Annotated in this window: 51 protein-coding genes (1 of these 51 running past the window's edge); 15 read left to right on the forward strand and 36 right to left on the reverse strand. The window is 64.7% G+C overall.

All coding sequences use genetic code 11. From position 1 onward, the window contains the following. Window positions 1–386 precede the first annotated feature (386 nt). Entirely contained in the window at window positions 387–1,403 is a 1,017-nt protein-coding gene (locus HK353_RS12880) for an epimerase (RefSeq protein ID WP_173156715.1), read from the forward strand. A gap of 71 nt (window positions 1,404–1,474) precedes the next feature. Here the strand turns inward: HK353_RS12880 and trhO are convergent, their stop codons facing one another. Next, a complete protein-coding gene (trhO, locus tag HK353_RS12885; RefSeq protein ID WP_173156717.1) occupies window positions 1,475–2,386 on the reverse strand; it encodes an oxygen-dependent tRNA uridine(34) hydroxylase TrhO in 912 nt (303 codons plus the stop codon). Window positions 2,387–2,548: 162 nt separating this feature from the next. Between trhO and purL the strand changes: the two genes are divergently transcribed. Continuing rightward, window positions 2,549–4,933, forward strand: coding sequence for a phosphoribosylformylglycinamidine synthase subunit PurL (purL, locus tag HK353_RS12890; protein WP_173156719.1), 2,385 nt, complete (start codon window positions 2,549–2,551; stop codon window positions 4,931–4,933). A gap of 131 nt (window positions 4,934–5,064) precedes the next feature. Here purL and HK353_RS12895 read toward each other — a convergent pair whose 3' ends face one another. Further along, window positions 5,065–5,271: a hypothetical protein gene (locus tag HK353_RS12895; protein WP_173156720.1), complete on the reverse strand. Its 207-nt coding sequence runs from the start codon at window positions 5,269–5,271 to the stop codon at window positions 5,065–5,067. A 65-nt stretch (window positions 5,272–5,336) separates the two neighbouring features. Here HK353_RS12895 and HK353_RS12900 point away from each other — a divergent pair, with 65 nt between their 5' ends. After that, complete coding sequence (locus tag HK353_RS12900; RefSeq protein ID WP_342589929.1) at window positions 5,337–5,663, forward strand: TetR family transcriptional regulator C-terminal domain-containing protein; 327 nt, start codon at window positions 5,337–5,339, stop codon at window positions 5,661–5,663. Here the strand turns inward: HK353_RS12900 and HK353_RS12905 are convergent. After that, window positions 5,657–6,394, reverse strand: a complete 738-nt coding sequence (locus HK353_RS12905; protein WP_173156722.1) for a hypothetical protein — start codon at window positions 6,392–6,394, stop codon at window positions 5,657–5,659. The two genes, HK353_RS12900 and HK353_RS12905, sit on opposite strands and share 7 nt — an antisense overlap. 234 nt (window positions 6,395–6,628) lie before the next feature. On the opposite strand from HK353_RS12905, the gene HK353_RS12910 reads away from it, so the two are divergent. After that, complete coding sequence (locus HK353_RS12910; RefSeq protein ID WP_173156724.1) at window positions 6,629–7,858, forward strand: cobalamin-independent methionine synthase II family protein; 1,230 nt, start codon at window positions 6,629–6,631, stop codon at window positions 7,856–7,858. A gap of 84 nt (window positions 7,859–7,942) precedes the next feature. Here the strand turns inward: HK353_RS12910 and HK353_RS12915 are convergent, their stop codons facing one another. From HK353_RS12915 to HK353_RS12960, 11 genes are all read right to left on the reverse strand, one after another. Beyond that, entirely contained in the window at window positions 7,943–9,343 is a 1,401-nt protein-coding gene (locus HK353_RS12915) for a TIGR01777 family oxidoreductase (RefSeq protein WP_173156726.1), read from the reverse strand. A 259-nt stretch (window positions 9,344–9,602) separates the two neighbouring features. After that, complete coding sequence (gene betC / locus HK353_RS12920) at window positions 9,603–11,207, reverse strand: choline-sulfatase (protein ID WP_173156728.1); 1,605 nt, start codon at window positions 11,205–11,207, stop codon at window positions 9,603–9,605. After that, window positions 11,204–13,414 carry a BCCT family transporter gene (locus HK353_RS12925; protein ID WP_245396002.1) on the reverse strand — a complete coding sequence of 737 codons (2,211 nt, stop codon included), beginning with the start codon at window positions 13,412–13,414 and terminating at the stop codon, window positions 11,204–11,206. Before HK353_RS12925 ends, betC begins: the two co-directional genes overlap by 4 nt. A 184-nt stretch (window positions 13,415–13,598) precedes the next feature. Next, window positions 13,599–13,730: a hypothetical protein gene (locus tag HK353_RS17315; RefSeq protein ID WP_281063484.1), complete on the reverse strand. Its 132-nt coding sequence runs from the start codon at window positions 13,728–13,730 to the stop codon at window positions 13,599–13,601. Window positions 13,731–13,789: 59 nt separating this feature from the next. Further along, window positions 13,790–14,104 carry a DMT family transporter gene (locus tag HK353_RS12930; protein WP_173156730.1) on the reverse strand — a complete coding sequence of 105 codons (315 nt, stop codon included), beginning with the start codon at window positions 14,102–14,104 and terminating at the stop codon, window positions 13,790–13,792. Next, window positions 14,101–14,460: a DMT family transporter gene (locus tag HK353_RS12935; protein WP_173156732.1), complete on the reverse strand. Its 360-nt coding sequence runs from the start codon at window positions 14,458–14,460 to the stop codon at window positions 14,101–14,103. The genes HK353_RS12930 and HK353_RS12935 overlap by 4 nt, the downstream gene beginning before the upstream one ends. After that, entirely contained in the window at window positions 14,457–15,035 is a 579-nt protein-coding gene (locus tag HK353_RS12940; protein ID WP_173156734.1) for a TetR/AcrR family transcriptional regulator, read from the reverse strand. The genes HK353_RS12935 and HK353_RS12940 overlap by 4 nt, the downstream gene beginning before the upstream one ends. Window positions 15,036–15,115: 80 nt before the next feature. Further along, the gene (locus HK353_RS12945) at window positions 15,116–15,907 is read right to left on the reverse strand and encodes an ABC transporter ATP-binding protein (RefSeq protein WP_173156736.1); all 792 of its coding nucleotides are present in this window, start codon (window positions 15,905–15,907) and stop codon (window positions 15,116–15,118) included. Window positions 15,908–15,912: 5 nt separating this feature from the next. Further along, window positions 15,913–16,896, reverse strand: coding sequence for an ABC transporter permease (locus HK353_RS12950; RefSeq protein ID WP_173156738.1), 984 nt, complete (start codon window positions 16,894–16,896; stop codon window positions 15,913–15,915). A gap of 145 nt (window positions 16,897–17,041) precedes the next feature. Further along, window positions 17,042–18,025 (reverse strand): ABC transporter substrate-binding protein, encoded by a 984-nt coding sequence (locus HK353_RS12955; RefSeq protein WP_173156740.1) that lies wholly within the window; start codon window positions 18,023–18,025, stop codon window positions 17,042–17,044. Between the two features lie 266 nt (window positions 18,026–18,291). Further along, window positions 18,292–20,538, reverse strand: a complete 2,247-nt coding sequence (locus HK353_RS12960) for a S9 family peptidase (RefSeq protein WP_173156742.1) — start codon at window positions 20,536–20,538, stop codon at window positions 18,292–18,294. A 189-nt stretch (window positions 20,539–20,727) separates the two neighbouring features. Here HK353_RS12960 and HK353_RS12965 point away from each other — a divergent pair, with 189 nt between their 5' ends. Genes HK353_RS12965 through HK353_RS12975 form a run of 3 tightly spaced genes read left to right on the forward strand, consistent with a single transcriptional unit; the run spans window position 20,728 to window position 23,985 of the window. Further along, window positions 20,728–21,765, forward strand: coding sequence for a Bug family tripartite tricarboxylate transporter substrate binding protein (locus HK353_RS12965; protein ID WP_342589922.1), 1,038 nt, complete (start codon window positions 20,728–20,730; stop codon window positions 21,763–21,765). Further along, window positions 21,762–22,436, forward strand: coding sequence for a tripartite tricarboxylate transporter TctB family protein (locus HK353_RS12970; protein WP_342589923.1), 675 nt, complete (start codon window positions 21,762–21,764; stop codon window positions 22,434–22,436). Before HK353_RS12965 ends, HK353_RS12970 begins: the two co-directional genes overlap by 4 nt. 1 nt (window position 22,437) lies before the next feature. Continuing rightward, the gene (locus HK353_RS12975) at window positions 22,438–23,985 is read left to right on the forward strand and encodes a tripartite tricarboxylate transporter permease (protein WP_173156748.1); all 1,548 of its coding nucleotides are present in this window, start codon (window positions 22,438–22,440) and stop codon (window positions 23,983–23,985) included. Between the two features lie 164 nt (window positions 23,986–24,149). On the opposite strand, the gene HK353_RS12980 is transcribed toward HK353_RS12975, so the two are convergent. Continuing rightward, the gene (locus HK353_RS12980; protein ID WP_173156750.1) at window positions 24,150–25,694 is read right to left on the reverse strand and encodes an MFS transporter; all 1,545 of its coding nucleotides are present in this window, start codon (window positions 25,692–25,694) and stop codon (window positions 24,150–24,152) included. 189 nt (window positions 25,695–25,883) lie between these two features. Here HK353_RS12980 and HK353_RS12985 point away from each other — a divergent pair, with 189 nt between their 5' ends. Continuing rightward, entirely contained in the window at window positions 25,884–26,405 is a 522-nt protein-coding gene (locus HK353_RS12985; protein WP_173156752.1) for a TetR/AcrR family transcriptional regulator, read from the forward strand. Between the two features lie 167 nt (window positions 26,406–26,572). On the opposite strand, the gene HK353_RS12990 is transcribed toward HK353_RS12985, so the two are convergent. Continuing rightward, window positions 26,573–28,393 carry a flavin-containing monooxygenase gene (locus HK353_RS12990; protein WP_173156754.1) on the reverse strand — a complete coding sequence of 607 codons (1,821 nt, stop codon included), beginning with the start codon at window positions 28,391–28,393 and terminating at the stop codon, window positions 26,573–26,575. 156 nt (window positions 28,394–28,549) lie between these two features. On the opposite strand from HK353_RS12990, the gene HK353_RS12995 reads away from it, so the two are divergent. Further along, the gene (locus HK353_RS12995) at window positions 28,550–29,710 is read left to right on the forward strand and encodes a GAF domain-containing protein (RefSeq protein ID WP_245396003.1); all 1,161 of its coding nucleotides are present in this window, start codon (window positions 28,550–28,552) and stop codon (window positions 29,708–29,710) included. Between the two features lie 261 nt (window positions 29,711–29,971). Further along, window positions 29,972–30,604, forward strand: a complete 633-nt coding sequence (locus tag HK353_RS13000; protein WP_281063487.1) for a GntR family transcriptional regulator — start codon at window positions 29,972–29,974, stop codon at window positions 30,602–30,604. Between the two features lie 69 nt (window positions 30,605–30,673). Here HK353_RS13000 and HK353_RS13005 read toward each other — a convergent pair whose 3' ends face one another. From HK353_RS13005 to HK353_RS17320, 10 genes are all read right to left on the reverse strand, one after another. Next, window positions 30,674–31,330 carry a flavin reductase family protein gene (locus tag HK353_RS13005; protein WP_063248940.1) on the reverse strand — a complete coding sequence of 219 codons (657 nt, stop codon included), beginning with the start codon at window positions 31,328–31,330 and terminating at the stop codon, window positions 30,674–30,676. 72 nt (window positions 31,331–31,402) lie between these two features. Then, window positions 31,403–32,794, reverse strand: a complete 1,392-nt coding sequence (locus HK353_RS13010; protein WP_173156760.1) for a purine-cytosine permease family protein — start codon at window positions 32,792–32,794, stop codon at window positions 31,403–31,405. A gap of 88 nt (window positions 32,795–32,882) precedes the next feature. After that, window positions 32,883–33,149 (reverse strand): hypothetical protein, encoded by a 267-nt coding sequence (locus HK353_RS13015; RefSeq protein WP_173156762.1) that lies wholly within the window; start codon window positions 33,147–33,149, stop codon window positions 32,883–32,885. 72 nt (window positions 33,150–33,221) lie between these two features. Further along, window positions 33,222–34,508: an adenylosuccinate synthase gene (locus HK353_RS13020; protein ID WP_173156764.1), complete on the reverse strand. Its 1,287-nt coding sequence runs from the start codon at window positions 34,506–34,508 to the stop codon at window positions 33,222–33,224. Window positions 34,509–34,683: 175 nt separating this feature from the next. After that, the gene (locus HK353_RS13025) at window positions 34,684–37,218 is read right to left on the reverse strand and encodes an ABC transporter permease (protein ID WP_173156766.1); all 2,535 of its coding nucleotides are present in this window, start codon (window positions 37,216–37,218) and stop codon (window positions 34,684–34,686) included. Further along, window positions 37,215–38,117, reverse strand: coding sequence for an ABC transporter ATP-binding protein (locus HK353_RS13030; protein WP_173156768.1), 903 nt, complete (start codon window positions 38,115–38,117; stop codon window positions 37,215–37,217). Before HK353_RS13030 ends, HK353_RS13025 begins: the two co-directional genes overlap by 4 nt. A 135-nt stretch (window positions 38,118–38,252) precedes the next feature. Beyond that, entirely contained in the window at window positions 38,253–39,110 is an 858-nt protein-coding gene (locus tag HK353_RS13035) for a response regulator transcription factor (RefSeq protein ID WP_173156770.1), read from the reverse strand. After that, on the reverse strand, window positions 39,107–40,702 hold the full coding sequence (locus HK353_RS13040) for a sensor histidine kinase (RefSeq protein ID WP_173156772.1): 1,596 nt from the start codon (window positions 40,700–40,702) through the stop codon (window positions 39,107–39,109). Before HK353_RS13040 ends, HK353_RS13035 begins: the two co-directional genes overlap by 4 nt. 143 nt (window positions 40,703–40,845) lie before the next feature. Next, window positions 40,846–41,265, reverse strand: a complete 420-nt coding sequence (locus HK353_RS13045) for a mycothiol transferase (RefSeq protein ID WP_173156888.1) — start codon at window positions 41,263–41,265, stop codon at window positions 40,846–40,848. After that, complete coding sequence (locus tag HK353_RS17320) at window positions 41,241–41,366, reverse strand: hypothetical protein (protein WP_281063485.1); 126 nt, start codon at window positions 41,364–41,366, stop codon at window positions 41,241–41,243. Before HK353_RS17320 ends, HK353_RS13045 begins: the two co-directional genes overlap by 25 nt. A 204-nt stretch (window positions 41,367–41,570) precedes the next feature. On the opposite strand from HK353_RS17320, the gene HK353_RS13050 reads away from it, so the two are divergent. From HK353_RS13050 to crcB, 3 genes are all read left to right on the forward strand, one after another. Next, window positions 41,571–42,851 (forward strand): aminotransferase-like domain-containing protein, encoded by a 1,281-nt coding sequence (locus HK353_RS13050; RefSeq protein ID WP_173156774.1) that lies wholly within the window; start codon window positions 41,571–41,573, stop codon window positions 42,849–42,851. Window positions 42,852–43,103: 252 nt separating this feature from the next. Continuing rightward, on the forward strand, window positions 43,104–43,529 hold the full coding sequence (locus tag HK353_RS13055; protein WP_173156776.1) for a fluoride efflux transporter FluC: 426 nt from the start codon (window positions 43,104–43,106) through the stop codon (window positions 43,527–43,529). Continuing rightward, the gene (crcB, locus tag HK353_RS13060; protein WP_173156778.1) at window positions 43,526–43,921 is read left to right on the forward strand and encodes a fluoride efflux transporter CrcB; all 396 of its coding nucleotides are present in this window, start codon (window positions 43,526–43,528) and stop codon (window positions 43,919–43,921) included. The genes HK353_RS13055 and crcB overlap by 4 nt, the downstream gene beginning before the upstream one ends. A 173-nt stretch (window positions 43,922–44,094) precedes the next feature. Here crcB and HK353_RS13065 read toward each other — a convergent pair whose 3' ends face one another. Beyond that, complete coding sequence (locus HK353_RS13065) at window positions 44,095–45,171, reverse strand: NADH:flavin oxidoreductase/NADH oxidase (RefSeq protein WP_173156780.1); 1,077 nt, start codon at window positions 45,169–45,171, stop codon at window positions 44,095–44,097. Between the two features lie 199 nt (window positions 45,172–45,370). Here HK353_RS13065 and HK353_RS13070 point away from each other — a divergent pair, with 199 nt between their 5' ends. Next, entirely contained in the window at window positions 45,371–45,715 is a 345-nt protein-coding gene (locus HK353_RS13070) for an ArsR/SmtB family transcription factor (RefSeq protein WP_173156782.1), read from the forward strand. Between the two features lie 142 nt (window positions 45,716–45,857). Here the strand turns inward: HK353_RS13070 and HK353_RS13075 are convergent, their stop codons facing one another. From HK353_RS13075 to HK353_RS13110, 8 genes are all read right to left on the reverse strand, one after another. Continuing rightward, window positions 45,858–47,525, reverse strand: coding sequence for a flavin-containing monooxygenase (locus HK353_RS13075; RefSeq protein WP_217278463.1), 1,668 nt, complete (start codon window positions 47,523–47,525; stop codon window positions 45,858–45,860). Between the two features lie 309 nt (window positions 47,526–47,834). Beyond that, window positions 47,835–48,734: an SMP-30/gluconolactonase/LRE family protein gene (locus tag HK353_RS13080; RefSeq protein ID WP_173156786.1), complete on the reverse strand. Its 900-nt coding sequence runs from the start codon at window positions 48,732–48,734 to the stop codon at window positions 47,835–47,837. 789 nt (window positions 48,735–49,523) lie between these two features. After that, window positions 49,524–50,993: an MFS transporter gene (locus tag HK353_RS13085; RefSeq protein WP_173156788.1), complete on the reverse strand. Its 1,470-nt coding sequence runs from the start codon at window positions 50,991–50,993 to the stop codon at window positions 49,524–49,526. 111 nt (window positions 50,994–51,104) lie between these two features. Then, a complete protein-coding gene (locus tag HK353_RS13090; protein WP_173156790.1) occupies window positions 51,105–51,566 on the reverse strand; it encodes a DUF3151 domain-containing protein in 462 nt (153 codons plus the stop codon). 22 nt (window positions 51,567–51,588) lie between these two features. Then, window positions 51,589–52,506, reverse strand: a complete 918-nt coding sequence (locus HK353_RS13095) for a hypothetical protein (protein ID WP_173156792.1) — start codon at window positions 52,504–52,506, stop codon at window positions 51,589–51,591. Beyond that, complete coding sequence (locus HK353_RS13100) at window positions 52,503–53,582, reverse strand: glycosyltransferase family 2 protein (RefSeq protein WP_342589924.1); 1,080 nt, start codon at window positions 53,580–53,582, stop codon at window positions 52,503–52,505. The genes HK353_RS13095 and HK353_RS13100 overlap by 4 nt, the downstream gene beginning before the upstream one ends. A 117-nt stretch (window positions 53,583–53,699) precedes the next feature. Next, window positions 53,700–54,854, reverse strand: coding sequence for an acyl-CoA dehydrogenase family protein (locus HK353_RS13105; RefSeq protein ID WP_173156796.1), 1,155 nt, complete (start codon window positions 54,852–54,854; stop codon window positions 53,700–53,702). A 156-nt stretch (window positions 54,855–55,010) separates the two neighbouring features. After that, a complete protein-coding gene (locus HK353_RS13110) occupies window positions 55,011–55,883 on the reverse strand; it encodes a CoA transferase (protein WP_173156798.1) in 873 nt (290 codons plus the stop codon). Window positions 55,884–56,074: 191 nt separating this feature from the next. On the opposite strand from HK353_RS13110, the gene HK353_RS13115 reads away from it, so the two are divergent. Further along, entirely contained in the window at window positions 56,075–56,713 is a 639-nt protein-coding gene (locus HK353_RS13115; RefSeq protein WP_245396004.1) for a TetR/AcrR family transcriptional regulator, read from the forward strand. Window positions 56,714–56,943: 230 nt separating this feature from the next. Here HK353_RS13115 and nagB read toward each other — a convergent pair whose 3' ends face one another. After that, window positions 56,944–57,671 carry the 3' portion of a glucosamine-6-phosphate deaminase gene (gene nagB, locus HK353_RS13120; RefSeq protein ID WP_173156800.1) on the reverse strand. 55 nt of this gene lie beyond the right edge of the window, so 728 of the gene's 783 nt are visible here — the last part of the coding sequence; its start codon lies off the right edge, out of view — the gene reads right to left on this strand; the stop codon is at window positions 56,944–56,946.

The following is a 57,671-nucleotide window of genomic DNA, read 5'->3' on the forward strand; positions in this document are numbered from 1 at the left end:
TTAGCCAGGTGATTGTCTTACCAGAAAATAAAATGTTCTGGCATCACAACTTGTTCAAACAAACACGCTATTGGATTCTCAAACCACAAACACACACCCATCACCACACCACACAAAACGCGTGTGTTCACTGGGGGTATCAGTTTCATTTTGTGTTACCTACCCGATCGCCTGAACCTCGGATCAAACCGTGTTTGTCCTGGTCAGACCCGGTGGAAACTCTGTCTCAGTGACCGTGTTTCCGGCGGGGCAACGAGATATAACTCTAGACCACCACAGAGGCGGCGTGCAAATCCAAAACCGACTTTCTCCACGTGACACCCACCACACAGCCTGCAATGCGCGCATCAACAGCCCCGCCAATGCGGGGTGCTAGCGTCCTGAGTATGAGCACGGAACCCACAGACACATCGCTGACACGCGCCCAGGCCCCGATCGCCATCGTCGCCGGAGCATCGGGGTTCATCGGCGGAGAGGTGCTCGATGCGCTCAGAGCTTGGGGGTACGCGACGCGGACGATCGGCCGCTCCCCCGCCTCGGCCGACGCCACCTGGGATCGTCCCGACCGAATCGCCGAGCTCGTCGACGGCGCCGATCTGCTCATCAACCTCGCCGGCCGCAGCGTCGGATGTCGGTACACGGATCCCAATCGACAGGTGATCTGGGATTCCCGAGTCGATACGACCCGCGCGCTCAACACGGCGGTGGCAGCCGCCTCGGTGCCGCCGCGTCTGTGGATCAACTCGAGCACGGCCACCATCTACCGTCATGCGATGGACCGACCGCAGACCGAGGAGGACGGCGACATCGGCGAAGGGTTCTCAGTCGACGTCGCCAAAGCCTGGGAGAAGGAGTTCTTCGCCGGGGACCTGGCCGCGACCAGAAGAGTCGCGCTGCGGATGGCGATCGTCCTCGGTGACGGCGCGGCGTTGAACATGTTGGCCACCGCGGCCAGACTCGGCGCGGGAGGAGCCCAGCATGAAGGGCGCTGGTTCCCGCACCGGCGCTATCGCGGGATCGGCCCGGCGGCTTCCGGGCCGACGGTCTGGCGAGGGCACCCGCCGAGTCACGGACGACAGCGGTTCAGCTGGGTCCATATCGACGACGTGCTTCGGGCAATCCGGTTCATCGACGAACATGACGAGCTCAGTGGTCCGATCAACGTCTCGAACCCACAGGTCGCAGATAATCGCTCGCTGATGAAAGCGCTGCGCAAGGCAGTGCGCATGCCCGTGGGGATTCCTGCTCCCAGGTGGCTGCTCGAGATCGGGATGGTCGTCCTGCGTCAGGAGTCGGAACTCGTGCTCAAGAGTCGGTGGGTGCTGCCGGCACGACTCGAAGCGGCCGGGTTCGACTTCAGGTGGACCGACATCGAGGCGGCGACGAAGCACCTGCTGCGCTGAAGTGCAGGTACTGCACTCCCCCGTCTGGGGGAACGGCTTCCCCGTCTCCGGGGAACGGCAGGATCACACGTTCAGCCGACGGCCGTCTCGGCGGGGATTCCCTGCTCGACGCAGTCGGCGCAATAGGGCTGCAGACCCTTGTCCGTGCAATCGGCGCACCGCAGGTACTGTCTGCGGCACTCGAGGTTCGCACAGTTGACGAACTCCGGCGTCTTCCTGTCGCAGGACACGCAATGCCCGATGGATTCGACGTTGTCACCGAACTCGACGTGCATGCGCTTGTCGAAGACGTACAGCGAACCGTCCCAGTAGCCGGAGCTGCCGAAGGTCTCGCCGTAGCGGACGATGCCGCCGTCGAGCTGATAGACCTCTTCGAACCCGCGGTTCTTCATGAGCACGGACAGGACCTCGCAGCGGATTCCGCCGGTGCAGTAGGTGACGACGGGTTTGTCTTTGAAGTCGTCGTATTTGCCGGATTCGATCTCGGCGATGAAGTCACGCGTGGTGTCGGTGTCGGGAACGATCGCGTCCCGGAACTTCCCGATCTGCGCCTCCATCGCATTGCGGCCGTCGAAGAAGACGACCTCTTCGCCGCGTTCGTCGAGGAGTTTGTGCAGGGCTCCGGGCTTGAGATGCTGGCCGCCGCCTTGGACTCCGTCTTCGGTCACCGTGATCTCATCAGGAGTGCCGAAGGTGACGAGTTCGTCGCGCACCTTCACGCTCAGTCGCGGGAAGTCATCGCCTTGACCGTTCGACCATTTGATGTCCGCGCCTTTGAACGGTGCGTAGGACTTCGTTGCCCTCACGTACTGCTTCACCTCGACGATGTCCCCGCCGACTGTGGCGTTGATCCCGTCCTTCGACACGATGATCCGCCCCTTGAGCCCGAGACTCTCGGCCAGGGTGTGCTGCCACAGCTTGACCGCTTCGGGGTCGGGCAGCGGGGTGAAGACGTAGAACAGGACGATCTTGGGAGTTGCCATGGCTCCCATTCTAAGTGGGGTGCGACAGTCGGATTCCCAGCGGGGAACGGTCCCTACCCGCGCCGAGGCGGTCCGCCCGTGGACGCGCTTCGCCCCCGCGGTGAGGACACGGCTAAGATTGGCCGTGAGTGCCGTGTCGTATGAAAGGGCCCCGAAGAGGACATGACGTCTAACCTCAGCTCTGCGGATTCCACGCAGGTCGATTCCCCGCAGAATGCATCGAAGAAGGTCAAGGAGACGGTCGAGTTCGCAGCGGCGAACCCCGACGTCGAGCAGCCTTTCGCCGATCTCGGTCTCACGGCCGACGAATACGAGAAGATCAAAGCGATCCTCGGACGTCGCCCCACCTCGGCGGAATTGGCCATGTATTCGGTGATGTGGTCCGAGCACTGCTCGTACAAGTCCTCGAAGGTCCACCTGTCCAAGTTCGGTGACAAGGTCACCGAGGACATGAAGAAGCACCTGCTCGTGGGCATCGGCGAGAACGCCGGCGTCGTCGACATCGGGAACGGCTGGGCGGTGACCTTCAAGGTCGAATCGCACAACCACCCCAGTTACGTCGAACCCCACCAGGGTGCGGCCACGGGAGTCGGCGGCATCGTCCGCGACATCATCTCCATGGGTGCACGCCCGGTCGCCGTGATGGATCAGCTGCGGTTCGGAGACATCGACCATCCGGACACCGCCCGTGTCGTCCACGGCGTGGTCGCCGGCATCAGCAACTACGGCAATTCCCTGGGCCTGCCGAACATCGGCGGCGAGACCGTCTTCGATTCCGTCTATCAGGGAAATCCGCTGGTCAACGCCCTGGCTGTGGGTGTCATGCGGCATGAGGACATCCGTTTGGCCAACGCGTCGGGCCTGGGCAACAAGGTCGTGCTCTTCGGTGCGCGCACCGGTGGCGACGGCATCGGCGGTGCTTCGATCCTCGCTTCCGAGTCCTTCGACGATTCGAAGCCCTCGAAGCGCCCCGCTGTGCAGGTCGGCGACCCGTTCGCCGAGAAGGTGCTCATCGAGTGCTGTCTCGAGCTCTTCCACGCCGGTGTCGTCGAAGGCATTCAGGACCTCGGCGCTGCGGGCATCTCCTGTGCGACCTCGGAACTGGCCTCCAACGGTGACGGCGGAATGCACATCGCGCTCGACGATGTGCTGCTGCGCGATGAGACCCTCACCCCTGAGGAGATCCTCATGTCGGAGTCGCAGGAGCGGATGATGGCCGTCGTTCGTCCCGACCGCCTCGAGGAGTTCCTCGAAATCGTCGGCAAGTGGGAGGTCGAGACCTCCGTGCTCGGCGAGGTCACCGACTCCGATCGTCTCGTCATCGAATGGCACGGCGACGTCATCGTCGATGTGCCCCCGCGCTCGGTCGCCCACGACGGACCCGTGTACAACCGTCCGTTCACCGCACCGTCATGGACCGCCGAGGTGGCTGCGAACACCGTTGAGGCGGCTGGTTTGGCGAAGCCCGAGTCCGACGATGAGCTGCGGTCGACGATGCTGCAGCTGGCGGGGTCGCCGAACCTCGCCTCGAAGTCGTGGATCACTTCGCAGTACGACAAGTACGTCCAGGGCAACACCGCTCTGGCCTACCCGGATGATGCCGGTGTCGTCCGCGTCGACGAGGAGTCAGGTCTCGGCGTGGCCATCGCCACCGATGCCAACGGCCGTTACAGCTTCCTCGACCCGGCGCGCGGTGCACAGCTGGCTCTGGCCGAGGCCTACCGCAATGTCTCGACCTCCGGTGCCATTCCGCGTGCGGTCACCGACTGCCTGAACTTCGGATCGCCGGAGGATCCGGAGATCATGTGGCAGTTCGCGCAGGCCGTCGAAGGCCTCGCCGACGCCTGCCAGGACATGGGAATCCCGGTCACCGGCGGCAATGTGTCCCTGTACAACCAGACCGGCGGAGTGGCCATCCACCCGACGCCGGTCGTCGGTGTGCTCGGCGTCTTCGATGACGTCACCCGCGCCACCCCGAGCGGCTGGCAGGAGCCGGGCCAGACCATCTATCTGCTCGGCACCACCGAGGCGGAGCTCGACGGATCGGCGTGGGCCGACGTCACGGCGGGCCACCTCGGCGGGGTTCCTCCGCAGTACAAACCCGCGGCAGAGAAGGAGCTCGGCGAGATCCTCATCAACTGCTCACGCGACGGCATGATCGATGCGGCGCACGATCTGTCCGAGGGTGGACTGTCGCAGGCGCTCGTCGAATCGTCGCTGCGCTACGGCACGGGTGCCCGGATCTGGCTCGATGAGGTCTGCGAGCGTGACGGCATCGACGTGTTCACCGCACTGTTCTCCGAGTCGACGGCTCGCGCGATCGTTGCCGTGCCACGGTCGGAAGAGGTCCGCTTCAAGGACATGTGCACGGCCCGCCGGTTCCCGTTCGTGCGCATCGGCATGACCGATGCCGGTGACGGAGCTCCTGCGCTCGAGGTCGTCGACCACTTCTCGATCGGACTCGACGAACTCGGCCAGTCCCACGAGGGTACGCTGGCTGATCGCTTCGGCGGCAGCGTCGCGGCGGTGACCGAAACCGCGGTCTGAGCCACGACCGGCGAAGACTGACACGAGACCGCCTCTCGGCCTCGACAAGACCAGCTGCGGTTGGTCCTCTCGAGGCCGCGAGGCCGTTTCGCTGTCGCGCTGTGTCCGAATCGCCCCGCTGGGCGTGACGGTCACGAAAGCGAGTCGGCAGACTTCTCACCTGGGCGCCTGCTGCGGCGCCAGCGGTCACGCAGCGGTCCGACCATGCCCCAGGCGAGAACAGTGAAGACGGCGACGATCGCCCAATAGATCAGCCAGAAGGAATCAGCCAAGCCTGCGATCGCGAATCCCACGACCAGCAGCGCGATGGTGATCGCCGAGGCGTGGATCCAGAACAATACTTCACCGGCGATGGCAGCAACGACTGTCGGCGAAGAGATGGCCGGAGGACCCGCGTCTGGCAATTCGCGAAGCTTGGTGCGAAGCTCTGCCGCTCGATGACGATCGCCGTCTCGAGACACACGTCTGGTTGGCCTCCAGCATCACCGCGCGATCGGTTTCAGCACGACAGGCACTGGGGTCGATCAACGAAGGACTCGACAGGCTCTGCGCCAACACCATCGAGGTCTATACCGGGCGGGTCGGCGATGCCTCGGCCCGTACAGCTCTTCGCGCCTTCACCGACGGACTCGCTCTGAACGGAATCGTCGATCCGGAACGCTTCACCCCGTCCGTCGTCGAATCGAGCCTCGATCTCTATCTCGACGGGCTGCAGCGCCCTGATCAGTAAGCAGACTGTGCTGGCGCCGGGGCAGTCCCGCCGTTGGCACGGGCGAGCAGGTGGAAGAGTCCGAGGCTCGCAAAGATGAGCGCAAGCCACACGGCTTGGACGAGGGCTCCGGCCATGACGCCGGTCGTGGCATTTTCCGCCAGTGGTTCGGCAACCGTCACATTGAGGACGGCAACGATCGCACCGATGACGACTGCGATGACGAGGATCCACCACCGACGATTGCGGGCGATGCCCCACCCGCAGAATACCGTGGCCAGGAAGAACGCATTGAGCACGCCTTGGATGATGTTCATGGTGAGCAGTGAGCTGCCGTCTTCCGTCCCGACCGAAGTGAGAAGGATTCCTGTCAGGGGTGTGAGGATCAGCAGGGCTGCACATCCGAGGAGGTAGATTCCGGCGCCGATGAGTCTCCGCGCCCAGACGGTGTTCTTCACCAGCAGGATGGCTGCAGTGCCGAGGACCAGCCGCAGACATGCGCAGAGGACCGATCCGACGCTGAAGAGCAAGACTGCTGCGGTCGCCTCCCCCGACGTCGCCATCGGGGCCAGCACCAACGACGGCAGCACTCCGATGAGGAGTGCCGCCCAGAACAGACTGCGGGCGAGCCAGCCCGGATGCGGCGGAACCGACACCAGCGTAGCCGCCGGGCTCCGAGCGGGTCCCTGACTCCACTGCTGACCGGCGTCTGACCGCCCGGTTTGATCCTGACCGTATTGTCCGCTGCTCATGCCACCCAGCATATGAGCCAACCCCACTTGTGGTTGAACAGAACGGGCACTTTTTCAGTACTGGCCTGAGCTGACCTCACCGCGTCTCCGGCCCACCAACCCACTCCGTCCACGTGTCACAAGATGACGACAGCCACACATGCGCAATCACGAATGTGATTGCCTGGGAGGGAATGCTGCGGCGCGACTGCCGCAGTCGCACCACACGATCGAACTGAGACAGAGGAGCCAACCATGGCAACAATTCGCACATCCCATGCGGGATCCTTACCCCGCACTCCCGAACTCATCGAAGCCAACAAGGTCAAACAGGCGCAGAACACTGCCCGCCTGGCCGGTGAGTCCGTGTCGCAGGAACAGGAGCAGGAATTCGACGAGCTCCTCGCCGCCAGCGTGACCGACCTCGTCAAACGTCAGAAGAATCTGGGCATCTCGCTGCCCAACGACGGCGAATACGGACACGCCATGGCCGCCGAGTTCGACTACGGGGCCTGGTGGCACTACTCGTTCGCCCGCACCGGCGGACTCGAACTCCATGACATCGACCTCTGGGAGATCCCGGCCAACCGCTCGACCCCGGGAAACATCGTGCTGACGAGCATGCCTGACCGGCGCGACCGCAACCTCTTCCCGAATGTCTACACCGATCCGAAGGCCGGCACCGAGACCGGAACTCAGCCCCAGTTCCCGAAGGCGACGGGACCGATCAGCTACATCGGCCAGGACCAGGTCAACCGCGATGTCGCGAACCTCAAAGCCGGTCTGGCCGCGGCAGGCTACGACGAGCGCGCCGGTTACATCAACGCTCTCTCCCCCGGTTCGGCCTCCCGCATCGCCAACGAGTACTACAAGACCGACGAAGAGTTCATCTGGGCGTGGGCCGACGTGCTGCGTGAGGAATACCTCGCCATCACCGAGGCGGGGCTGACCGTCCAGATCGACGATCCGTCCCTGGCCGAGAACTTCGACCAGATCAACCCGGAACCGTCGTTCGACGACTACCGCAAGTTCATCCAGATCCGCATCGACGCCCTCAACCATGCGCTGCGCGGAATCGACCCCGCTCAGGTGCGCGTGCACACCTGTTGGGGCTCCTGGCACGGACCCCACGTCACCGACCTGCCGTTCATTGAGATCGTCGACCAGGTGCTCTCGATCAACGCTGCGGGCATCACCTTCGAAGCCGCGAATGTCCGGCACGAGCACGAATGGCGGATCTGGGAAGAGAAGAAACTGCCGGAGGGCAAGTACATCATCCCCGGCATCGTCTCCCACTCGACGAACGTCGTCGAGCATCCCGAGCTCGTCGCCGAACGCATCGGCCGGTTCGCCAAGCTCGTCGGACCCGAGAACGTCGTCGCCTCCACCGACTGCGGCCTTGGCGGCCGCGTCCACCCGGACATCGCCGTCGCGAAGCTGCAGTCCTTGACCGAGGGTGCGGAGATCGCCTCGAAGCGCTTCTGAACCACTGCCGCAGAAACAGCAATAACAACAGAAACACCGGTCCCCTCCGGTCGGCTCACATGCCGAACGGAGGGGACTTCTGTGTTACGCCCCGCCGCCGAGCTCCTCGTCGAAGCAATCGCTCAATGTCGGGTGGGCGAACTGGTATCCGGTCTCCTGCAGCTTCTCCGGCACCACTCGCTGGTCCGCCAGAGCCAGCTCCTTCGCCCCATCACGGCCGAGCATGATCTCTGTGATGAAACCGGGCGTCGGGATCCACGCGGGTCTGCGCAGGTGGGCGGCGAGCGCCTCGGCGAATTCCGCCTGCGTGACAAGCTCCGGCGCAACAGCGTTGACCGGCCCGCGCACATAGTCATAGAGGACCGCGTGCACATATGACCGTGCCACATCGTCAAGCGAGATCCAAGCCAGGGCCTGCTCCCCGCTGCCCAATCGACCGCCAGCACCGGCAAGGAACAGCGGCGCCTGCAATTTGAGCAGACCGCCCAAGGAGCTGAGCACTACTCCGGTTCGGATCGACACACGTCTGATCCCGGCATCCTCGACACCGGCTGCCGTCTCTTCCCACTTCTGGCACACCTCGGCGAGGAATCCGTCGCCGGCCGGTCCGGTTTCGTCGACTGGTTCGTCAGCTTTCGACCCGTAGTAGCCGACCGCGGAGGCACAGACGAAGACCGAGGGCCGCTTGGTCTCGGGCAGACCGCGCATCGTTTCGACGAGCAGCCTCGTCGAGTCGATTCGAGACGACCAGATCTCGTCCTTCGCATGCTTGGTGAAGCGAGTGGCGATGGATCGCCCACCGAGGTGGACCACTGCATCCGCCCACGCGAGGTCGCGTGGATTGAGGATCCCCAGGTCCGGATTCCAGTGCACCTCGTAGGGAAACTTCGGGGTTTCGCGCACAAGCAGTCGCACGAAGTGTCCCGCGGTGGAGAACAGAGCGGCGACCTGGCGTCCGATCATTCCGCTGGCGCCGGCAATGAGGATGTGTTTGCCCTTCTTCCGCGTCAGCAGGGGCGCATTCGTGGATTCGAGAAAGCCGATATCCATAAGCATCCGCTTGCGGCGGGCGTCGAAGGTGGCTTCAAGGTAGTGGGTGAGGCCCCGGTCGATGACGTCGAAGCCCTGCGGAGCCATGGAGAATTCGATGTGGTCGTCGATCTTCGTCCCGCCGGCGACCGAAGTGAACTCGTGCGTGTGCTTCCACTGCCTCAGCGGCCCCTTCTTCAGCTCATCGACGAAGGAGAACCGCGATGGTCCCTCCGAATGCACCGAGCTGAACGGCCGCCGCACAAGGCCGTAAGTGCAGGGAACGCTCGTCTTCACCTGCGCCACCGAGCCCGGCGCGATCGGAGGATAGCTCTCCTCGACGATCTCCTGCGCCCAGTGAGGCGAGAGGCGGGTCAGCGCTCCTGGCCGAGCATGCCAGTCGAATGTGGTCTCCGCACCGAGCGGAATTTCAGATGTCGACTCAAAGATGGTCATGGCATCCCTCCTACCTCGAATGATGCCACCGGTTTCTGAGAATGTGGCCCGCAACTCACCTAAGTCCAAGTGAATTGTTCTCGCCGAGGCGGCTCACCCTCCCAGCCGACCCGCCGAAGCCGTCCGGCGGGTGTCCGAAACCTGCTTCGGCGGGTCCGAAGTGTGGGCGCAGTGATCTCGATCAGGGCGCCCACACTGCGAACCAGCGGGTGCAGCGCGACAGCCCGCGAGGGCACCGCGGTGCACTGCAACCGGCGACTCAGTCGACTGCCGGGATCTTGCCGAAGCGGAACGCCGACCAGAAGTCACCGCGCACATATCTGTGGGAAGGTTCCGGGTCGAAGTCCCAGTGGCGGACTCGACCGACCTTGAGCGCGTCTGCGACGAGTTGGCGGCTGCGCTGCGAGGTGAGCACATGGTCCTCGAGGTGCCCGAGGTCGTACCGGGACTCGAGTTCTGCACGCATCGACTCATGCGCCTGGGCATAAGCCGGATCGGCGGCGCGGTTGACCAGCTCGTCGGGATCCTCCGCCAGGTCGAAGAGCAGCTCCGGGTCGCCGGGGCACACAGTGAGCTTGAGATCGCCGCGCACCAGCGTGACCTGCGGCCGGTAGGTGCCCTCGGCGAAGTACTCGATGACGACGTCGCGGTACTCGGACCCGAGTTTTCCGGCGCCTTCCCGCCTGGCAGATTCGAGTATCGAGGTTCCGGTCAGTCCCTCATCGATCGCCGAGGCGACTCCTGCACCTGCATCCGCCGTGCCCGCGAACGGCCCGGGGACACCCTCGGCTGAGATCTCCGCCGAACCCTGCGCGATTTCGAGCAGGGTCGGCGCGAGGTCGACGAGACTGACCGGAGTCGCATACCGGCCCGGGGCGATCACCTCGGCGGGTCCGTTGATAATGAGCGGAACTCGGGAGGACTGCTCGTAGGGCGACATCTTGAACCACAGGCCCTTCTCCCCCAGCATGTCACCGTGGTCGCTGGTGACGACGATGACGGTGTTGTCGGCGAGGTCGAGCTCTTCGAGCTTGCGCCGGATCGCTCCGACGTGGTCGTCGATGTAGTTCACCGCCGCATAGTAGGCACGGCGGGCCCGCCGCACGTCATCGATTCCAGGCTCGCGTTCGTCGAAGCCGCACATCGTGCGCAGACGGTGGCTGTGCGGGTCCACGGCTGGATCGGGGACCTCGGGGTGGGCCGGGTCCGGGATGGCCACCTCGGCGAATCGGTCCCAGTTGGCCTTCGGCGGCTCGTATGGGTCGTGGGGGTGGATGAACGAGGTGACCATGAGGAACGGCTGATCGCACCCGGCGGCCTGGTTCGCGCGCTTGCGGTCGTTGAGGTGGCGCAGGGTTCTGAAGATCACCTCGTCGTCGAAGTCCTGCTGGACGTTCGCGGTCGCCGCACCGGCGGTGAACACGGGGTCCGCCTCGTGGTACCACTGCAGCTTCTGCTCCAGGGGACGGTTCCAGTCGGGCACCATATCGAGATCGGCCGGGTACACGTCCGTGGTCACGCGCTCTTCGAAACCGTGGTGCTGATCAGGCCCGATGAAGTGCATCCGCCCGATCAGCGCCGTGTGGTAGCCGAGCTTGCGCAGACGGTGGGCGAACGTCGGCACGGACGCCGCGAAGTCGTCGCCGTTGTCCAGGCAGTCTATCTCCGAGGGCATCCGCCCGGTCATCATCGACGCCCGCGACGGCGAGCACAACGGAGTATTGCAGTACGCACGGTCGAAGACAGCTCCGTCGGCAGCCAGGGCATCCATATTCGGTGTCAGCGCGGCCGCATCGCCATAGGCGCCCAGAGCCTGGGCGGCCATCTGGTCGGCTTGGATGACGACGATGTTCGGGGTGGTCATGGGCGGTCCTCTCTGCGGTCGGGGCCGGAGTCGGCTTCGGAATCGGTCGCTGAATCCGGGTCGGATTCGCTCGCCGAGGCGGTCCCGGAGTCCGCAGCGGTCGTGGAGGCGGCGGCCACCTCGGCGGCGGTGGATTCCTCAGTCGCTGCGGAGTCCGCGGTGTTCGCGGAATCGTCGTCGGGCGTCCACCCGTCGGCCCATTCGCCGGTTTCGTAGTCGAAGCCGACGGGTTCGCCGTTCTCGTCCGTGCGCTGGTACCAGTCGGTGTAGTCCCCGTGCTCGGAGTCGATTCCGCCGTTCGCACCGTCACCGGGGTCGGTGGGCACGACCTGCAGGGCGAAGTCGTCACCGTAGGCATCGGCACCGGCGACCACGGCGTTGTCGACCGCGTTGAGCGCGTACTGACGGCGCAGGGCCAGCGGATCCGTGCGCAGCTCCTTGAACCAGGCGACGATGATGAAGAGCATGACGAGAGCGAACGGCACCGCAGTGACGATGACGAGCTGTTGGAGTCCCTCGAGTGCGCTGGCGTCGCCGAGGAGGAGCATCACCACGGCGATTCCGGACATCACGAGACCCCAGAACACGACGACCCACTTCTTCGGCTCCTGATCTCCGCGGCTGGTGAGCATGCCCATGACCACCGAGGCGGAGTCCGCGGAGGTGATGAAGAAGATCGCCAGGACGATGATGACGACGAACGGCAGCCATTCGACATAGGGCAGGTTGTCGATGAGGGTGAAGAACACCTCGGGGGCCTCCATGCTGTCGGTGAAGCCCGATGCTCCGGACCGATACATCCAGATCGAGGTTCCGCCCATGATGCCGTAGGCGACGAAGAGCAGCGTCGAGGGGATGAAGATCGTGCCGAGGATGAACTGGCGGATCGAACGGCCGCGGGAGATGCGGGCGATGAAGGTGCCGACGAACGGCGACCAGGAGATCCACCACGCCCAGTAGTAGACGGTCCACAGGGACTGGAATTCCTGGGTCTCGGCACCCCAGGACAGGGATCGGCCCATCATGTCGAACATCGATCCGAGATATTCCATGAACGCCGAGGGCAGCAGGTTGAGCAGGTAGAGCGTGGGCCCGAGGAAGAGCACGAGCGTGACGATGCCGACGGTCAGCACGATGTTGATCGAGGACAGGTAGCGGATGCCGCGCGAGACGCCGGAGACCGCGGAGATGATGAAGCCGAGGGTGAGGACGAGGATGATGACGACGAGCATATTGTTCGTCATCGGTCCCGCACCGGAGACGATGCTGACACCGGTGCCGATCTGCATGGCCGCGATCCCCAGGGCTGCGGCCGTACCGAAGAGAGTGGCGACGATGGCGAAGATATCGACGAGCTTTCCGGCGAAACCCTCCGTCTGTCGCTTGCCGAACAGAGCCTGGAAGATCGAAGACAGCAGCAGCGACCGACCGCGACGATAGGCGGCATAGGCGATGGCACCGCCGACGAGGGCGTACATCGCCCACGCATGGAAGCCCCAATGGAAGTAGGTCTGGGCCATCGCCCCGTGGAGCGCCTCGGTCGTCTCCGGATCGTTCGTCAGGGGCGGCGGTGAGATGAAGTAGGTCAGCGGCTCGGAGGGTCCGAAGAAGAGGACGCCGATGCCGATGCCCGCCGCGAAGAGCATGGCGACCCAGGAGAAGGTGGAGAATTCGGAGGTCTCTCCGTCCTTGCCCAAGGGAATCTTGCCGTAGGGAGAGAACGCGAGGATGAGCAGGGAGACGAGGATGATGATCGCGACGAGGTTGAACAGCCATCCGACGTTGAGCGTCGCCCAGTCATACGCCGCCTGAGCGACGCTGGCGACGCTGGACGGACTGGAGATCCCCCAGATGACGAACGCGACGGTGAGGCCGCCGGCGATGGCGAAGATGATCTTGTCCAGCGAGTACTTGCGCCGCTGTTCGTCGATGGCTATTCCAGGCACGAGGATGGGATGGGTGTCGTGCGGGTAGTGGCCGTGCGTATCTTCGAGATCGGCCTTCACGGGACCGCGCGGTCGACGGTAGTCGAACTGGCCGAGGTTGCGCCCGGTCTCGCGACCCACGCGTTTGGCGTCGTCCCTCACTCGGCGGGCATCGGCCATGATCCGTTCGCGTGGTGCACGGCGAGCCGCCTCGGTGGGGGCATCGGACTTCAGATCCGGGCCTGGATCGTGTTCGTCGGTAGGGGTGGAGTCATCAGTCATGTGTCGGTTCACACTCTTTCGATAGTTGCGGAAGACTGCCGAAATCGATCGGTCCCGTACACAGAGACGAACGCATCATGGCCCGATGGCATGAACGCACATCGGGTACGAGTGGGAGATCAGTTGATGCGACCGGTAGGCGGCCGACGACCGGGCAGGTGGTCTGCGGATCGGCGATCAGTGACTAGGGCTCGCCGCCCCACCAGCCGACGGCCACGGGTTCCCAGGAATCATTGGCGAAGCCGCAGCTCGGGCGCTCTCGATTCGGGGTCGACCATCCCCAGCGGTGGAGGTCGTCGAATCGAAGAGGGATCATGTCTTCGGACGATAACAGCTTCCTTGCGGCTTCACAATAAATTCCCAGCAAAGACCGGGTCAGCCGATTTCGACGAGCATGACGCCGACGGTGATGCAGCCGATCCCGATGAGCGCCTTCCGCGTCAGCGGGTCCTTCCAGATCACGCGGGAGAGCAGGCAGACCAGTGCGACTCCGCAGGCCGCCCACAGACCGTAGGCGACGCCGAGCGGCATTCCCTCGGCGAGAGTGCGGCTGAGGAAGAAGAAGGCCGCGGTGTAGCTGATCGCCACGGGGATGAACCAGATCTTGCGCTGCAGTCCGGCGCTTGCGCGCAGGCACAGGGTGCCGGCGACTTCGCTGAGGATCGACAGGGCCAACCACATCCAGCTCATTCGGTCACCTCCGCATCGAGGGTCTCGGATTCCTCGGGAGTGCCGGATTCGACGAGGATGACCCCGATGATGATGAGGGCGATGCCGATGATGGCGCCGATGCTCAGGTGCTCACCGAAGAACACGATGCCGAGCACGGCGACGAGGGCGACTCCGCTGGCCGACCAGGTGGCGTAGACAGCACCGAGCGGCATGCCCAGCCGCTGGGTGAGCCCGAGAATGAAGAAGGCTGTGGCGTAGAGGACGATGACACCGGGGATCCACCTGAGATCGGCAACCGAGGCGCGCAGCATCAGGGTGGCGGCCACCTCGGCGAGGATGGCTGTGACGAGCAGCAGCAGACGTTTCGATGTCATTCGCTCACCTCCAGATGGGTGTTGTCGGATGCTCTTTCAGCGGCGTCGATGAGAGCGAGGGCGTGCTCGCGCACGGCGGCGAGGTCCTCGGAGGGGAAGACTCCCGTCGCCTCTGACATCCACGCACCGTCGGCGCAGAATCGAGCCGCGGTCAGCAGAGATACCGCACGATCGTCGAGTCCGGTGGTGTCGAACCACGGACCGAGGTGCTCGCCCCATGCCCGCGACAGCTTCGGGTGGTAGAGCGCATCGGAGAAGATCCAATAGTCGGCGCGGGAGACTTCGGCAGTGGTGGCCACGGTGACATAGGCACGGTGCCGCTCGAAGCTCGACAGCTCCTGACTCGGGCGCCCGGTGTGCTCGCGCAGTCGCCGTGCCCAGTCTTCTGCGGCATGGTCGACGAGCCCGAGCATGAGCGCTTCCTTGGACGGGAAGTGATACATCAGGCCCGGCTTCGTCAGACCCGCCTGCTGCGCGACCGACCCCAGCGAGATCGTCACGCCCTGCACCGAATCATGCGATTCGGCCAGAGCCTTCGCCGCCTTGAGAATCCGCATCCGTCCATCATTCGCCATGCCTTCACTTTACCAACCGGTTGGTAAAGGAAGAGAGGGCGGCCGGCGAGCGTTCGCCTGGCTTCTGGCGAAGTCTCGGTTCAGTTCAGCAGTGCCCGATCGCCCAGGGTCGCTCCCTTGAGTTTCGAGAATTCGCCGAGCAGCGTCTCGACGGTCAGGTCCTTCTTCTCCTCGGCCGAGGCCTGGTAGATGATCCGTCCCTCGTGCATCATGATCAGGCGGTTGCCCAGCGCGATGGCCTGCTCCATATTGTGGGTGACCATGAGCGTGGTCAGCCCGTCGGCTTCGACGATCTTCTTCGTCAGAGCTGATACCAGGGCTGCGCGCTGCGGGTCGAGGGCGGCGGTGTGCTCGTCGAGCAGCAGGATCCGCGGTTGGGTGAATCCGGCCATGAGCAGGCTGAGCGCCTGCCGCTGACCGCCGGAGAGCAACCCGACCTTCGTCTTCAGCCGGTTCTCGAGACCGAGTTCGAGAGTGGCGAGCTCCTTCTTGAAGTGCTCGCGTCGCTCCGAGGTAGTCCCCCGACCCAGCCCACGCGGTTTTCCGCGTCTGAGCGCGAGCGAGAGGTTCTGCTCGATCGTGAGGTCCGGAGCGGTGCCGGCCATCGGATCCTGGAAGACGCGGCCCAGGTATCTCGCCCGTTTGTACTCGGGCATCCGCGACACCTCGGCGCCGTCGATGGTGACCGAGCCGAAGTCGATGGGCAGACGGCCGGAGATGGTGTTGAGCAGCGTCGATTTTCCGGCTCCGTTGGAGCCGATGACGGTGACGAAGTCGGATTCGTCGAGTTCGAGCGAGAGCCCTTGGAGCGCCTTACGTTCGTTGACGGTGCCCGGGAAGAAGGTCTTGGAGATGTTGTCGATCTTGAGCATGGGTCTCAGATCTCCTTCCCGGTTCGGGCGCCGGTCGCGCCGGCGGGGATGTCGGCGATCTCGGCGGGGTCCTTCATATCGGTCGTTCCTGCCGGCACCGAGGCGGCCGCGCGGTTTCCGCGTCCGCGCAGCGTGGGGATCCGTTTAAGGAAGCCCCATCTGGGCAGCAGCAGTGCGATGACGACGAGCAGCGCTGTTGTCAGCTTCATATCGTTCGTGTCCAGGCCCGCGCGCAGGGCGAGGAAGATGATCAGCCGGTAGACGACCGAGCCGAGGAGCGCGCCGAGGCTGGCCATGAAGATGTTGCGGCTGCCGAACACTGCCTGACCGAGGATCACCGAGGCGAGTCCGACGAGGATGAGGCCGATGCCCATGCTGATGTCGGAGAACCCCTGGTACTGGGCGACGAGTGCACCGCAGAGTGCGACGAAGCCGTTCGACAATGCCAGAGTGAGCATTGTCGAGTTGTCGGTGTTGACGCCGAGGCTGCGGATCATCTCCTTGTTGTTGCCGGTGGCCTGGATGGCCAGTCCGAGATCAGTGGTGAGGAACCAGTCGATGGCGAACTTGAGGATGAGGGCGAAGACGAGCAGGATCGCGATCGATGCCCAGGTGCCCATGAGCATGTTCTCCCGCAGCGGGGTGAATACTGTGTCTTCTCGCAGGAGCGGCAGGTTCGCCTTCCCCATGATCCGCAGGTTGATCGACCACAGGCCGATCATGGTGAGGATTCCGGCGAGCAGTCCGTCGATGCCGCCCTTCGTGTGGAGCAGACCGGTGATGTAGCCGGCGATGAGTCCGGCGCCGATCGCGGCGAGCGTGGCCAGGAAGGGGTTGACCCCGGCGATGATGAGGGAGGCTGCGGTGGCACCGCCCGTGGTGAAGCTTCCGTCGACGGTGAGGTCGGGGAAGTTGAGGACCTTGAAGGTCAGATAGACCCCGAGCGCCATCGCGCCGTAGATGAGCCCGAGCTCCAATGCTCCGAACATGGGTTTCCGTTCATTTCTGGTGTGTGGTTCGTGGTGGCCCCGAGGCCGTCGGTTTCAGTGCCGACGGCCTCGGGGCCGGTGACGTCGGTGCGATGGGAGAGTTCAGGACTCCGCGCACCTGGTCACGGGGTGAAGCAGGTTCCGATCACTCGATGACCTTGTCGGCCCCGTCGACGAGCTTCTTCGGAATCTCGACGCCTTGGGCCTTGGCCGCCTTCGGGTTGACGACGAGTTCGAGGTTCGAGCTGGTCTCGACGGGCATCTCAGCGGGCTTCTTTCCGTCCTGGAGGATCTTCAGAGCCATTTCGCCGGTCTGTTCGCCGAGCTTCGTGTAGTCGATGCCGCGGGTGATCGCCGCACCGGATTCGACCTGGCCGGCTTCCGACCCGACGAGCAGAGCCTTGTTCTTCTCTGCTGCCTGGACCATGGTCGACACTGCCGAGACGACGTTGTTGTCGGTGGGCACATAGTATGCGTCGACCTTGCCGAGCGAATCCACGGCCTGAGCGAGCTCACCGGAGTTCGCGATCGTCGCTTCCTTGATCGTCACGTCGAGGTCCTTGGCGGCCTTCTTCGCGAGATCGACCTGAACCTGCGAGTTGACCTCACCGGAGCTGTAGACGATGCCGACGGTCTTCGCATCGGGCTTGACGTCCTTGACCAGCTTGAGCTGCTCTTCGACCGGGTTGAGGTCGGAGGTGCCGGTGACGTTGCCGCCGGGCTTGTCATTGCTGTCGACGAGGCCGGCCTCTTCGGCGTCGGTGACGGCGGTGAAGAGCACGGGCTTGTCGGTGATCGCCTGGGCTGCGGCCTGAGCGGCCGGGGTGGCAACGGCGAGCACGAGGTCGAGGTCGTCGTTGGCGAACTGCTGGGCGATCGAGGTCGCGTTGGCCTGTTCGCCCTGGGCGTTCTGCACGTCCCATTCGACGTCGACACCAGCATCTTCGAACGACTTCTTGAAGCCTTCGGTGGCGGCGTCGAGCGCCGGGTGCTGCACGAGCTGCGAGACGCCGATGGAGTACGAATCGCCCTCTCCGCCTCCGCCCTCGCCGCCTCCGCCTCCGCAGGCCGAAACCGCAAGAATCGAACCGACTGCCACCATCGCTGTGGCCACTTTCCTGAGACGCATTCTTCTCCCTTTCGGAATTTCGGTCCGCCGGCGCGGATCCGTCACGAATTCTGCATTCGACACCGCCCCTCCTCGCACGCAAGGAATAGTGACGGCAATGCAGATGAATGATGCGCCGCCGTCACTCAGACCGTTCTGAGATCATGACGCACATCACGTCGAATGTGATGATATCCACCTTATGGCCCGGCACTGACGCCGGGTGCCGAATCCGGGTTTTGGAGACAATCGTCCCAGTATCGTTATCTGCGGCGACAGTCGTCCCCTCAGGGCTCTATTTCGACATCCGATCGTCCCAGCACATCGAGGATCCACGCGTACTCGAACGCGATCTCCTTCCACGCGTCATAGCGCCCCGATGCTCCGCCGTGCCCGGCGACCATTTCGGTCTTGAGCAGGGCGTTCGCACCGACTTCGCGGAGTCGGGCGACCCATTTCGCGGGTTCGACGTAGAGGACTCGGGTGTCGTTGAGCGAGGTCACGGCCAAGATCTGCGGGTAGGCCGCCTCGGTGACGTTTTCGTAGGGAGAGTACGAGCGCATGTACTCGTAGACTTCCGGATCATGGAGCGGGTCTCCCCACTCCTCCCATTCGATGACGGTCAGCGGCAGCTCGGGCATGAGGATCGAAGTCAGCGCGTCGACGAACGGCACTTCGGCGCTGATTCCGGCGAAGAGCTCAGGTGCCATGTTCGCAATCGCGCCCATGAGCAGACCGCCGGCCGATCCGCCGCTGGCGACGAGCCGGTCCGGGCGCGTCCACCCGGTGTCGATGAGGTGGCGGGCGACGTCGATGAAGTCGGTGAAGGTGTTCATCTTCGCCGTCGTCTTGCCCTGGTCGTACCAGTGTCGGCCCATTTCGCCGCCGCCGCGGACGTGAGCGATGGCGAAGACGACCCCGCGGTCGAGCAGCGACAGCCGGGAGACCGAGAAGTACGGGTCCATGCTCGCTTCGTAGGACCCGTATCCGTAGAGGAGCAGCGGTGCCGGCTCGCCTTTCGCCGAGGCGGCTCCGTTCGCTGTGTCCCCACCGTAACCGGTGCCCGCATTCGCCGAGGCGGGACCGCCGTGGCCGTCGGTTCGGTGCAGGTCCTTGCGGAAGACGACCGAGATCGGGATATCGGTGCCGTCTTCCGCCTTCGCCCACAGCAGGGTTTCGGTGTAGGCGTCCAGGTCGACGGAGCCGAGAACGGGCTGACGTTTGAGGACCGTGTCAGTGCCGTCTGCGACCGTGTGGGAATAGATCACGGCGGGCGTCGACATGGAGGTGAAATGCAGCCGGATGCTCGTCTGCGCGAACTCGGGGTTGTTGCCCACGTAGAGTGACCCGGTCTCCCGGCCGAATGGCAGCTCCCGAAGCGGTCCGAACGGAGAGGAGGAATCAACCAAGCGGATGATGCCGACGCGCGCAAAGCCGCCGCGACGGTAGCTGAGCACGATGAAGTCGGCGAAGGCGTCGACGTCTTCGATGCGCAGGTCGTCGACGTCATCAAGCACCGGACGACCCGTCGCAGTCGGGTCGGCGGCCGGAACGTCGACGAGTTCGAAGTCGGCGCGATTGCGGTTGTGGGTGATGAGAAAGCGGTCCTCACCGCCGATGACGGCGTGCTCGACGTTGTATTCGACGCCGTCGACGCGGGGCCAGATCTCCTGCGGTTCGGCTTCGAGGTCGTCGACGCTGATGCTCCAATATCCGGTGGTCGTCTTCGATCCGGTGACGACGAACATCATTCGGCCCGAACGTGAGAAGCCCGATCCGACGAAGAAGCGCTCATCGGGTTCGTGGAAGATGCACACGTCGTCGCTGCTGTCGGTGCCGACGACGTGGCGCCACACTTTCTCCGGTCGCCAGGCATCGTCGACGGTGGTATAGAAGACGAAGCGGCCGCTCGGATCGAGGGAGGCTCCGGCGAAGGTGCCGTCGATCATGTCGGCGAGATCGTCTCTCGTCGCCAGATCGCGAAGTCGGAGGGTATAGCGTTCGTCGCCGTTGGTGTCGACGCCGTAGAGAAGCCGACTGCCGTCATCGGAGAGTGAGAAGGAGCCGAGGGAGAAGAACTCCTGACCACTTGCTGCGATGTTCGAGTCGAAGACGACTTCCTCTCCGGGCAAGGGCTCTTCGCCGACCTCCGGCGGGGTCCAGTCGTCGGGGTCCGAGACGGGGATTCGGACGCTGATTCCGTAGTCGAGTCCGGCCTTCGTGCGGGAGAAGTACCAGTAGTTCCCGCGCCGGTTGGGCACGGACATATCGGTTTCTTTGATGCGTGTCTTGATCTCGGAGAAGATCGAGTTCTGCAGCCCTTCGAGGTGAGCGGTCTGTGCGCTCGTCCAAGCGTTCTCTGCCTCGAGGTGGGCGATGACCTCGGGGGACTCCTTCTCACGCATCCATTCGTAGTTATCGACGAAAGTATGACCGTGATGCGTGCGCTCGAACGGGACCTTCTTCGCCACCGGTTCCGATGCCGGGGTCGCGGTCGTCGAGGCTGCAGGGTCTGTGCCGGAAGTTTCGCTCATGCCGCCAGCCTAGCCGCAGGCCCAGAAACCTCGGCACCCGACCGATCTATCGTCGCCGACCCATCCTGAGCAGAATGCACTCAACGCGCTCAATGAGCAGAACGCGCAGAGTGAGCACAACCTCGCAGTCGCCACTCAGGAACCTCTAAGGTGAGTCTCACATCACACATGCCTTCAAAGGAGAAGTCCGTGCCAAAGGCGCCACCTCCCGGGGATTCCGTGTCCGAATCCTCCCATCCCTCGCGACGAACCTTCGGTCGCATCGCCTACGGGGCGATCGCCTTGGCGGCGATCGGAACGGCGACGACCTACTCGGTCAAGGCCGCATCGGCGAAGGGTGACTTGTCATCCAATCTCACTCTCATCGCTCCGGCCGGCGCAGGGGGCGGCTGGGACGGATTCGCCCGCGAGACCCAACAGGCCATGCGCGTCGACCGGCTCGCCAACAATGCCCAGGTCGTCAACATCCCGGGCGCCGGCGGCACCATCGGCCTCGGCAAATTCTCGACCATGCACGGCCAGTCGGACACGATCCTGGCCACCGGCACCGCCATGGTCGGCGGAATCGCGCTGAACAAATCACCGGTCGGATTCGACAACACAACTCTGCTCGCCCGCGTGGCCGAGGACTATGACGTCCTCATCGCCGCCGGGGATTCCCCGCACAATACGATCGACGATGTCATCGGTGCGTGGAAGAAGGATCCGAAAGGGTTCGTGTGGACGGGCGGTTCCGCCGGCTCGGTCGACCACCTGACCATCGCGCAGTTGGCGCTGCTCGGCAAGATCCCCGCCTCTGACATCACCTACATTCCGAAGTCCGGCGGCGGTGAAGCCATCCAGACTCTGCTCTCGGGCACCACCGACTTCGCCTCTTGCGGCTTCAACGAGGTCTCCGACCAGATCGAGGCCGGACGCGTCAAAGCCATCGGCGTGGCTGCGCCGAAGCGCATCGAGGGCTTCGACGACGTGCCGACCATGTCCGAACAGGGCTACGAGGTGACGCTGACGAACTGGCGCGGCTGGCTCGGAGCACCGGATATCACCGGCGACGACTCCGCTCAGCTCCTCGAGATCCTGCAGAAGACCCGTGACAGTGCGGCCTGGAAGGACGCCCTCGAGCGGAACAAGTGGACCGACGTATGGCAGACCGGCGAGGAGTTCGCCGAATTCGTCAAAGAAGACACCTCCCGAGTGGAGAAGCTGCTGAAGGAGTTGGGACTGTGAGCGCACAGACGACATCGCGCACGGACAGGACGGGCCACCTCGGCGCGGGCACCTGGTGGCAGGGACGGTCGGGCCTCATTGTCCCCCTCATCATGGGAGCATTCTCGACCTATCTGCTCATCGGCATCCTCACCATGGACGTCGCCCCGGACGCGGACAAACCGGGTCCGCAGTTCTTCCCGACGATCATCATGGTCGTCGGATACGTGTTGACGATCCTGCTGGTCATCGCCTATATCCGCAATCCCGAACCCGTCGATGTCGAGGACGAGCTGCCGGCCGCGGCCGAGGAGGACAAGGCGTTCTCGACTCCGGTCACCTCGGCTGTTTCGGCCTCTCGCCTCTCCCCTCATGAGGAAGACGAGCCGGAAGAAGACCGTCAGGCTCTCGCTGCGGCTCGCAAGGCCGATGCGAAGCACCGCACGCACAGCGACTTCGTGTCCCTGGCCTGGGGTGCTGGCGGTTTCGCGGCGTTCGCCCTCATCCTCGAATTCGCCGGGTGGATCATCGCCGCAGCTCTGCTGTTCTGGTGCGTGGCCCGGTCGATGGGCTCGAAGAAGCCGCTGTTCGACCTGACTCTGGCACTGACGTTCTCGTCCCTGGTCTACATCGCCTTCTCGGTGATGCTGGGGCTCAACCTTCCTTCGGGAATCCTGGGAGGTGGCTTCTGATATGGACGCTCTCATGTCCCTCTTCGAAGGGTTCACGCACGCTCTGACGCCGATGAACCTGCTGTGGGTCCTCGTCGGCTGCTTCCTCGGCACCGCTGTCGGCGTGCTGCCGGGCCTGGGATCGTCGATGGCCGTGGCTCTGCTGTTGCCGATGACCTTTGCGCTGGACCCCACGGGTGCGTTCATCATGTTCGCCGGCGTCTACTTCGGCGGGCTCTTCGGCGACTCGACGATGGCCATCCTCATGAACACCCCTGGTCAGGCCTCGGCGATCGCTTCGACGTTCGAAGGCCATAAGATGGCCAAGGCCGGGCGGGCCCCGCAGGCTTTGGCGACGGCCGCGATCGGTGCGTTCATCGGCGGGTTCATCTCATGCTTCCTCGTCGTCTTCGTCGCTCCTGCGCTGGCGGAGCTGTCGACGAGCTTCGGCCCGGCCGAGTTCTTCGCTCTCGCGCTCTTCGCCTTCGTCGCCACCTCCTCGGTGGTGGCCGATTCGGTGCTCAAGGGGCTCACGGCTCTGGTGCTGGGCATCGGCTTCACCGTCATCGGCATCGACTCGGTCTCGGGTACCGAGCGGTTCACCCTCGGCGTGCCCGAGCTCTTCGACGGCGTCTCCCTGGTCACAGTGACCGTGGGTGTGCTGGCACTCGGCGAGGTGTTCTTCATTGCCTCCCGCATCCGCCGTCAGACCAAGGACAATACGATCAACGCCTCTGGTCGGCCTTTCCTCTCCCGCAAGGAAGTCGGCGAAGCTCTGCCGGCGTGGCTGCGCGGAACCGCGATCGGCCTGCCTTTCGGCGTCATTCCTGTCGGCGGTGCCGATGTTCCGACGTTCATGGCCTACGGTCTGGAGCGCAAGCTCGATTCCCGTCGGAAGGATCCGCAGTTCGGCAAGGGTGCGATCCGTGGTCTTGCCGCTCCCGAGGCGGCCGGATCGGCGACGACGGGCATTGCCATGGGTGCCCTGTTGGCTCTGGGTCTGCCGATCTCGGCGACGGCGGCGATCATGCTCGCGGCGTTCCGCCAGTACGGCATCCAGCCCGGTCCGCTGCTCTTCGACCGCTCCCCCGAACTCGTGTGGGGTCTGCTGGCGAGCTTCTTCGTCGCGATGATCGTGCTGCTCATCATCAACCTGCCGTTCGCTCCTCTGTGGGCGAAGCTGCTGAAGATCCCGGACCCGTACCTCTACGGCGGCATCGCGGTCTTCTGCGGACTGGGCATCTATGCGACGTCCGCCTCGACGTTCGAGCTGCTCATCCTGCTGGGCATCGGAGTGCTGAGCTTCGTGCTCAAGCGCTACGGTGTGCCGCTGGCTCCGCTGATGATCGGCATGGTGCTCGGGCCCTTGGCCGAGTCGAACCTGCGCGATGCTCTGCTGGCCTCCGGCGGTGATGCGTCGACGCTCGTGTCCTCGCCGATCACGATCGTCATCTACGTCGTGCTCATCGCCGCTCTCGTCTACACCGGCATCGGCCGAGTGCTGGCCCGCAAACGGCAGAAGCAGACGACGCAGGAGGTGCTCTCCCCGGCGAACTCGTCGCAGAGCTGATCTCCGGGGTCGTTCAAGCCCAAGCGCGGTTCGCCAGCCACCGAGCCGTCGTTCAAGGCCAAGCGCGGATATCGAGACGTTTACGTCCCGATATCCGCGCTTCTGCTTGATCGAGGGTTATCGGGCCAGCCACCCGCCGTCCGAGGGCTCGCTAACCCGTCCGGTCAGCGGTCTGAGTCAGCATCGGCGGCGGCTCTCGGCAGGAGCTCCCCGGCACCCTTGAGACCGAAGCTCGTGAGCACGGCGGCGATGAGGACGAGGACGACGGCCGCACCAGCGGCCCACTGCACGCCGAAGTCGAAGGCCGTCACGGCCGCCTCGGCGATTCGCTCACCGGCTGCACCACTCAGCCCGGAAGCGTATTCGAGGGCGGAGCCGAGCGTATCGAACTGAGCTCTGTCCGCTTTGTCCCCGATCGCCGACTGCAGCGCAGATCCATACATGAACGTCGAGAGTCCGCCGAGGACGGTCGTGCCCATGACGGACCCGAATTCGTACGCGGTTTCCGATATCGCCGAGGCAGCTCCGGCCTTGTGAGCGGGGACCGCGGCGAGGATGAGGTCGTTCGTGATGACCTCGGCGGTGCCGAGTCCGATGCCGAGGATGAGGAACGCCAGCAGCATTCCCATCATGGAGTGTTCGGAGGTGAAGGCGATGATGCCCATGCCGAGAGCGTTGAGCGCGAGCGCACAGGGCACGACGACGCGTGGTTCGAAGCGGGCGATGAGCGGAACCGCGAGGTAGCCTGCTGCGACCGAGGTGATCAGCCCCGGGATGAGCACAAGGGCCGCGTCGATCGGTGAGAGTCCGAGCACGAGCTGGAGCAGCTGGGTGCCGAAGTAGAGGAACCCTGCCAGTCCCATGATGCTCAACAGGTTCGACACCACCGCCGAGGTGAACACGGAGTTCGCGAACAGACGGACGTCGAGCATCGGGTTCGGAGAGGCGATCTGGCGGAGGACGAAGCTGGCACCGGCGACGATCGCCACGGACAGGCTGAGCCAGAAGAGGAAGTCGGCGCCTGACGCCATGCTGTGTTTGATGGCAAAGACGAGCGGGGCCAGAGCAAGCATCGACAGAATGATGGAGAACGGGTCGAAGCGGCCGGGGTTCGGATCACGCGATTCGGGCAGCAGAATGGCGGCCGCGGGAATGAAGAGCGCGATGAGCGGCAGGTTGATGAAGAAGACCGAGCTCCAGTGGAAGTGCTCGAGCAGGAAGCCGCCGACGATCGGCCCCAGCGCGGCACCACCGGAGAACATCGCGGCCCAGGTGGCGATCGCGATGCGACGATCTTTGTCATGATCGAAGATGTTGCGGATGAGCGACAGCGTCGAGGGCATGAGGGTGGCGCCGAAGATGCCGAGTAGGGCGCGGGCGAGGATGAGCATCTCGGCGGAGGTGGAGAACGCTGCGAGCAGCGAGGCCGCACCGAAGCCGACGGACCCGATGATGAGCAGCTTGCGACGTCCGACCCGATCCCCGAGGCTGCCCATGGCCACCAGCAGACCGGCGAGCATGAGCGCGTAGATGTCGACGATCCACAGCAGCTGCGTGCCCGTCGGATGCAGGCCGGTGCTGATGGCCGGGATCGCGAAGCCGAGAACCGTGTTGTCGATCGAGATCAGCAGCACGGGGATCATGAGCACCGCGAGACCGGCCCATTCACGCCGACCGGCGCGCAGCTGTGGAGTCAGTGTCGTCGTCATGCCATCAACTGTACCGTCTGGACGGTACAGTTTAAAGGCGGCTGGCGTGATGCAACCGAGATGCTCAGGTACTGCGCAGATACAGGCCCGGCCGCGCGAGAAATCCGAGAGGTCTCCTGCATGCCCATCTGGCAGAACACCAGGCACACGTCCGTCCCGTGAGTACAGCCATGGACTAGGCTCATGGCTATGGCACGCAATCCGACCGCAACCAAGGAGAAGCTGCTCGACGCTTTCGATACGCTCCTCGACGAACACGGCACAGCCGGAGCGACTCTGGACGCAGTAGCAGCGAAGGCCGGAGTCTCCAAAGGCGGTCTGCTCTATCACTTCGGGTCGAAAGCCGAGCTCATCAAGGGCAGCCTGGAGCGGCTCGATCATCTGGTCGACGACGACATCGAAGAGATGAAGGCCGCCGGTGAGCGCCTCCACTACTACTACCTTGAGACCTCGGCCGAGGTCGGCACTCCCCTGGACCGCAGCCTCATCGCCGCAGGCTGTCTCGCACTCGAGAACGAGGACGCCAAGGCAGCTCTGCGCAGAACCCGAGAAGCCTGGTTCAACGTGCTCAACGACCACCTCGGCGATGCTGATCTGGCGATGACGATCCAGCTCATCGGCGACGGCATGTACTTCAATCAGAACTTCGGGCTCTCACAGGACGAGGCCCTCGATCACGTGAAGCGAGTGCTCACGCGCCTGGGGCTCTAAGCCACCTGTGCGCCTCGGCCTCTAGCGCACGTTCTCCTGCCTTCTGCGAACCTCCCCGGCAGTCGCACCAGGTGGGCGCAATGGTCACGTCCCGAGCAACAGAACGCGACCATTGCGCCCACCAATGAGCAGCCACCCGGCCGCTCAGGTTCGGTTTCACACCGAGCTCAGCTCAGGTGATGAACCTCCTGCAGCCCGTACACCGGAGTCTCGATGCCTTCGTGCCGGGCCTTGAGCTGCAGGGCAAGGTAGAGCGAGTAATGACGTGCCTGGTGGAGGTTGCCGCCCATGAACCACAGGTTCTCCTGCTGGGTGGGCTTCCACATATTGCGCTGCTCGCCTTCCCACGGGCCTGGGTCCTTCGTCGTCTCCGACCCCAGCCCCCAGCACTTGCCGACCTTGTCCGCGGTCTCCTGGTCGACGAGGTCCGCGACCCAGCCGTTCATCGACCCATAGCCGGTGGCGTAGACGACGAGGTCAGCCGGCAGTTCGGTCCCGTCGTCGAGGACGACAGCATCCTCGGTGAGGTGGTCGACCTGCCCTTTGGCTAGCTTCACCTTGCCGTCGGCGACGAGTTCGGCGGATCCGACATCGATGTAGTAGCCCGAGCCGCGGCGCAGATACTTGAGGAACAGACCAGACTCGTCGTCGCCGAAGTCGAGGTCGAAGCCCGCGGCTTCCATCCGCTGGTAGAAGTCCTTATCCGCTTCCTTGATCTGGTCGTAGAGCGGTATCTGGAACTCGTGCATGATCCGGTACGGCAGTGACGCGAAGATGAGATCCGCCTTCTCCGTCGTCACGCCGTTCTCCAGAGCGCGTTCGGAGTACAGGTCGCCCATCGCGATCTCCACGAGCGAGTCGCTCTTGACGATATGCGTGCTCGATCGCTGCACCATCGTGACGTCGGCACCGTTCTCGTACAGAGCACCGCAGATGTCGAAGGCGGAGTTGTTGCTGCCGATGACCACGACCTGCTTGCCCGCATAAGCGTCGGGGCCCGGGTGCTGCGAGGAGTGCTGCTGCTCGCCCTTGAAGATGTCCGAGCCCGGGAACGTGGGGATGCTCGGCTTGCCTGACATGCCCGTGGCCATCACCAGATGGGTCGGCCGCAGAGTGACCTTCTCCCCGTTCCGGTCGACCTCGACCGTCCACCGGCCTTCCGCTTCGTCGTATTTCGCCGACGCAGCTGTGGTCGATGACCAGTACGGAATCTCCATCACTTTCGTGTAGAACTCCAACCAGTCAGCGATCTTGTCCTTCGGCGCGAAAACCGGCCAATTGTCGGGGAACTTCAGGTACGGCAGGTGGTCGTACCAGACCGGGTCGTGCAGGCACAGCGACTTGTACCGCGACCGCCACTGGTCACCCGGCCGCTCCCACCGGTCGATGACCAGCGAGGGCACCCCGAGTTGGCGGAGGCGAGCGCCGAGGGCGATCCCGCCCTGGCCGCCGCCGACGACGAGGATGTAGGGGTCGGCGCTCTTGCCCCAGGCGGCGTCCTCTTCGGCGAGCTTCTCCGACCAGCTCTTCCGTTCGGCATCGACGCCGTGCTCGGCGCCCTTGACCCGGCGGGTGCCGCGGGGCTCTTCGTGTCCGGTGATCTCCTGCAGCGAGGTGAGCACGGTCCAGGCCTTGATGCCGTCTTCGTCGATGAGGCGGACGAGTCCTTTGCCGCGCCCCACCGAGGTGGTGAAGGTGAACCACGCTTCCGTCACTCCGTCGGCGGTTGCCGCCGGTTCACTGAGTTCGAATTCCTCCGGCGAGACACGATCGAGGTTGTGGGTGAGCAGGTCGGTGACCCCATCGGGGTTCTCCACGGTTTTGAGATTCCAGGTGAAGGACACAAGGTCCCTCCAATAGCTGTCGGTGGCGAACAGACCGGCGGCGGCCGGAATATCCCGCCGGCTGAGCGCCGATTCGAAATCCTGCAGCCACCTCATAGCGATGTCGTCGGCGGTCAGCTGGGGACGGTCGAGCGTCGTTGTCATCTCACTCCTCCTCATTGAGTTCAGTGACTCCAAACTAGGCCGGGCACTACCGGTTCAAAAGAGTTGCACCGGATTGCATGGACCACGCTGTGCCGGGATTCTCACCAAAGCTTCGACCCCATGGTCAGTGGTGCGTTCCCGTCCTATACTCAAGGCATGCTTCAGCCGGATCTGGCGCATCTCGCCAGAGATCTGACACGCATTCACGATGCTGTGATCACCGGGGCGTCGCCGCCGGTGCAACCGCGCGCGCTGGTCAGGCGCTCGTGGGATCGGATGCTGCGCTTGGGGCTGGACCCGGATGGCGCGAATGCGCGGATCGTCGCCGATGGGGCCGAGTTGGAGACTCGGCGGAGGACGTCACGGCTGAGGCTGGTCGTCGATGAGATGCGCTCAGTGCTGTTGCGGGCTCCTGACGCCGCGCCGTTCATCCTCGTCGTCACGGATGCCGACGGCGTCATTCTGTGGAGAGATGGTGCGGCTTCCGCCAGACGGCAAGCCGATGAGCTCGGATTCGTCGAAGGAGCGCATTGGTCCGAAGCCAAGGTCGGCACAAACGCCATCGGCACGGCGCTGGCCGAGGAGGCACCCGTCCAGCTCTTCTCCGCCGAACATTTTGAGGCCTCTCAGCACCCTTGGTACTGCAGTGCCGTGCCCGTGCACGACCCGCATGACGGGACTCTCTTGGGAGTCGTCGACATCAGCGGTCCGGCGATGACGCTTCACCCGGCTGTGCAGTCCTTGGTGACGACGGCGGTGCGCCTGGCCGAAGCCCGGCTGATGATCGCTCAGCAGGAGGCACTCAACACTCTGCGCGATCGGATGTCGGCCATGCTCGCCGGCACGTCCGGCCCGGCCCTCGTCGTCGACGATGCCGGATGGGTGGCTTATCAGCAGGGCGTGCGCAGCCGCGACCGCATCGAGGTGCCGGCCGCTGACCGTTCGATCCTCATCCCCGGTGCCGGTCTGTGCCTGCCGGAGAAGATCACCGGTGGATGGCTGCTGCGGCCCACCGGCGACCGTCGAGCTTCGGTGACTCTGCGGACGAAGCAAGATCCACCCGTTCTCAATATCCATTCCGGCACCGAACCCCTGGTCGTTCCGCTCACGCCACGGCGGGCACAGATTCTGGCGGCGGTCACCTCTGCGGGGGCTGCGGGGATCAGCGCTCCCGACCTCAGCCAGCGCCTTTACGGGGACGGCGACCATGTGGTCACCGTCCGCGCAGAGGTCTCGCGTCTGCGCCGTTCGGTCGGAGCCCTGCTCGCCACCCGGCCATATCGGTGGGCCGATGGGGTGAGCGCGCGGGTGGACTAGGCCGGTCACGACGTCGCCGGGGAACAGAATCGGCTGAGAGATCGAGAAGCACGAAAGAGGCACTCCTGAGCGACGGCTAGTTTCCCACCGCGCCGAGCCACCGGGGACAGCGCATTCGCAACGTTCTTTCGGTGCTCGCCAACGCTGGCACGACGCCGATGCTTATCGGGCACTGCAGCCGCTTATGTCTGCAACCCGTGAAGATTCGGTGAAGTAAAATCTGAGGAACACCCCTTGACTCCGAAGAACGGTTCACCAGAGTTGACTCTTTCCCAACAGGCTTACAGTGTCATCGAAGACATGATCATCAGTGGGTCGATTCCTGCCGGCAGCTACATCACCGAACCCGAACTCGTGGAGAAGACCGGCTTGGGCAGGACACCCATCCGCGAGGCGTTGCAGCGCCTCGCACGCGAGCACATGGTGACCATCCGGCCCCGCCGAGGCATCTACGTTCCCTCTCTGGAGTATGAGACCGAATTGCGTATCCTCGAAGTCCGCAGAGAGCTCGACGTCGTCGCCGTCCGCCTCGCCGCCAGACGAGCCTCAGATGACCAGCGCAGCAAGATGCGATCTCTGGCCGCGCAGCTCGAGCAGATCGGATCCGACTTTCCGACTTACGCGGAGACCATCCGCGAAACTCATCAACTGCTGGCAGCCGCCACCAAGAACACCTACCTCGTCGAATCTCTGCTTCCGCTGCAGAATCTCTCTCGACGCTACTGGATCTCCAACCTCGTCGATGTCGAGAAGGAGATCGCAGCCAGTTCCGGCTGCCATCTGCGCATGCTCAGAGGCGCGGCGGACATGGACGTTGACGCGGCAGAGAAAGCCGCCTACGATCTCAACGACTATCTGGTCGACTATGCAACGAGAGCGGCGCAGATGGCCTGACTCAGCTATCTGCGCCGCAACGGGTTCGCCTGCCGGCTCAGTCCGCTGACCCAGCCGGAGCCGTCCCGATCAGGTCGGGTTTCCCGACAACCCCGCTTGTGCGTCCCCATCGGCACCCGGCACGCGCATCTCGAAGGTCTCGGTCACGACCGTGTAGTCGAAGTAGCCCATGCGCGCAATCGGCTTGGCCTTGAGGATGTCGATCTTGCCATCCTCCGAGACATAGTCATCGTTGAGGTGGATGCGCTCGACCGAGGCATAGACGATGTCGATCGAGCCCACCTTCGAGTTGCCGGGCAGCCGGTGAGTGGAGATGTACTTGCACTCGTACTGGAACGGGCTCTCGGCGATCATCGGGGTCGCGGACAGGTCAGCCGAGCGACGGGTGACGTCCATCTGGTCGAACTCGGATTCGTGCGCGTCCATCACCTGGGCGCTGATGTTGACCTGCTCGCGCAGATCCCAGGTGGCCATGTTCCACACGAACCAGCCGGTCTCCTCGGCGTTGAGCACGGTGTCCTTGCGACGCCCATCGGGGTACTGGTTGGCCGCGAACATCACCATCGGCGGATCGAATGTGAGGTTCTGCCACTGGCTGTAGGGAGCGATGTTCTCGACTCCATCGGCGCTCACGCTCGAGAGCCAGCCGATGGGACGCGGCACCGTCAGCGCCTTGAACGGCGAATGTTCGAGGGGACGGTTCTTCGACGAAGGATCGTATTTCATCTGGATTTTCCTTTGTTGGGTTCGAAGTGGAAGAGATGGTGCCGGCACCGAAGGCCGGGGCGGCAGCCAGGCTCAGGCTGCGGCGGCCTTGACCCGGCGACGCAGGTTTCCGGTCATGAGGTAGTAGAGCACGGCGGAGACGACGACGCCGAGGATCCAGGCGATCTCCGCGCCATTGAGCAGGTAGGCGATCGGTCCGACGTAGATTGCGCTGTTCATGAACGGGATCTGGACGATGACGCCCGCGAGGTAGGCGATATAGGCGATCCAGTTGAACTTCCCGTAGATCCCATTCGGGTCGAACAGGCCTTTGATGTCGTACTTCTTATTGCGCACCAGGTAGAAGTCGACGAGGTTGACCGCCGACCACGGTGTCATGAAGTAGAGGAGGAAGAGCAGGAAGTTCTGGAACACAGTGAGGAAGTTCTCCGAGGCGGCCAGGGCGATGGCAAGCGCCACCGCGGTCACGCCGAGGATGAACAGCATGCGCGTGTACGACTTCAGATGGTTCTGCTTGGTGAAGGCGGAGACGATCGTCGTGATCGACATGAACCCGCCGTAGGCGCTGAGCGTGTTCCCGGCAAGCTTGCCCAGGATGACCGCGAGGAGGACGATCACGCCGAACTTCCCTGCCAGGTCGGTGATGTAGCCGACCTCGCTGCCGCTGAACGCGTCACCGCCGAGGAACGCGGCGAAGGCGCCGACGGTCATCGCGAGGCTCGCACCGAGGACGCTGCCGAGGAACGTCCACCCGACGGTGGCGTTCTGCGAGGTAGTCTCGGGCAGGTAGCGGCTGTAATCGGCGATGTACGGGCCGAAGGTCAGCTGCCACGAGGCGGAGAGCGAGACGCCGAGGACGAACGGAGCCATCGCGAATCCGTTGCTCGCCGTGATGGACTCTCCCATATCGCCCGTGACCATGACGACGATGAGCCAGACGAAGACGATGGCGCTGAGGAACGCCGGCAGGTGCGAGAACCGGTGGATCCAGCGATAGCCGACGATGGCCGAGAGCGCACAGAAGACCGCGAAGAGGATCGCACCGATCTGCGGCGAGACGTGGAACAGCAGCCCGAGCGCCTGACCTCCAAGGACGAGCCCCGTGGCATAGAAGCCGATGTAGATGAAGAGTGCGAGGACCAGCGGCAGGATCGCACCATAGAAGCCGAACTGTGCCCGGCTCTGGATCATCTGCGGCACCCCGAGTTGCGGTCCCTGCGCCGAGTGCAGAGCGGTGATGTACCCGCCGAGGATGTTGCCGAGCAGGATCGCCGGGATCGACCACAGCGCCGAGTTCCCGAGAATCGTCATGAGCGCACCCGTGACGAGAGCGGTGATGGAGCTGTTCGCGGCGAACCACACGAAGAGCAGGGAGATCGGGCGTCCGTGACGTTCGGACGGCGGGATGTAGTCGATGGTTCGTTTCTCGACGAATTTAGGTTGAAGCTCGGGTGTAGCAGTCATCATGACCTCCATTGCACGGCTGCGTTAAGTGCAGTGTCGTGAAATATATCACCAATATATCTTAGGTCACAATACCGTCGGACCCTTTTCATTCGGCCGCGACGAGCAACGATCCGCGAAGTTCCGCGCGTCGTCGAGACAGGGAATCGCCCGCCCGGAACAGCGCCGAAACTGTGCTTGCCGACCGGGTCTGTGCTGAAAAGAGAGCCCTCACGTGTACCAGCGTTGGGAGGTCGGAATGGCTGGCGAGAAGCTCGACCTCGAAATGCAGGGCACGGGAGGATTCCTGGCTCGAATCCACACAGCGATGGAAACCGAGGAGATCGCTCTGATGTTCGACGATGCCGAGAATCACTGTGCAGACTGTGAAGGGCGGGGCCGACATCGTCTGTCGGCCCCGCCCTCAGTGTTCAGTTCTGCTGAGACCTCAGTCCAGCAGGTCGTGTCGCACGATCGACTGTTCGCGATCGGGACCGACGCCGATGACCGACATCCGGCAGCTCGAGAGCTCCTCGAGTGCGAGCACGTACTTCTGCGCGTTCTCCGGCAGATCGTCGAAGGTCCGAGCCTTCGTGATGTCCTCGGTCCAGCCGTCGAAGTACTCGAAGATCGGCTTCGCATGGTGGAACTCGGTCTGCGACACCGGCATCTCGTCATGACGCTCGCCGTCGACTTCGTAGGCCACGCACACGGGGATCCGCTCGATGCCGGTGAGCACGTCGAGCTTCGTCAGCACATAGTCGGTGAAGCCGTTGGTGCGAGCGGCGTAGCGGGCGATGACCGCGTCGTACCAGCCGCAACGGCGCGGACGACCGGTGTTGACACCGAATTCTCCGCCGGCCTTCTGCAGGTATTCGCCCATCTCATCGAAGAGCTCGGTCGGGAACGGGCCGGCGCCCACACGGGTGGTGTACGCCTTGACGATGCCGACGACGCGGTTGATCCGGGTCGGGCCGATGCCCGTGCCCACGCAGGATCCGCCGGCGGTCGGGTTCGACGAGGTGACGAACGGGTAGGTGCCGTGGTCGACGTCGAGCATGGTCGCTTGACCACCCTCCATGACGACGACCTCACCGCGGTCGAGCGCCTCATTGAGCATGAGCTCAGTCTCGGCGACGTAGGGACGCAGACGTTCGATGAAGGGTTCGAAGTATTCGACGATCTCCTCGACCGACACCGCCCGACGGTTGTAGACCTTGACGAGCAGTTCGTTCTTCTGCCGCAGCGATCCTTCGATCTTCTGACGCAGGATGGACTCGTCGAAGACGTCCTGGACTCGGATGCCCAAGCGCCCGATCTTGTCCATATAGGCCGGCCCGATACCGCGGCCGGTGGTGCCGATGGCCCGCTTGCCGAGGAACCGTTCGGTCACCTTGTCCAGCGTCTGGTGGTACGGGGCCACGAGGTGCGCATTTGCCGAGATCCGCAGCTTCGAGGTGTCCGCGCCGCGGGATTCGAGGGCGTCGATCTCCTCAAAGAGCGCCTCGAGGTTGACGACGACGCCGTTGCCGATGACCGGGGTGACGTTCGGTGAGAGGATGCCCGCCGGCAGAAGCTTGAGTTCGTACTTCTCTCCTCCGACGACAACCGTGTGGCCGGCGTTGTTCCCACCATTGGGCTTGACCACGTAGTCGACGCTGGTGCCGAGGATATCGGTGGTCTTACCTTTACCTTCGTCGCCCCACTGAGCGCCGACGACAACGATTGCTGGCATGAGAGTGCTTCACCTCAAAGTGAAAAGGGGATGTCATTACTCGCTAAGTCTACTGGGTCACACTGTCGCAGCCGCCATCGGGCGCTTTCCCTCACCGAGGCGGCCGCGGGCAGGAGGCTCCAAGCTCCCGCCCGCGGCCGCACCGAGTACTGAGCACCGAGGTCCGAATCCGGACTCACTCCATACTCATCCCCTTGGCCGGGACGATCCGCGACATCGACCGAGCCGGAATCGCCGAAGCCAGGAAGGCGGCGAGCACCGCGGCGACACCGATTAAGCCGATCTGTGCCCACGGCACGGACAGCACGGGATTCGCGGCCGCCGGCATGATCGACGCCGTTCCGACCCACCCGAAGAACGTGCCGACCACGCCGCCGACTATGAGCGCGATGACCGTCATGAGCAGCGATTCGATCGTGATCATCCGCGACATCGCCGCCCGAGTGAAACCGAGTGCCCGGAGCAGGGCACCTTCCCGACGCCGGTCCATGACCGACAGCGTGAGCGTATTGCTCACTCCGATGATGGCGATGACCACCGCAGCCGCCAGCAGTCCGAGCACCACTGCCAGGGCGACCTGGAACAGCGAGGAGAACTCAGCCCGGGTCTGCGCCGCAGACGCATCGGCCGAGGCATCCACGGCGTCGAGGTCTGAGGCCAGGGCCTCGATCTGCGAGCTCGATGCGTCATCGGCGATCTTCGCCCAGGTCTGTTCGGCCGCACCACCGCCGGCCGCGGCCTCGATGGACTCCGCATCGGCACCGCTGACCAGTGCCGTCCCCGCGGGGACGGCAAAGGATGTTTCGATCGTGAGATCGATGTCCTGCCCGCCGAGGCGGATCGTCGCGGTCGTGCCGTCGACGTCGGCATCCGCGTCGAGTCCCATCGATTTCGGATCGATGAGGATCGTGCCCTCATCGACGTCGTACCCGTCGCTGCGCAGGACCGGGGAGTCGGCGGCCGCCTCGGCGCTGGCGATCGCCACGTCACCGGAGTCATCGGTCCCACCGGCGCTCACCTTCGCGGTGGGCGCCGGGACGTTCACCCGGTCCTCGACGATGGGCGAGTCATCGAGCACGGACGCGATCTTCGCATCGTCGGCACCGCTGTGACCCGCGGTCGAGACGACGAGGTCGACGGGAGTGTCCTGGGCGGTGGCGAGCTCGAGGGTCCGCTGCAGGCTCGACGAACCGACGACCACGGCCGTGACGAGGGTGATGCCGATGAGCAGCGCGCCCGTCGTCGAGGCGGTGCGTCCTCCCGCAGTGCTCGCCGACCGTCCGGCCAGCTTGACTGCCGGTGAGCGCCGGGTGATGAGGCCGACGATGCGGGCGAACAGCGCCACCAGCGGCGGGACGAAGACCTTCGCACCGATGAGAAGGGCGACGAAGAGTGCGAAGCAGCCGACGATGCCCATGAGCACGGAGTGGCTGCTGGTGCCCAGCAGGCACAGTCCGATTCCGGCGGCGCCGAGCAGAACCGACAGCGTCATCCGCACCCACCGGACCTTCGGCGTTGCGGGCGGTACGTCGACCGGGCGCAGCGCTTCGATCGGAGAGACCCGTGAGGCGCGGATCGCGGGAACCATCCCAGCGGCGAGGGTGACGAGGATGCCGACGACCGGTCCGACGACGAAGGCCGAAACGGACGGGGAGATCTCAGCGAATTCGGGCATCCACAGCGCACCGACCACCGATGAGAGTCCCCATCCGATGAGGAGGCCGAGTCCGACGCCGATCACGGATCCGACGACGCCGAGGGTCAGGCTCTCGATCACCGAGGCACCACGCACCTGAGTGCGCGAGGCACCGACTGCGCGGAAGAGCGCGAGCACCCGGGTGCGGGAGGCGACGAGGACGTTGAACGTGTTCGAGATGACGAGTGCCGCAACTCCCGCGGCCAGCAGTCCGAAGGCGATGCCGACGGTCGAGAGCATGTCAGAGGTGTTCGACAGCGATTCGATCTGCTCGTCGACGACCTGGTCGACGGTCCGGACCGAAACGCCCTGGTCGGCACCGGCATCGGCGAGCGCGGATTCGACCGCCTCGGCAAGAGCTGAACGATCAGGTCCGTCGGCGGCGACGATTCGGATGGAGTCGGGAACGAGTTCACCCGGGGCGGAGGCCAGCCCATCCTCGGTGAGGTAGAGCTTCATCCCCGCCGAGGAGGAACCGGGCATGATGCCCGAGACCGTGAAGTCGGGTCCGTCGACGCTCGATTGCCGCTGCCCGTCGAATTCGCCGAGGGTGATGGTGTCGCCGACGCCGACCCCGAGGGTCTTCGCATCGGCTTCGCGGAGCATGAGTTCGTCATCGGAATCCGGTGCGGAACCGTCGACGGTCTCTGTCTGCCCCTGCGGGAGGTTCGTCGCCGCACCCGTCACCGAGGTGGTGCCGGCACCGACCGCGACGTAGGCGGATTCGGTGAGCTGGGCGTGCTCGACCCCGTCGACGTCGGCCACGGTCTCGGCCGTGGACTTGGTGAGCGGGGGCGCCTCACCGGCCGCGGTCGGGTCATCGGAGGCGGTCGCGGTGATTGCGACGTCGGCTCCGGCCCATTCGGCACGGACCTGATTGCGCAGGGTGTCGCCGAAGGCCTGGGCGAACAGGAGGGCGGCGACGATGAAGGCCACAGACACGGCGATCGCGATCATCGCCGCCGACAGGCGCCCAGTGGCGCTGCGGAGGTTGGACCAGGCGATGCGGATCATCGGGCACCTCCGTCTGTCGGCGCGGCTCCGGCTGGAGACCCGGGGCCGGTTGCGGTCCCGGCCGACTGGCCAGCGGGTGCGGCTCCCGAAGCTGCCGAGGCCGCCGTGACATTCATCAGGGCGGTGGCCACGGATTCCGGGTCCGGTTGGGCGAGCTCACCGGCCAGTCGCCCGTCGGCGAGCAGGACGACACGGTCGGCGCGGGCGGCGGCCCGGGGATCGTGGGTGACCATGACGACGGTCTGGCCGAGCTCATCGACCGAGGCGCGCAGGATGTTCAGGACCTCTTCACCGGAGCTCGAGTCGAGGTTGCCGGTGGGCTCGTCAGCGACGAGCACATCGGGTTGGGCGACGAGGGCGCGGGCGACGGCGACTCTCTGCTGCTGTCCGCCGGAGAGCTCGTGCGGTCGATGCCCCAGACGTTCGCCCAGGCCGAGCAGATCGACCATGCGGTCGAAGAGGCGACGATCGACCTTCTTGCCCGACAGTTCCGACGGCAGCATGATGTTCTCCTCGGCGCTCATTGCGGGCACGAGGTTGAAGGACTGGAAGACGAAGCCGATGCGGTCGCGACGCAGCGCCGTGAGCTTGCGATCGCTCAGCCGTGAGATCGCCGTCCGTCCGATGAAGACCTCGCCCGAGTCCGGGGTGTCGAGGCCGGCGAGCATGTTGAGCAGCGTCGATTTGCCCGAGCCGGACGGCCCCATGATGGCGGTGAAACGCTCGGCTTCGATGTCGATGCTGAGGTCGTCGAGCGGTCGGACCTGCGCGTCCCCTGTTCCATAGGTCTTGCGCAGTCCGATGGCTTGGATGGCCAGCCTCGGCGCGGGGTTAGAGGGTGGATCTGAAGGCGCGGACGGGGACGGATGAGCGTCGGTGTGTGTCGCTGATGTGTTCATGACTCCAGCTTCGTCGCCGGACCCACCCGCCCACATCGGACCAGGGGATGGTCTTTCGCCGAGGCGGCCGTGGCCTGACCGTCATACCTGAGGATGATCTCGGATTCCCGAGGGCGGCTTCGAGAAGCTTCCGGCTCAGTGACCGGGTCCGACGAGACCTGCTTCGTAAGCGAACACGACGGCCTGCACTCGGTCGCGGGCCTCGAGTTTCATGAGGATCCGCCCGACGTGGGTCTTCACGGTCGGCTGGGCCAGATAGAGGCGTTCGCCGATCTCGGTGTTGCTCAGCCCGGTGGCGATGAGGACGAGGACCTCGGTCTCTCGCTGAGTCAGGGACTCCAATCGGCGCATATCTGCCGCATCGAGGCGGCTCGCACCGGCTTGTCCTGTCACGTCCGCGCCTTCGGGGTGTGCGGCCGCACCTCCACCTGTTGGGGGCGCACCGGCGGACGGCACCGCCGGTTGCGGGTCCGAAGGGGAAGGAGATTCCGCGTTGAGGCGGGGAATGAGTCGTGTCTCGAGCAGTCGTTTGGTGGTGGTCGGAGCGATGACGGCGCCGCCGTCGACGACGGTGCGGATCGACTCGAGGAGCACCTCGGGCAGGGTGTCTTTGAGAAGGAACCCTGAGGCACCAGCCTGCAGCGCCCGCAGTGCATAGTCGTCATCGTCGAAAGTCGTCAGCACGATGATCTTCGGCGGACGGATCGTCCCTGCGTCGGCGAGCGCGAGGATCCGCTGGGTCGTTTCGATGCCGTCGACGCGAGGCATCCGGACGTCCATGAGCACGACATCGGGTTCGTCCCGGCTGACGATGTCGAGACCTGCCGCACCGTCGCCTGCCTGTCCGACGACGGTGAGGTCCGGCTGTGAGTCGATGACCATGGCGAAGCCAGCTCGGACGAGAGCCTGGTCGTCGACGAGTACGACGCGAAGCGGCCCGCTTCCCCGAGCCTCGGGCTGACCGTGCGCGGTCGCCTCATCATCGATGTTCATCGCCTGGTCTCCTCGAAGTCGGCGGGCTGGCTCTCACCGGTTTCGACGGGTGCTCCGGTGCCGGCGGTCCTTCCGGATTCGACGGCCGTTCCGGTTTCGGCAGTCCCGTTCTCTCCTCGATCGGTCGAGTCGGGAGAGCCGGTCCCCTCGACGGTGCCGGGTTCGGCTTCGGGCTCAGCGCTGGGCAGGGGTGCGGACAGCGGCAGTCGAGCCTCGACGAGGAATCCTGTCGCCGCTCCGAAGGCGCTTCCGGTGACAGCGCCGGAGGAGAATCCGGGCTTCGCTTCGGCGCGTTCCTCGGACCGGTCGCTCATGCCCGTCGAACGGATCCGGCGGGCGGTGAGGCTGCCGCCGTAGAGCGCGGCGCGCTCCTGCATGCCGACGATGCCGTACCCCCGACTGCCCGATTCCGAGATGTCGCGGTCGTCCGTGTTTCCGGTGCCGTTGTCGCTGATGCGGGCGACGAGCTCTGTGTCCTCCGCCAGCAGCTCGACATGTGCCCGAGCAGCGTCCCCGGCATGTTTGAGCACATTAGTCAGCGCTTCCTGAACGATGCGGTACACGGCCAGCGATGCCCCTTCGGGCAGGCGATCGCGGTCGACGGCATCGAGTTCGCTCACCGAGACCGGAAGCCCTGCCGATCGCACATCGGCCATGAGAGAGCCGATGTCGGAGACTCCGGGCAGCGGCGACGAGGTGCGTTCGTCGTCATCCTCGGCGCGGAGGAAGCCGAGCAGCGATCGCGTCTGCGCCAAGGCTTCCCGTCCGGTCTGTGCGATGGTCTCGAGGGCTCCGAGCGCGACGGACGGATCGGTCTTGGCGGCATAGCGCGCGCCGTCGGCCTGGGCGATGACGACGGAAAGGGAATGAGCGATGACATCGTGCATCTCACGAGCGATGCGCATGCGTTCGGCGTCGGCGGCGAGTCGGGTCTCTGATTCGCGTTCGCGCTCCAGCAGCCGATTGCGCTCCCGGATGCCCTCGATCTCACGGCGGCGGCGGAATCCGACTCCGCCCAGCAGCCACGCGATGAGCACGATTGAGGCACAGAGCGCAATGACGACGACCAGCAGCACGTATTCGCCGGCGGCCAGGGGACGCGAGTTCGCGCCGATCGTCGCCTGCAGGGATACGAGGTAGAGCCACCCGCCGAAGAAGAGTGCGCCGAGGAGGCCCAGTGCCAACACGAGACGACCCTGGTTCCGGGTGCCCCAGGCCGTCGTCGAATACACGGTGAGCGGAACGGCGACGATTCCGATCGTCGGCCCCATCATCGTGAGCACGGTCAGGAGGCAGCCGACGGCGATGAGGGAGGAACTCAGCAGCGGGGTTGTGCGGCGCAGGCACAGCGGTGCTGTCTGGAGGATGGTGATACCGACCTGCACGAACACCGGAACCAGGGCTATCTCGCTTCGCTCGGCCGGGGAGGAGGTGAAGACGATGGTCAGATAGGTCAGCGGCAGAGCCCAGAGCACGGTGTCGACGATCCAGGGGCGGGCGGCGACGAACCGACGGATGCGGTCGACGCGGTCGGGGGTACGCTGCTGCGGCTTCGGCGGTCCGGCCGCAGCCCGGGTGGATCGATTGCTCATGTCGGCCATGCTAGTTCGCCTTCGATTGAGCCCACATCATACCCAGGGCTGATCCGACGACCGTGCCAGCTGCGGCGTTCAGCCGTGACACCTCGCTCGTCCCGGAGCGCTGGCCGCTCCGACTTTCGTGCCTGCTGAGGTGCTCAGCCGCGTCTCCCCCGCTCGGCGAGGATCTGCTCGCGGAGGATGTCCGCGTGCCCGCAGTGTTGGGCGAGTTCGCGGAGGACGTGGAGGAGCACCCATCGGAGCGGCATCGGCCCAGCCCGGTGACCGGTGAGCACGGTGTCGAGGACCATCCCCTCGATCGCGGAATGCGAGCGATCCACGGCGGCCCGATAGTCGGCCGAAACGCTGGCGATCGTGTCCGTGGAGTCGAGGAGGAAGGAGTCCTTGGAATCGTGCGGAAGCCCGTAGTCGACTCGACTCCGGCCGGTGACCGCCTCTCCGAACCAGACGGTTTCGACGAAGACGGCGTGCTTGAGCAGAGACAGCAGGCGGGTTCTGCTCGGCACGAGGGACCGCCGCGCCTCCTCTTCGCTCAGGTCGTCGAGGCTCCCGAGCAGATGCCGTCGATGAACGCTGTGAACTGCACGCCGAGGTCGGCCTCACGCACATCAAAAGGTCTGGTCGTCGGACTGCCGCCGTCGGCACCTGCACCTGTCATGTCCCCACTGTAGGGCCGCCTCGGCGAGGGTGGACGGATCCGATCGACGACTCGCCCGAAATCGCAGGTGTTCAGCATCCTTGTTCGCCACGTCCCTCACCCCTATGCTGAAGTGACCCACGTAACCCGTCGTTCGGGCAGGAGCCTTCTGAACGTCGCCGGAGCCGTCGACTTCAGGGCATCACCGCTCAGAGGAGGTCGCTCATGTCCACCACGTCAGTGCATCCGGCCACGAGTGCTTCGCGGAACCAGCCCGAGAACCAGTCGCAGTCCCCCGCGCTGCCCTATGCCCGCCGCCGCGATCAGCTCGTCGGCTCCGTCATCGATGCCTCCACCACGGTACTTGCCCAATACCACCATGACATCGTCAAGTTCGGCATGGGGGCGCCCGCGCCGGACATGCTCCCAGCCGCGGACTTCGCCCGCATCGCCTCCGACGTCTTCTCCCCGGAGAACTTCACCTACGGGGAGACGAAGGGCGAGCCCATCCTCATCGAGGCCCTCCACGACTACCTCGCCGCCACCGAACAGATCCCGCCCGAACAGCAGGGGAACCGCGACCGCATCCTCATCACCTCCGGCGGCATGCAGGGGCTCGATCTCGGATTCAAACTCTTCGTCACCCCCGGTGACCTCGTCGCCTGTGAGTCCCCGACCTATACGAACGGTTCGGCGACGGCCATGAGCTATGAGGCGGAGATCCTCGAGATTCCCGTCGACGAAGAAGGCATGCAGATCGGCGTCCTCGAGGAGCACACGAAACGCACCGGACGCGCCCCGAAGGTCATCTACACCGTCCCGACCTTCCAGAACCCCGCCGGCGTGACCATGTCGCTGCCACGTCGCGAACGCCTGCTCGAGTTCGCCCACCGCCACCGGTCGGTCATCATCGAGGACAACCCGTACGGAATGCTGCGCTTCGAAGGGGAATCACTGCCTGCGCTGAGCGACCTCAGCCCGAACGATCCCCTCATCTTCGGGGTGCGCACGTTCTCGAAATTCGTCGCCCCGGGTCTGCGGGTCGGCTGGATCGACGTCGACCCCGAGGTCCGCGAGCTCGCCGTCAACGCCAAGCAGACGATGGACTCCTGCGCCCCCGTTCCCAACCAGCACCTCATCGCCCGCTGGCTGGCCGAAGGCGGTGCCGACTCCCATGTCGAGGTCCTGCGCAAGGCCTACCGCGAGCGGAAGATTGCGATGTCAGAAGGACTGGAGAGGCTCTTCCCCGGAGAGATCCGAGCCACCGATCCTGATGGCGGATTCTTCCTGTGGGTGACCTTCGAGGACGAATCCATCAACACCGAAGTCCTCATGACCACCGCTCTCGAGGAGGGCGTGGCCTACATCCCCGGTCCTGCGTTCTCGCCGGCCGGAAACTTCTCGAATGCGCTGCGCCTGTGCTTCGCCTCGGCCGCCCCCGACCGCATCGACGATGGCCTGCAGCGCCTCCGCCGTGCCGTCGACCGATACCGCGCAGAGCGCTGATCAACACGACGACACATTCGCCGAGGCGGCCCTCCCCGCCCGTGCCACCTCGGTGATCGTCAGCGACCGCCTCGAGCAGAGGTCCCTGCCGACGGTCGCTGTGTCCGTGGCTTGTGACAGAATGATCGTGACGCTCATCCGTCACGGTGGTGGGGCTCACCGTTCCCAACCTCGGCGCGGACCTCCTGGTCTGCCGGCGACAACAGTCCCTACCTCGACCGGCGTCAGCATGCCCGAAAGGTAGGAGAGTCCATGGCCGAAGCACGCCCCCTCCATCTGCGTCTGCCCTATTTGGGCCTCGCCGTGCTCGGCGGCACTCTCGGCACGGCCGCCCGCGAGGCGATCAGCCTGACCGTTCCCGACCTCGCTGGGATTCCGGTGGCGATCCTCGGGATCAACATCCTCGGTGCGTTCGTCCTCGGTTTGCTCCTGGCTGGCCTGTCACGGCTGGGCCCCGATGCGGGAGTGCGACGGCGGGTGCGGATCATGCTCGGCACAGGCTTCATGGGCGGATTCACGACGTACAGCGCACTGGCCGCGGACACGGCGGGCCTCCTCGGCGAGGACCGGGTGGAGGTCGGTGTGCTCTACGGTCTCGCGACCGTCGTCATCGGCGGCCTCGCCACGTGGGCGGGAATCGCTGCTGCGTTGGTGCTTGTGAAAAGGAGCGCCAGGTGAGCCCGCTGCTCTTCATCGCCATCGCCGTGGCCGGTGGCCTCGGCGCCGGTGTGCGCATGCTCGTCGATGGTGCCCATAAGGTGTGGAGTCCACGATCGACGCCGTGGTCGACCCTGCTCATCAACGTCTCAGGTTCGCTCGTGCTCGGGTTCCTCACCGGCCTGGCCAGCGCACAGCTGCTGCCCGAAGCCTGGCATCTTGTTCTCGGTACGGGGTTCCTCGGCGGGTACACGACGTTTTCGACGGCCAGTTTCGAGACCATCAGCCTCATCGAAGAGCACAAGTGGGGGCCGAGCCTGCTCAGCGGCCTCGGCACACTGATCTTCGCGACTGCCGCGGCCGGCCTGGGACTGTGGCTGGGCGGTCTGTCCTGGGTGTCGCCCGGACCGTGATTGTGGCTGGGCTGAGTGGGCTAGACGCTGTCCGCGCAGACTCCCAACGGCAACCGCCACACGCCGAACGGCCCAGTTGAAGTCGAAGAACACACATTTGAACATGTGCTGTGCGACTTCAACTGGGCCGTCAGCGTATGAGCGGCGAGCCGCTCCAGCGAATTGAGCTCAGCTCACTGATAGGCGCGGTGGTACTGAGCCGGGCGGTAGTCGATGTCGAAGCGCAGTGCGTCGGCGGCGCGCAGCGCGAAGTTCGGGTCACGCAGGTGTTCGCGGCCCACGAGGATCGCATCGGCCTGACCGGTGGCCAGAATGTGCTCGCCCTGGAACGGTTCGTTGATCATTCCCACTGCCGCGGTCGGCAGCCCCGATCCCTGCCGCACGCCGGCGGCCAGGGTCGTCTGGTAGCCGGGACCGACGGGAATCGACGCCATCACATTGCCGCCGGAGGAGACGTCGATGAGGTCGACGCCGTGTTCCTTGAGCCATCCGGCGACCTTGACAGTGTCATCGAGTGTGAACCCGCCGTCGGTCCAGTCCGTCGCGGACAGGCGCACGAACACGGGAACGTCCTCGCCCACCTCGGTCCGGGTGGCATCGACGATCTCGAGCAGCAGTCGGGCCCGGTTCTCCAAAGTTCCGCCGTAGGAGTCGGTGCGCGTATTGCTCAGGGGCGACAGGAACTCATGGAGGAGGTACCCGTGTGCACCATGGATCTCGACGAAGTCGAACCCGGCCTCGATCGCCCGACGGGCCGAGGACCGGAAGGCCGCGACCACCTCGGCGATCTCCGTCTCAGTCAGGGCACGCGGTTCGGCGAGGCCCTCGAAGGCCAACGCGGACGGAGCCACGGTCTGCCAACCACCTTCGTCGACGGGCAGGCTGCCGTCGTGGTCGGTCCCCCACTCGGGATATGTCGAGGCCTTGCGGCCGGCGTGGGCGAGCTGGATGCCCGCGGCGGCGCCCTGCGAGTGAAGGAAGTCGACGATGGGGGCGAAGGCGTCGCGCTGCGCGTCGTTCCACAACCCCAGGTCCTTCGCCGAGATCCGCCCCTCGGGAGTGACGCCGGTGGCTTCGACGATGACGGCTCCCGCGCCTCCCCTGGCCATGGCGCCGTAGTGGACGGTGTGCCAGGAGACAGGAACGCCGTCGAGAGCCTCGACGGAGTACTGGCACATGGGCGGAACCCAGATCCGATTGCGGAAGGTCAGCCCGCGCAGAGTGAGCGGTTCGAACAGCAGATGAGACATGACACCTCGTGATCTCGTCGAGAATGATCGTCCAGAAGTATGAGATTCTTCGTACTTAGAGTTCGAACTCTACTACGATGAATTTCGTACTACCAAATGTTTCGTACAATGGGGAGATAACGCGCTGCATGTGATCGGTGGCTGTTCAGATGACATCCACCGACGCTGACCGACACGATGGCGAGAAGGGAGGGTCCTTATGCGCACACTCGACCACCCCAGCAGGGGCGAGATGAGACTCGACGCGGTTCTGGCTGCACTGGCCGACCCGGTCCGTCGCACCGTCGCCTGCAAGCTCAACGACGCATTCGGCGATCATGCGTGTGCGACCTTCGAGCTGCCGGTGTCGAAGTCGACGGCGACGTATCACTTCCGCACCCTGCGCGAAGCCGGCGTGATCCGACAGGAATATGAGGGCACGAAGATCATGAATACCCTGCGCAAGGACGATCTCGATGCCCGCTTCCCCGGCCTCCTCGACGCCGTGTTCGCCGCCCAGAACATCGAACGCGCCGAGGCGACCGCCCCCGAATCTCGCGACTGACCCGGCCGCGTCGCCACAGCGCCTGCACGAACAGGCACCTGTGCCCGCGAACGACAGTTAAGTGTGCTCAGATTGCACGCTACTGGCGAGTAGACGTGCAATCTGAGCACACTTAAGTCGCATTCAGCCCAATGGCCAGTCCTCAGGCAACACCTTCGCACGATTTCTCAGTATGCTCACGATCGAACTCGAAGCCGACGTAGCCGTCGCGCTTGACCTCGTCCCACTTCTCCAGATATGTGGGAACGCCACCCGAATAGTTGAGCATCTGCGCGGGCTTGCCGGGAACGTTGGCGCCCCAGAACCACGACTTTGCCTTGGGGAACAGGGAATTGACGAATAGGTCGTCGACATGGGCACGCCACTCCCGCTCGACCTCGACGGTGGACTCGAAGCGCGAGATGCCTTTTTCCTTGATCCAGCCGAGGAAGTCCGCAACCATATCCCCCTGACGCTCCGCCGATGTCGGTCCGTTGCAGAAGCCGGAGGGGCTCTGTGGACCGTAGAGGAACATGAGATTCGGAAATCCATTCGTCGACAGCCCCATGTAGGTGTCGACTCCAGTCGCCCATTTGTCTCGCAGCAGCTGTCCGTCAGCTTCGATGTCAATGGCGTTGATGCCGCCACTGTTGTTGTCGAAGCCGGTGGCCAGGATGAGGACATCGCACTCGATGACGTCTTCGGGGGTCTCGACGCCGTGGGGAAGGACCCGGGTGATCGGGGTCTCGTTGGAGTCCTTGAGCTCGACGTTGTCCTGGTTGTATACGTCAAAGTAGTTCTGTTCGAGTGAGGGACGTTTGACTCCGAATGGGTGCGGCGGGGTTGCCGGTGCGAGCATCTCAGCGGTCTTCGGATCTTTCACACGCTCGTGTATCTTCGAACGCCAGAAGGAATAGAAGGTGTGGTTGGCCTCTTCGTCGTTCAGGATGTCCTGATAGTTGCCGAGCCACAGAGGCATTCCGCCTTCTTCCCACATCTGCTCATATGTCGACGTCCGCTCATCATCCGGCGTGTCCGCGGCATTCTGCGGGATGAAGTAGAAGTCGAATCCTGCGAACGACGTGTCACGAATACAGAAGCGCTCCTCCATATTCTCGCGGATTCGATCATTGTCCTTGGCCGACAATTGCTGCTGCCGCATCGGCAGGGCGAGATTCGGTGTGCGCTGGAAGACTGTGAGGTTTTCAGCCACTGCTGCGGCCTCCTGAATGACCTGGACACCAGATGAACCGGTACCCATGACGACCACCCGCTTGCCGGCCAAGTCCAGGCCTCCTTGCGGCCAACGTGCGGTGTGGTGGCACTCCCCCTCGAAGCTGTCCAGGCCCTCGATATTCGGGTAGAGAGGCTTCGCGCCGAAGCCGGTGGCAACGATGACCATGCGAGCCCGTTGTTCGAGACCTTGCGATGATCGCACCGTCCATTCTTTGGCGATTTCGTCCCACTTGCACGATTCGACAAAGGTGTTGAACGTGATGTCGTGGGACAGGTCGAGCTGCGAGTCGACGTATTCGAAGTAGTCGCGCAGTCCATCCGAGTCAGGGTAGAGCTCCTTGAAATCGTAGGTCTTCCAGAGATCCTTGTATTGAAACTGGTAGACCTGACCGGTGCTGTCCGTGCGGGCGCCCGGGTAGCAGTTCCACCACCAGATGCCGCCCAATCCGCCGGCCGCATCCCAGACCTTGACATCGAACCCCTGCTCGCGCAGACGGTCGAGCAGATACAGGCCGGAGAATCCCCCGCCCACAATGAGGGTGTCGAGGACTCCGGTCTCGTCCGCGTTCGTGTGCTCCTTTGTCGGTGCAGGCATTGTTGACGTCATTGTCGTCTCCTCCTTCGAAGCCGGGTCAATCGGTCGTTCGTCTGCCCGGATGATTCGACGATAGATTCGCCGTCGACCCCCGCGGTGTCCTATATCGAGTCAGTCAGTCACCTTGTCGTCAACTGACGACAGATGCCGTAGATCTCCATCCTCGCCGAGGCGGCTCAGCTCGTCCGTGCGGGAGCGAAGGCCCAGCCGCATCCGGGCACGACGAAAGGCGGTCGCACCGTCATCGATGTCGGCATCGATGACGGCACGACCGCCTCGGCAGGGTGTCCCAAGCGTCGGCTGTAGGACTCAGGGCCTGCCTGCGTGAGGGACGTCGACGGTTGTTGCGAGCATGCGTCCCTCGCGCGCTTTGCTGCGTGCGCCTTCATCCCAGTCGGGGGCCGCACACAGGAAGAGCGTCTTGCCGTCCTCGCCTCCGAGCGCAACGGCGAAGATTCCGTCCGGGGCGGTATTGACCTCCTCGAGAACCTTGCCGCCTTCGACGATGCGAGTGGCCTTCTGGTTGACGGTGTTGGCGATCCACACCGCGCCCTCTGCATCGAGCGCGAGCCCGTCAGGGACGATCGTCGCGGCTTCGATCCGCTTGGCGACGTTCGGCTCATCGCCGATCTCACCGAAGTTCGCGAAATCCCGCTTGTTGCCCAGCGTTCCATCCGCCTCGATGTCGAAGGCGGTGATCTTGTTGCCGAAGAGTTCGTTGATAATCAGGGTCTTCCCGCCAGGGGTGATGACCATGCCGTTCGGGAACGAGAGTCCGCTGGCGACGACCTGGGAGGTGCCGTCGGTGTTGACGAGGATGACATTGGCGAACTCGTGGTCGGCCCCGCCCATGAGGTCGAACCCGAATTCTCCGACATAGGCCTGCCCGTTCTCCGCGACGACCATGTCGTTGGCGTGGCCGGAGCAGTGCGCGGAGATGTCGGCGTGCTCGACGAGCGATCCGTCGGTCTCGCGGCGGAGGATTTTGCGGTCCTTCATCGACACGATGAGCATCCGCCCATCCGGCAGCCAGCCCAGACCTGAGGGCTGCTGATCGACGACGGCGATTTCCTCGATGCTCCCGTCGTCATTGACCGCGTTGACCGTGCACGTATAGAAGTCCACGAACCACAGTCGACCATCATGCCACCGCGGGCCCTCGAGGTAGGTGAATCCCTTGGCGACTTCCGAGATCTCGTTTCCACTCATTGCGACACCTGCTTTCTGCTGTCCGTCTTTGCACTCACGGTGTGACACGGCCTCCCAGCCGCCGTTGTTGCATTCTAGGACACTTCGCTGCTGAAGCGGCAACTGTAGAATTGAAGGTCCCAGCCAAGGCCGTCAGTCATCGAACACATCGAGGTGTTGACATTGAGCACAGCCGCTCGCCACAGAACCGCAGCCGCAGCAGAGCCTGTCGCTGACTTCGACGCGCAGGCGCTTCCTGATTCGGCGGCTATCCGGGCCGAGATCGATCGGTCATGGCACCGTTGTCAGGTCATCGGAGTCAGCAGTTCCGCCAGATAGCTGCCCTTCACCGACGAAGGCATTCCGGACAGTCGGGTACTGTTGGCAGCCCGTCCGGTCCTCGACCGATTGTCGGCTCAGCTGCAGGACGCCTCGGTGACCATCATTTTGGCCGACCGAGACGCCCGCATCATCGGCCGTTGGGCAGGCAAGCGTGAGTTGCTTCCCCGGCCTCCTCCACGCCGTGTTCGCCGCCCAGGACATCGAACGCGCCGAGGCGACCGCCCCTGAATCTCGCGACTGACCCGCCCGAGTCGCCTCCGCTCAGACGCGGCCGAAGCGGGCGAGCGACGCTCTCCCCTACGCAAGCAAGCCTCTCTCCTCCCGCTGACGAAACTTAAGTGGGGCCAGATTGCCCGCTGCTTACGAGTAGACGAGCAATCTGGACCCACTTAAGTCGCAATCGGGAGGACCGCGTCGTTCTGATTGAGCACCTCGACGTGGAAATCGACGATGCCGTCAGACCGGGCGTCAGCTGCTGACCGGCTGCCTCTCCTGCCGGTCCTTGGCCCGACCGCGAGCGAGATCGACCAATCCGATGATTCCGGCGAAGACGATGACGAGCGCGATGAACCCGAAGCCCGCAACGATGGCGGCGCCGTAGCCGGCGAGAGGCTGGACGACGAAGAACACGGCGGTGACGATCGCGATGCCGATGGCCGTACCCACCCGCTGCCCGGTCTGCATCACACCGCCGGAGCTGCCCGCGTACTCGACGGGCACCTCGGCCAGAGTGAGCGTCTGGTTCGGGCTGATCGCCATTCCCTGCCCGAGGCCGGTGATCCCGAGCGTCAGCAGCAGCCACCAGATGCTGATCCCCCAGGCCTCATGTGCCAGTACGAGCATCGCCGAGGCGACGACCCCGGTCAGACCGATTGCGACCCCGAGGACGACCATCTTGCGACCGAAGGTGAGCACGACACGGCCGGCCGCCTGTGCGGCGATGGCCGAGAGCAGCGCCGAGGGCAGACCGACGAGGCCGGCATGGAGGGCGGGGAACCCGAGACCGTTCTGCAGGTAGAGCGCCACGATGACCCAGATGCCGGGCATGCCGACGAAATACATGGACGTCAGCGACGCCCCGTAGGCGAAGCTGCGCGTCCGGAACAGCTGCATGTCGACCATCGGTGATCCGCCTCGGCGGGAGTATCGGTTCTCCCATCGCACCCACAGCCAGACGACGGCGATGCCGACGGGGACGAGGGCATAGATCCAAGCACCTGCGCTGCGCTCGAGGAAGGGCAGCATGACCAACAACGTACCCACGCCGAGCAGAACGAGCCCGACCGGATCGAAGTCGGCCCGGCGTCGGCCGTGCGAATCGGACTCGGTGCCGATGCCGACCCAGGCACTCTGCGGGAGCCAGAACCGGCCGAGAATGATTGCGGCCAAGGCGATCGGCACGTTGATGAGGAACGCCGAACGCCATCCCCATTCGTCGCCGAGGACAGCGATGAGCCCACCGCCGAGGACGGGGCCGATGCCCACGGAGACGCCGACGATCGTGCCGAACATCCCGTAGGCGCGACCGCGCACCTTGCCGTGGAAGTACTGCTGGAGCATCCCCACGCCCTGAGGGCTGAGCAGACCGGAGCCGAGGCCCATGACGACACGGGCGACGTTGAGCACGAGCGGGTCCGGGGACAGACCCGAGATGAGGGAGCCGAAGGCGAAGACACTGACGCCGATGACGAAGAGCCGACCACGTCCGAAGAGGTCGCCGGCTCGGCCGGCGGCGACGAGGAGCACGCCGAAGGCGAGCGTATAGCCGGACAGAACCCACTGGATCGCCGAGTTCGAGGCGCCGATCGAGCGCTGCATGTCGGGGAGGATGACATTGACGATCGAGACGCTCAGCAGCGACATGAACATCGGGACGAGCATCACCGCCAGGATCTTGCGCTGCTCTGCCGTCATGACTGTCTCGGAAACATTACCCATTCATATAGTTCTACGCCGCCCTGCCGACAAGCACAATCGGCCTCCGTGGTGCGTTTGCTCACGCGCCACGGAGGCCGATGTATCCGCCGACGGTGCGGCGGGCCTGCTCCCTTACTCCCCGCGGCCGATGGCGTCCACGGCTGTCGGGTCGGAGGAGTGCAGGAACTCCTCGATGCGCGCGGCCTCTTCGCCTTCGCCGATCGCTCCGGCGGCACGGCCGAGGGCGTAGAGCGCACGGAGGAATCCGCGGTTGACTTCGTGCGAGTACGGGATCGGGCCGGCACCGCGCCATCCGGCCGCACGCAGGGCGTCCAGTCCGCGGTGGTAGCCGACACGGGCGTAGGCATAGGCATCGACGAGGCGGCCTTCCCGGTGCGCCTCATCGGCGAGTTCGGCCCACGCCAGGGACGAAGCCGGCAGTGCCGCGGCCACGTCGATAGGCTCTTCACCGGCATCGATGCGCGTGCGGGCCTCGACATCCGGGTGATCCTCGGGCAGGTAGGTCGGCTGCGGGCCGAGCTGGCTCGCATCCAGATTGCCGATGTGCGATGGGTTGCCGATGGGCTGGGTCATTGCGTCTCCTTGGTAGTCGGGGTCAATTCTTCTTCACTTCGGACGGCAGGATCTTGTACGGGTTCTCACTCAGCGCGCCGGTGACTCCGGCGTCTGCGAGCTTCTCGAGCTGCTTCTCGTCCTTGACGTCGGTGGCCCAGACGGCCAGGTCCACTCCGGTCCATTTCTCGGCGACATCGGCCTCGACGGCCAGGGCCGTGTATCCGCTGCCGGAAAGCGACTCGTTCCTGGTCGCCGTCACGTCCCCGGTGAACATGGCTCCGACGCCGGCATCGGCGGCGGCACGAGCCACCTCGGAGTCATCGGTGCGCACGAGCGTCGAATCCTCGAGCCCCGCCTCGGTGATGGTCTTCAACGCCGGGGTGGCCACCTCGGTGGAGTCGATGGCGGGCATGAACACGGTGTCTCCGCCGAACTCGTCGACGATCTGGTCCCAAGTGATGGGATCGCCGGGACTCGTGTTCTTGCGGGCCGGTTTGATGGTCTGGTCGAGGAATTCGTCGGCGTCGAGTTCGTCGAGGCCTTTCTTCAGGCCCATGTCCTCGGCTGCGGTCTCCGGGTTCGCGGCCACGATCGTGCCGTCGCCCAGAGCCGTAAGTGTGGGCGCGGGCAGGTAGCCGAACTTCACGTTCTCGGTGAAGGCGAGCTTCGAGTTCGCCGGGTACACCGAGGATCCGCCGTCGAGGGCACCCACGGCCGGTGGGTTGAGCGAATCGACCGTCAGCTGGTCGTCGGAACCGAAGATGTTCATCGCGAACACACCCGCGACGAGGAGGACGACGATGGCGCCGGCCCACAGGGGTGCATTGAATTTCTTCGGCTCGGGACGGTCGGGCACGGGAATCCGCTCGCGGGATTCGGGATCGACGCTCGGCAGCGGATCAGTGGTGCCGCGACCGTAGCGGTCCCGGTGGGCCCGGCCCGGCTTCTTCTTGCTCATCGACTGCCATCCTTCGTCGTTCCGGCTCCGGTGACGAGTCCCCGGAGGAACCCGGCACCCCAGCACAGGTGCATGGTCGGCAGGACGATGCCGAACCAGAAGCGCTCGCGTCGACCGCAGTCCTTCGCCGCCGAGGCGGTTGCCAGGATTCCGGCGATGTAGCCGAAGCTGGGGACGTGGATGAGGGCGGTGAAGCGGCGGAGGCACTTCGGCCACCGCTTCGTCGATCCTGACAGTTGGAGCAGCGTCTCGATCACGGCCGCGCTCATGCCGAGCACGAGCAGCGGCGGGGCGAAGTAGCGGATGGAGTTCTGCGATCCGTAGCGGCGGATGAGTTCGGCCCGCCAGATTCCGGTGGCCCAGAACTGCTGCGCGATCTTCGACCAGGTGCCGCGCGGCCAGTATGTGACTTCCATGTCGGGGTTGAACCAGATACGGCCGCCGGCGGAGCGGATGCGCAGGTTGAGTTCCCAGTCCTGACCGCGTTTGATGCCTTCGTCGAATCCGCCGAGGTGGTCGAACACTTCCCGACGGTAGACGCCGAGGTAGGCCGATTCGGCTTCCTGCGCCTCGTCGCCGGAGTGGTAGGCGGGACCGCCGAGGCCGACCGGGGACATGTATGCCCGCGCCACGGCTTTCTGGAAGGAGGTCTTGCCGCGGGCGAGCATGAGTCCGCCGCAGTTCGCGGCCTTCGTCTCACGCAGAGTGTCGATGGCCTGTCTGGTGTAGTCGGGCCTGAGTCCGGAGTGCGCGTCGACGCGGATGATCACCGGGTGTCGGGTCGCGGCGATGGCGAGGTTGAGCCCGATCGGGGTCGCGGCCTGCGGATTGTCGACCGTCTGGATCCGCGGATCACGCGCAGCCATCGACTCGATGATGGCGTTCGTGTCGTCAGTCGAGGGGCCGAGGGCGAGGACGACTTCTTTGTCCCCGTCATACTCCTGACCGAGGATCGTGGTGATCGCCTGCTCGATGTGTTCGGCCTCGTTGAGCACCGGCATGATGAAGGAGACACCGGGCTTCTCGTTCAGCGGCGGAAGGCCCTCCGGGGTCAGGATCTCAAGTACTTTCGACACGCCCTCAATCTTCCCATACCCGCGCGCACCCGGTCTTGAGGGGGCATACAGGTGGAGCCCGGCACGCGCCGGACGCCCCGTCGGCACCAGACGCCTCATCGGCGCCGGAGCCCGGCTTCACAGGCCCCGAGCGATGAGCTCCTTCATGATCTCGTTCGTACCGCCGTAGATCTTCTGCACCCGGGCATCGGCGTAGAGGCGAGCAATCGGGTATTCGACCATGTACCCGTAGCCGCCGAAGACCTGCAGGCAGCGGTCGACGACCCGGTTCTGAGCGTCCGTGGCCCAGTACTTGCCTGCGGAGGCCTGTTCGGTCGTCAGCGTTCCCTCGATGTGCTCACTGGTGAGATGGTCGATGAAGGTACGGACGGACAACGCCTCGGTGGCACATTCGGCGAGGACGAATTTCGTGTTCTGGAAACCGAGGATGGGCCGGCCGAAAGCCTCCCGCTCCTTCGCGTAGGCGATGGTCGCGCGGACGGCGAATTCCGCGGTCGCGGCACCGCCGACGGCGATGGCCAGCCGTTCCTGAGGCAGCTGCTGCATGAGCTGGATGAATCCGCGGCCTTCGGCTCCGCCGAGGACGTTCTCGGCCGGGACGCGCATGTCCTCGAAGAACAGCTCCCGCGTGTCCTGCCCGTGCAGTCCGACCTTCTCCAGCACACGTCCGCGCGAGAACCCCGCCAGATCATTCACCTCGGCCACGATGAGCGAGACACCCTTCGCGCCGGGCTCGTCGCTGGTGCGGGCCACGATGATGACGAGGTCGGCATGGGACCCGTTGGTGATGAACGTCTTGGCTCCGTTGATGACATATTCGTCGCCGTCACGCACCGCCCGGGTCGTGATGTTCTGCAGGTCCGATCCGGTGCCCGGTTCGGTCATGGCGATCGCCGACACGAGCTCGCCGGTGGCCATGCGGGGCAGCCACCTGCGCTTCTGCTCTTCGGTGCCGAAGGCGTTGATGTAGTGGGCGTTGATCGTCGAGTGGACGCTGTTGCCCCAGGAGGTGTCGCCGACGAACCCCTGTTCCTGCAGGAGCACCGCCTCGTGGGCGAAGGTGCCGCCACCGCCGCCGTACTCTTCGGGGATCGAGATGCACAGCAGACCGGCGTCGCCGGCCCGGGTCCACGTGTCACGATCGACCTGTTTCTGCTCGGCGAAGCGGGCTTCGTGAGGCACGACCTCCTTGGCGAAGAATCCGCGTGCCAGATCGCGCAGGTCATCCGTCTCCTGGGTCTCCCAGGCGCCGCGGTATCCGTCGAGAATCATTGTGATGTCTCCTGAATCTGCTCGTCGTGTTGGTTTCGAAGGGCCGTGCCGGCCCCAGAGAGGTCAGTGGTGGGAGGTGCTGATGAGGGGGATGCGGGGTGCTGGTGCGGTGATGCGCTCCGGGTGGTCATGTGGGGGTATTCGTGTGCGCGATGTTCAGCCGAGAGCGACTCGCTCAATGGGCAGATCATGCTCGGCTGCGAAGTCGATCCAGTACGCCGTCGGCTCGGCGGCAAAGGCCTTCTCGAGTTCCTCGTGTTCGGACCCGACGAGGGAGGCCAGCGCCTTCGCGAAATGAGGCTCGAGGCAGGCGACGGCAATATGACCGTCAGCCGTCGAGTAGGTCCGATAGAAAGGCGTTCCCCCGCCGAGGGGACCTCCCGGTGTGCTCATTTTGTGCCGTGCCGGTCCCGCCGCCCATTCGGCCGCCTGGTCGAGGACGACGCGACGGACGATTCCGCCGCTGTGCTGACCGTTCGCGTCCTGATCACCGGCACCCTGGGCAGCAGTGCGTCGGGTCTCGAGTTCGTGCAGCCCTGCCAGAGCCTGGAGTGCCGCGTGCTCGCCGCCGAGGACATCGGCGACGGGCACTGTGGGCATGGTTCCGGGGAGGAGGGTGGAGTGCGCTGCCTGATAGGTGAGGTCGTGGCCGGGGACGTCGGCGCGGTCGCCGGCAAAGCCGACGATCTCGACGTGGACCAATCCGTGTTCGTCGACGAGCTCCGGCAGGCCGAGAGCGGCGGCTGCGCGGGGACGCATTGAGGTGAGCAGCAGGTCGGCCCCGGCCAAGAGCATCCGGAGCTGATCGATTCCCTCATCATCTTTGAGGTCGATGGTGCGGATCTCCTGGCCGGCGGTGAGCTCCTGGTAGTAGGCGGGGAACATCAGGTTGAGGGGATCGCCGATGGGCGGTTCGACCTTGATGACCCGGGCACCGAGAGCATGCAGGCGGGCTGCCGCCAGCGGTCCCGGCAGATTGACGGCAAGAGAGATCACCGTGACTCCGCTGAGCGGTTGAGAGGCGGTCATTCGCGGATCCCCCGGGTCGAGTCGAATCAACTTTCCTGAATGAATGTATAGGATATTGAAAGAACGTTCAATACTATGACGAGAAGTTTCCGGTTTCCAGGTGCGAACACCGACACGAGCACGAGCATCGGCAGCAGAAAGGGCAACAGCATCGGTCTGAGAGAATGGCAGCGGACGACAGAGGTGAGGACATGGATATGCCGATGAATGCGGAGCGCAAGAGCAGGAACGCCGACGCCGGCGAGTCCTCGGCGATAGATCTCACGAGCCGCGCCCGGATTCGCAATGCCGGTCTCCATCAGTTCGCCACGACCGGATTCGCCGGCACTCCCCTGCGCGCGATCGCCTCCGAGGCGGGAGTGGCCATCGGCCTGATCTCACACCACTTCGGCTCGAAGGACGGACTGCGGGCTGCTGTCGAGAGTTGGATCGTCGACCAATTCGCCGCAGCGATCACCGAAGCCGATGCCGCAGCTCCGGACTCCGTCGCGGATACCGCCGGGCGCGATGCCGCGGTGGCTCAGATGCTCAAGGCGAACCCGCTCATAGTCGGCTACCTGCGCCGCGAACTCCTCGAAGGCTCTGCCGGTCGCACTCTCATCGCACGCCTGGCCAGGCTCTCACTGCAGAGCGTGGATTCCATGCGCTCGGGAGGCGTCGCCTCGACGGACAGGAGTCGCGTCGATCAGGTCGTCACAGTCATGATCCGGCAGCTGGGCAAGCTGTTCCTCCAGCCGCTCGTCGATCAGGTCGTCGACTCGTTTTCCGCTGATGAACGCCCGGCTGCCAAGCCGGAGCTGACGATCACCGTGCGCACACCGCAGAATTGATCCAGCTCAACTGCACCCGCCCTCACCTGCGCGGATATCACGCCGTCTGCCCTCCGGGTGGTAAGGAGGGAGCATGGACGCTCCGGGACACTCCGACCTTCCAGCACGCCTTCGCGGCAGCTCTGGCCGGATCCCACATCGTCGCCCTCGACGGAACACGGCGTGAACGACCCGACGGACCGAGCCTGGCCAGACGGTCGAGGGCTGCGAGCTCCCTGCGGGCGAGGCCCTCAGAGACTCTGCCACTCCGGCTTGTTCTCGTACGCGTGGCGGTAGTAGTCGCCGAGCTGCAGCCTCGACGCCGCCGCATCATCGAGCATGACCGTGACATGCGGGTGCATCTGGAGCACGGTCGCCGGCCACATCGCGGAGATCGGCCCTTCGACCATCTGATGCACTGCCTCGGCCTTGTTGCCTCCGGTCGCGACGAGCACGAGATGCTTCGCTTCCATGATCGTGCCCAACCCTTGGGTCAGGCACAGTTTCGGCACCTGTTCGACGTCGCCGTCGAAGAACCGCGCATTGTCGAGCCGCGTCTGATGCGTCAGGGATTTCACCCGTGTCCGCGAGGCCAGGGATGATCCGGGTTCGTTGAACGCGATATGCCCGTCGCTGCCGATCCCGAGGATCTGCAGGTCGATCCCGCCCGCCTCGGCGATCTTTCGCTCATAGTCCGCCGAGGCGGCCGCCAGGTCATCGGCGGATCCATCGGGACCGTGGACGGCCCCCTCGGCGAAATTGACGCGAGTGGCGATCTCAGCGTCGATGACGTTGCGATAGCGCTGCGGATGGTCGTCGGCGATACCGACGTATTCGTCGAGCATGAACGCCTGCGCGTGGGCGAAGGACAGTCCTTCGTTCTTGTGGCGGGTGGTCAGCTCATCGTAGATGCGCAGCGGGCTCGACCCGGTGGCCAGGCCGAGGACGGGTGAGGCTTCGGTGCGCAGCAACCGCTCGA

The organism is Brevibacterium permense (assembly GCF_013280495.1).
Lineage (GTDB): Bacteria > Actinomycetota > Actinomycetes > Actinomycetales > Brevibacteriaceae > Brevibacterium > Brevibacterium permense.

Coding starts and splice junctions, on each gene's coding strand:
- HK353_RS12880 (WP_173156715.1), top strand. CDS start 387: ATGAGCACGGAACCCACAGACACATCGCTGACACGCGCCCAGGCCCCG.
- trhO (WP_173156717.1), bottom strand. CDS start 2,386: ATGGCAACTCCCAAGATCGTCCTGTTCTACGTCTTCACCCCGCTGCCC.
- purL (WP_173156719.1), top strand. CDS start 2,549: ATGACGTCTAACCTCAGCTCTGCGGATTCCACGCAGGTCGATTCCCCG.
- HK353_RS12905 (WP_173156722.1), bottom strand. CDS start 6,394: ATGAGCAGCGGACAATACGGTCAGGATCAAACCGGGCGGTCAGACGCC.
- HK353_RS12910 (WP_173156724.1), top strand. CDS start 6,629: ATGGCAACAATTCGCACATCCCATGCGGGATCCTTACCCCGCACTCCC.
- HK353_RS12915 (WP_173156726.1), bottom strand. CDS start 9,343: ATGACCATCTTTGAGTCGACATCTGAAATTCCGCTCGGTGCGGAGACC.
- betC (WP_173156728.1), bottom strand. CDS start 11,207: ATGACCACCCCGAACATCGTCGTCATCCAAGCCGACCAGATGGCCGCC.
- HK353_RS12925 (WP_245396002.1), bottom strand. CDS start 13,414: ATGACTGATGACTCCACCCCTACCGACGAACACGATCCAGGCCCGGAT.
- HK353_RS17315 (WP_281063484.1), bottom strand. CDS start 13,730: ATGATCCCTCTTCGATTCGACGACCTCCACCGCTGGGGATGGTCGACC.
- HK353_RS12930 (WP_173156730.1), bottom strand. CDS start 14,104: ATGAGCTGGATGTGGTTGGCCCTGTCGATCCTCAGCGAAGTCGCCGGC.
- HK353_RS12935 (WP_173156732.1), bottom strand. CDS start 14,460: ATGACATCGAAACGTCTGCTGCTGCTCGTCACAGCCATCCTCGCCGAG.
- HK353_RS12940 (WP_173156734.1), bottom strand. CDS start 15,035: ATGGCGAATGATGGACGGATGCGGATTCTCAAGGCGGCGAAGGCTCTG.
- HK353_RS12945 (WP_173156736.1), bottom strand. CDS start 15,907: ATGCTCAAGATCGACAACATCTCCAAGACCTTCTTCCCGGGCACCGTC.
- HK353_RS12950 (WP_173156738.1), bottom strand. CDS start 16,896: ATGTTCGGAGCATTGGAGCTCGGGCTCATCTACGGCGCGATGGCGCTC.
- HK353_RS12955 (WP_173156740.1), bottom strand. CDS start 18,025: ATGCGTCTCAGGAAAGTGGCCACAGCGATGGTGGCAGTCGGTTCGATT.
- HK353_RS12960 (WP_173156742.1), bottom strand. CDS start 20,538: ATGAGCGAAACTTCCGGCACAGACCCTGCAGCCTCGACGACCGCGACC.
- HK353_RS12975 (WP_173156748.1), top strand. CDS start 22,438: ATGGACGCTCTCATGTCCCTCTTCGAAGGGTTCACGCACGCTCTGACG.
- HK353_RS12980 (WP_173156750.1), bottom strand. CDS start 25,694: ATGACGACGACACTGACTCCACAGCTGCGCGCCGGTCGGCGTGAATGG.
- HK353_RS12985 (WP_173156752.1), top strand. CDS start 25,884: ATGGCACGCAATCCGACCGCAACCAAGGAGAAGCTGCTCGACGCTTTC.
- HK353_RS12990 (WP_173156754.1), bottom strand. CDS start 28,393: ATGACAACGACGCTCGACCGTCCCCAGCTGACCGCCGACGACATCGCT.
- HK353_RS12995 (WP_245396003.1), top strand. CDS start 28,550: ATGCTTCAGCCGGATCTGGCGCATCTCGCCAGAGATCTGACACGCATT.
- HK353_RS13005 (WP_063248940.1), bottom strand. CDS start 31,330: ATGAAATACGATCCTTCGTCGAAGAACCGTCCCCTCGAACATTCGCCG.
- HK353_RS13010 (WP_173156760.1), bottom strand. CDS start 32,794: ATGACTGCTACACCCGAGCTTCAACCTAAATTCGTCGAGAAACGAACC.
- HK353_RS13020 (WP_173156764.1), bottom strand. CDS start 34,508: ATGCCAGCAATCGTTGTCGTCGGCGCTCAGTGGGGCGACGAAGGTAAA.
- HK353_RS13025 (WP_173156766.1), bottom strand. CDS start 37,218: ATGATCCGCATCGCCTGGTCCAACCTCCGCAGCGCCACTGGGCGCCTG.
- HK353_RS13030 (WP_173156768.1), bottom strand. CDS start 38,117: ATGAACACATCAGCGACACACACCGACGCTCATCCGTCCCCGTCCGCG.
- HK353_RS13035 (WP_173156770.1), bottom strand. CDS start 39,110: ATGAACATCGATGATGAGGCGACCGCGCACGGTCAGCCCGAGGCTCGG.
- HK353_RS13040 (WP_173156772.1), bottom strand. CDS start 40,702: ATGAGCAATCGATCCACCCGGGCTGCGGCCGGACCGCCGAAGCCGCAG.
- HK353_RS17320 (WP_281063485.1), bottom strand. CDS start 41,366: ATGACAGGTGCAGGTGCCGACGGCGGCAGTCCGACGACCAGACCTTTT.
- HK353_RS13050 (WP_173156774.1), top strand. CDS start 41,571: ATGTCCACCACGTCAGTGCATCCGGCCACGAGTGCTTCGCGGAACCAG.
- HK353_RS13055 (WP_173156776.1), top strand. CDS start 43,104: ATGGCCGAAGCACGCCCCCTCCATCTGCGTCTGCCCTATTTGGGCCTC.
- HK353_RS13065 (WP_173156780.1), bottom strand. CDS start 45,171: ATGTCTCATCTGCTGTTCGAACCGCTCACTCTGCGCGGGCTGACCTTC.
- HK353_RS13070 (WP_173156782.1), top strand. CDS start 45,371: ATGCGCACACTCGACCACCCCAGCAGGGGCGAGATGAGACTCGACGCG.
- HK353_RS13075 (WP_217278463.1), bottom strand. CDS start 47,525: ATGCCTGCACCGACAAAGGAGCACACGAACGCGGACGAGACCGGAGTC.
- HK353_RS13080 (WP_173156786.1), bottom strand. CDS start 48,734: ATGAGTGGAAACGAGATCTCGGAAGTCGCCAAGGGATTCACCTACCTC.
- HK353_RS13085 (WP_173156788.1), bottom strand. CDS start 50,993: ATGGGTAATGTTTCCGAGACAGTCATGACGGCAGAGCAGCGCAAGATC.
- HK353_RS13090 (WP_173156790.1), bottom strand. CDS start 51,566: ATGACCCAGCCCATCGGCAACCCATCGCACATCGGCAATCTGGATGCG.
- HK353_RS13095 (WP_173156792.1), bottom strand. CDS start 52,506: ATGAGCAAGAAGAAGCCGGGCCGGGCCCACCGGGACCGCTACGGTCGC.
- HK353_RS13105 (WP_173156796.1), bottom strand. CDS start 54,854: ATGATTCTCGACGGATACCGCGGCGCCTGGGAGACCCAGGAGACGGAT.
- HK353_RS13110 (WP_173156798.1), bottom strand. CDS start 55,883: ATGACCGCCTCTCAACCGCTCAGCGGAGTCACGGTGATCTCTCTTGCC.
- HK353_RS13115 (WP_245396004.1), top strand. CDS start 56,075: ATGGATATGCCGATGAATGCGGAGCGCAAGAGCAGGAACGCCGACGCC.